This is a genomic window from Trichlorobacter lovleyi (assembly GCF_015239775.1).
GTDB classification, from domain to species: Bacteria; Desulfobacterota; Desulfuromonadia; order Geobacterales; family Pseudopelobacteraceae; genus Trichlorobacter; species Trichlorobacter lovleyi_B.
Genome location: NZ_CP058409.1, coordinates 339,550 through 395,513 on the forward strand (window position 1 = coordinate 339,550; position 55,964 = coordinate 395,513).

The 55,964-nt window shown below is 58.0% G+C and carries 58 protein-coding genes and 1 tRNA gene (2 of these 59 only partly in view); 23 read left to right on the forward strand and 36 right to left on the reverse strand.

What is annotated here, in order from left to right; genetic code table 11:
* The 6 genes from FY034_RS01655 to FY034_RS01680 all read right to left on the reverse strand — a co-directional run.
* Positions 1-1,244, reverse strand: the start of a protein-coding gene (locus FY034_RS01655; protein ID WP_265553256.1) for a TIGR03960 family B12-binding radical SAM protein. The gene continues 1,246 nt to the left of window position 1, outside the view; only the first 1,244 of its 2,490 coding nucleotides appear in the window; it begins with the start codon at positions 1,242-1,244; its stop codon lies off the left edge, out of view.
* Positions 1,245-1,307: 63 nt separating this feature from the next.
* Positions 1,308-1,394: transfer RNA gene (locus FY034_RS01660), tRNA-Leu, on the reverse strand.
* A gap of 136 nt (positions 1,395-1,530) precedes the next feature.
* Positions 1,531-3,021, reverse strand: coding sequence for an ammonium transporter (locus tag FY034_RS01665; RefSeq protein ID WP_265553258.1), 1,491 nt, complete (start codon positions 3,019-3,021; stop codon positions 1,531-1,533).
* 41 nt (positions 3,022-3,062) lie between these two features.
* On the reverse strand, positions 3,063-3,401 hold the full coding sequence (locus tag FY034_RS01670) for a P-II family nitrogen regulator (RefSeq protein WP_265553260.1): 339 nt from the start codon (positions 3,399-3,401) through the stop codon (positions 3,063-3,065).
* A 453-nt stretch (positions 3,402-3,854) separates the two neighbouring features.
* Positions 3,855-5,327 (reverse strand): ammonium transporter, encoded by a 1,473-nt coding sequence (locus FY034_RS01675; protein WP_265553262.1) that lies wholly within the window; start codon positions 5,325-5,327, stop codon positions 3,855-3,857.
* A 46-nt stretch (positions 5,328-5,373) separates the two neighbouring features.
* Positions 5,374-5,712 (reverse strand): P-II family nitrogen regulator, encoded by a 339-nt coding sequence (locus tag FY034_RS01680; protein WP_265553264.1) that lies wholly within the window; start codon positions 5,710-5,712, stop codon positions 5,374-5,376.
* Between the two features lie 362 nt (positions 5,713-6,074).
* Here FY034_RS01680 and FY034_RS01685 point away from each other — a divergent pair, with 362 nt between their 5' ends.
* The 4 genes from FY034_RS01685 (at position 6,075) to FY034_RS01700 (ending at position 10,743) form a co-directional block, all read left to right on the forward strand.
* Entirely contained in the window at positions 6,075-6,374 is a 300-nt protein-coding gene (locus FY034_RS01685; RefSeq protein WP_265553266.1) for a Rieske (2Fe-2S) protein, read from the forward strand.
* Positions 6,361-7,812 (forward strand): cardiolipin synthase, encoded by a 1,452-nt coding sequence (gene cls / locus FY034_RS01690; RefSeq protein WP_265553268.1) that lies wholly within the window; start codon positions 6,361-6,363, stop codon positions 7,810-7,812. The genes FY034_RS01685 and cls overlap by 14 nt, the downstream gene beginning before the upstream one ends.
* 100 nt (positions 7,813-7,912) lie before the next feature.
* Positions 7,913-8,509: a peroxiredoxin gene (locus tag FY034_RS01695; protein ID WP_265553270.1), complete on the forward strand. Its 597-nt coding sequence runs from the start codon at positions 7,913-7,915 to the stop codon at positions 8,507-8,509.
* 110 nt (positions 8,510-8,619) lie between these two features.
* The gene (locus FY034_RS01700; RefSeq protein WP_265553271.1) at positions 8,620-10,743 is read left to right on the forward strand and encodes a hypothetical protein; all 2,124 of its coding nucleotides are present in this window, start codon (positions 8,620-8,622) and stop codon (positions 10,741-10,743) included.
* Positions 10,744-10,796: 53 nt separating this feature from the next.
* Here FY034_RS01700 and FY034_RS01705 read toward each other — a convergent pair whose 3' ends face one another.
* The 8 genes from FY034_RS01705 to FY034_RS01740 form a co-directional block, all read right to left on the reverse strand.
* On the reverse strand, positions 10,797-11,018 hold the full coding sequence (locus FY034_RS01705) for a hypothetical protein (protein ID WP_012468561.1): 222 nt from the start codon (positions 11,016-11,018) through the stop codon (positions 10,797-10,799).
* Positions 11,019-11,263: 245 nt separating this feature from the next.
* Positions 11,264-12,145, reverse strand: a complete 882-nt coding sequence (rfbA, locus tag FY034_RS01710) for a glucose-1-phosphate thymidylyltransferase RfbA (protein WP_265553273.1) — start codon at positions 12,143-12,145, stop codon at positions 11,264-11,266.
* Between the two features lie 24 nt (positions 12,146-12,169).
* A complete protein-coding gene (locus tag FY034_RS01715) occupies positions 12,170-13,186 on the reverse strand; it encodes an NAD-dependent epimerase (protein WP_322573240.1) in 1,017 nt (338 codons plus the stop codon).
* Positions 13,187-13,189: 3 nt separating this feature from the next.
* Complete coding sequence (ilvA, locus tag FY034_RS01720) at positions 13,190-14,410, reverse strand: threonine ammonia-lyase (protein ID WP_265553277.1); 1,221 nt, start codon at positions 14,408-14,410, stop codon at positions 13,190-13,192.
* 3 nt (positions 14,411-14,413) lie between these two features.
* Complete coding sequence (locus tag FY034_RS01725) at positions 14,414-16,624, reverse strand: ATP-dependent helicase (RefSeq protein WP_265553279.1); 2,211 nt, start codon at positions 16,622-16,624, stop codon at positions 14,414-14,416.
* 31 nt (positions 16,625-16,655) lie between these two features.
* Positions 16,656-17,636, reverse strand: a complete 981-nt coding sequence (locus FY034_RS01730) for an RluA family pseudouridine synthase (protein WP_265553281.1) — start codon at positions 17,634-17,636, stop codon at positions 16,656-16,658.
* A gap of 78 nt (positions 17,637-17,714) precedes the next feature.
* Positions 17,715-17,978: a hypothetical protein gene (locus FY034_RS01735; RefSeq protein ID WP_012468567.1), complete on the reverse strand. Its 264-nt coding sequence runs from the start codon at positions 17,976-17,978 to the stop codon at positions 17,715-17,717.
* Between the two features lie 79 nt (positions 17,979-18,057).
* Positions 18,058-19,224: a trypsin-like peptidase domain-containing protein gene (locus FY034_RS01740; protein ID WP_265553283.1), complete on the reverse strand. Its 1,167-nt coding sequence runs from the start codon at positions 19,222-19,224 to the stop codon at positions 18,058-18,060.
* Between the two features lie 133 nt (positions 19,225-19,357).
* On the opposite strand from FY034_RS01740, the gene FY034_RS01745 reads away from it, so the two are divergent.
* Positions 19,358-19,951 carry a helix-turn-helix domain-containing protein gene (locus tag FY034_RS01745; RefSeq protein ID WP_265553285.1) on the forward strand — a complete coding sequence of 198 codons (594 nt, stop codon included), beginning with the start codon at positions 19,358-19,360 and terminating at the stop codon, positions 19,949-19,951.
* Positions 19,952-20,021: 70 nt separating this feature from the next.
* Here FY034_RS01745 and elbB read toward each other — a convergent pair whose 3' ends face one another.
* Both elbB and FY034_RS01755 read right to left on the reverse strand, forming a co-directional pair.
* Positions 20,022-20,675, reverse strand: a complete 654-nt coding sequence (gene elbB, locus FY034_RS01750) for an isoprenoid biosynthesis glyoxalase ElbB (RefSeq protein WP_265553287.1) — start codon at positions 20,673-20,675, stop codon at positions 20,022-20,024.
* Positions 20,672-21,589 (reverse strand): NAD(P)H-binding protein, encoded by a 918-nt coding sequence (locus FY034_RS01755; protein WP_265553289.1) that lies wholly within the window; start codon positions 21,587-21,589, stop codon positions 20,672-20,674. The genes elbB and FY034_RS01755 overlap by 4 nt, the downstream gene beginning before the upstream one ends.
* A 67-nt stretch (positions 21,590-21,656) precedes the next feature.
* Between FY034_RS01755 and FY034_RS01760 the strand changes: the two genes are divergently transcribed.
* The 12 genes from FY034_RS01760 (at position 21,657) to FY034_RS01815 (ending at position 35,479) form a co-directional block, all read left to right on the forward strand.
* Positions 21,657-22,235: a hypothetical protein gene (locus FY034_RS01760; protein WP_265553291.1), complete on the forward strand. Its 579-nt coding sequence runs from the start codon at positions 21,657-21,659 to the stop codon at positions 22,233-22,235.
* Between the two features lie 69 nt (positions 22,236-22,304).
* Positions 22,305-24,065 (forward strand): cytochrome c3 family protein, encoded by a 1,761-nt coding sequence (locus FY034_RS01765; protein ID WP_265553293.1) that lies wholly within the window; start codon positions 22,305-22,307, stop codon positions 24,063-24,065.
* A 21-nt stretch (positions 24,066-24,086) separates the two neighbouring features.
* The gene (lon, locus tag FY034_RS01770) at positions 24,087-26,405 is read left to right on the forward strand and encodes an endopeptidase La (protein ID WP_265553294.1); all 2,319 of its coding nucleotides are present in this window, start codon (positions 24,087-24,089) and stop codon (positions 26,403-26,405) included.
* Positions 26,406-26,407: 2 nt separating this feature from the next.
* Positions 26,408-27,181: an MlaE family ABC transporter permease gene (locus FY034_RS01775; RefSeq protein WP_265553295.1), complete on the forward strand. Its 774-nt coding sequence runs from the start codon at positions 26,408-26,410 to the stop codon at positions 27,179-27,181.
* An 8-nt stretch (positions 27,182-27,189) separates the two neighbouring features.
* Entirely contained in the window at positions 27,190-27,939 is a 750-nt protein-coding gene (locus FY034_RS01780) for an ABC transporter ATP-binding protein (protein WP_265553298.1), read from the forward strand.
* Positions 27,940-28,078: 139 nt separating this feature from the next.
* Entirely contained in the window at positions 28,079-28,444 is a 366-nt protein-coding gene (locus FY034_RS01785; protein ID WP_265553300.1) for a hypothetical protein, read from the forward strand.
* Between the two features lie 29 nt (positions 28,445-28,473).
* Positions 28,474-29,556, forward strand: coding sequence for an MlaD family protein (locus tag FY034_RS01790; protein ID WP_265553302.1), 1,083 nt, complete (start codon positions 28,474-28,476; stop codon positions 29,554-29,556).
* 19 nt (positions 29,557-29,575) lie between these two features.
* On the forward strand, positions 29,576-31,078 hold the full coding sequence (locus tag FY034_RS01795) for a M16 family metallopeptidase (protein ID WP_416222776.1): 1,503 nt from the start codon (positions 29,576-29,578) through the stop codon (positions 31,076-31,078).
* Positions 31,075-32,490, forward strand: a complete 1,416-nt coding sequence (locus FY034_RS01800; RefSeq protein WP_265553305.1) for a M16 family metallopeptidase — start codon at positions 31,075-31,077, stop codon at positions 32,488-32,490. Before FY034_RS01795 ends, FY034_RS01800 begins: the two co-directional genes overlap by 4 nt.
* Positions 32,491-32,597: 107 nt before the next feature.
* On the forward strand, positions 32,598-32,879 hold the full coding sequence (locus tag FY034_RS01805) for a flagellar biosynthesis anti-sigma factor FlgM (protein WP_265553307.1): 282 nt from the start codon (positions 32,598-32,600) through the stop codon (positions 32,877-32,879).
* A gap of 239 nt (positions 32,880-33,118) precedes the next feature.
* On the forward strand, positions 33,119-34,273 hold the full coding sequence (locus tag FY034_RS01810) for a hypothetical protein (protein ID WP_265553309.1): 1,155 nt from the start codon (positions 33,119-33,121) through the stop codon (positions 34,271-34,273).
* A 33-nt stretch (positions 34,274-34,306) separates the two neighbouring features.
* Positions 34,307-35,479, forward strand: coding sequence for a hypothetical protein (locus FY034_RS01815; RefSeq protein WP_265553311.1), 1,173 nt, complete (start codon positions 34,307-34,309; stop codon positions 35,477-35,479).
* On the opposite strand, the gene FY034_RS01820 is transcribed toward FY034_RS01815, so the two are convergent.
* The 4 genes from FY034_RS01820 to ccsB are packed head-to-tail and all read right to left on the reverse strand — an operon-like array spanning position 35,476 to position 39,372.
* Positions 35,476-36,306, reverse strand: coding sequence for a uroporphyrinogen-III synthase (locus FY034_RS01820; RefSeq protein ID WP_265553313.1), 831 nt, complete (start codon positions 36,304-36,306; stop codon positions 35,476-35,478). The genes FY034_RS01815 and FY034_RS01820 overlap by 4 nt on opposite strands.
* The gene (hemC, locus tag FY034_RS01825) at positions 36,278-37,216 is read right to left on the reverse strand and encodes a hydroxymethylbilane synthase (protein ID WP_012468586.1); all 939 of its coding nucleotides are present in this window, start codon (positions 37,214-37,216) and stop codon (positions 36,278-36,280) included. The genes FY034_RS01820 and hemC overlap by 29 nt, the downstream gene beginning before the upstream one ends.
* 24 nt (positions 37,217-37,240) lie before the next feature.
* Positions 37,241-38,545: a glutamyl-tRNA reductase gene (hemA, locus tag FY034_RS01830; RefSeq protein WP_265553315.1), complete on the reverse strand. Its 1,305-nt coding sequence runs from the start codon at positions 38,543-38,545 to the stop codon at positions 37,241-37,243.
* A gap of 11 nt (positions 38,546-38,556) precedes the next feature.
* A complete protein-coding gene (ccsB, locus tag FY034_RS01835) occupies positions 38,557-39,372 on the reverse strand; it encodes a c-type cytochrome biogenesis protein CcsB (RefSeq protein ID WP_012468588.1) in 816 nt (271 codons plus the stop codon).
* A gap of 216 nt (positions 39,373-39,588) precedes the next feature.
* On the opposite strand from ccsB, the gene trxA reads away from it, so the two are divergent.
* Both trxA and FY034_RS01845 read left to right on the forward strand, forming a co-directional pair.
* A complete protein-coding gene (trxA, locus tag FY034_RS01840; RefSeq protein ID WP_265553316.1) occupies positions 39,589-39,918 on the forward strand; it encodes a thioredoxin in 330 nt (109 codons plus the stop codon).
* Position 39,919: 1 nt separating this feature from the next.
* Positions 39,920-40,447 carry a TlpA disulfide reductase family protein gene (locus FY034_RS01845; RefSeq protein WP_265553319.1) on the forward strand — a complete coding sequence of 176 codons (528 nt, stop codon included), beginning with the start codon at positions 39,920-39,922 and terminating at the stop codon, positions 40,445-40,447.
* A 30-nt stretch (positions 40,448-40,477) separates the two neighbouring features.
* Here FY034_RS01845 and galU read toward each other — a convergent pair whose 3' ends face one another.
* The 12 genes from galU to FY034_RS01905 form a co-directional block, all read right to left on the reverse strand.
* Complete coding sequence (gene galU / locus FY034_RS01850) at positions 40,478-41,353, reverse strand: UTP--glucose-1-phosphate uridylyltransferase GalU (RefSeq protein ID WP_012468591.1); 876 nt, start codon at positions 41,351-41,353, stop codon at positions 40,478-40,480.
* A 3-nt stretch (positions 41,354-41,356) separates the two neighbouring features.
* A complete protein-coding gene (gene folD / locus FY034_RS01855; protein WP_265553321.1) occupies positions 41,357-42,211 on the reverse strand; it encodes a bifunctional methylenetetrahydrofolate dehydrogenase/methenyltetrahydrofolate cyclohydrolase FolD in 855 nt (284 codons plus the stop codon).
* Positions 42,212-42,439: 228 nt separating this feature from the next.
* Positions 42,440-42,661 carry an FmdB family zinc ribbon protein gene (locus FY034_RS01860; protein WP_012468593.1) on the reverse strand — a complete coding sequence of 74 codons (222 nt, stop codon included), beginning with the start codon at positions 42,659-42,661 and terminating at the stop codon, positions 42,440-42,442.
* 52 nt (positions 42,662-42,713) lie between these two features.
* Positions 42,714-43,436 (reverse strand): Smr/MutS family protein, encoded by a 723-nt coding sequence (locus tag FY034_RS01865; RefSeq protein ID WP_265553323.1) that lies wholly within the window; start codon positions 43,434-43,436, stop codon positions 42,714-42,716.
* A 10-nt stretch (positions 43,437-43,446) separates the two neighbouring features.
* Entirely contained in the window at positions 43,447-44,664 is a 1,218-nt protein-coding gene (locus tag FY034_RS01870) for a DUF401 family protein (RefSeq protein ID WP_265553325.1), read from the reverse strand.
* A gap of 6 nt (positions 44,665-44,670) precedes the next feature.
* Positions 44,671-45,060: a response regulator gene (locus FY034_RS01875; protein WP_265553327.1), complete on the reverse strand. Its 390-nt coding sequence runs from the start codon at positions 45,058-45,060 to the stop codon at positions 44,671-44,673.
* A 15-nt stretch (positions 45,061-45,075) separates the two neighbouring features.
* Positions 45,076-45,531, reverse strand: a complete 456-nt coding sequence (locus tag FY034_RS01880; RefSeq protein ID WP_265553329.1) for a hypothetical protein — start codon at positions 45,529-45,531, stop codon at positions 45,076-45,078.
* A 98-nt stretch (positions 45,532-45,629) separates the two neighbouring features.
* Positions 45,630-46,526, reverse strand: coding sequence for a tetratricopeptide repeat protein (locus FY034_RS01885; protein WP_265553330.1), 897 nt, complete (start codon positions 46,524-46,526; stop codon positions 45,630-45,632).
* Positions 46,526-47,371 carry a hypothetical protein gene (locus FY034_RS01890; protein WP_265553331.1) on the reverse strand — a complete coding sequence of 282 codons (846 nt, stop codon included), beginning with the start codon at positions 47,369-47,371 and terminating at the stop codon, positions 46,526-46,528. Before FY034_RS01890 ends, FY034_RS01885 begins: the two co-directional genes overlap by 1 nt.
* Positions 47,371-48,522 (reverse strand): acetoin utilization protein AcuC, encoded by a 1,152-nt coding sequence (locus FY034_RS01895; RefSeq protein ID WP_265553332.1) that lies wholly within the window; start codon positions 48,520-48,522, stop codon positions 47,371-47,373. The genes FY034_RS01890 and FY034_RS01895 overlap by 1 nt, the downstream gene beginning before the upstream one ends.
* A 7-nt stretch (positions 48,523-48,529) precedes the next feature.
* Positions 48,530-49,420, reverse strand: a complete 891-nt coding sequence (locus FY034_RS01900; RefSeq protein WP_265553334.1) for a putative metalloprotease CJM1_0395 family protein — start codon at positions 49,418-49,420, stop codon at positions 48,530-48,532.
* Positions 49,421-49,544: 124 nt separating this feature from the next.
* Positions 49,545-50,441: a DnaJ C-terminal domain-containing protein gene (locus tag FY034_RS01905; RefSeq protein ID WP_265553335.1), complete on the reverse strand. Its 897-nt coding sequence runs from the start codon at positions 50,439-50,441 to the stop codon at positions 49,545-49,547.
* 126 nt (positions 50,442-50,567) lie between these two features.
* Between FY034_RS01905 and hemG the strand changes: the two genes are divergently transcribed.
* Positions 50,568-51,971 carry a protoporphyrinogen oxidase gene (gene hemG / locus FY034_RS01910; protein WP_265553336.1) on the forward strand — a complete coding sequence of 468 codons (1,404 nt, stop codon included), beginning with the start codon at positions 50,568-50,570 and terminating at the stop codon, positions 51,969-51,971.
* 2 nt (positions 51,972-51,973) lie between these two features.
* Positions 51,974-52,231, forward strand: a complete 258-nt coding sequence (locus tag FY034_RS01915; protein WP_265553338.1) for a GSU3128 family (seleno)protein — start codon at positions 51,974-51,976, stop codon at positions 52,229-52,231.
* Between the two features lie 101 nt (positions 52,232-52,332).
* Here FY034_RS01915 and radC read toward each other — a convergent pair whose 3' ends face one another.
* Genes radC through FY034_RS01935 form a run of 4 tightly spaced genes read right to left on the reverse strand, consistent with a single transcriptional unit; the run spans position 52,333 to position 55,042 of the window.
* The gene (gene radC / locus FY034_RS01920) at positions 52,333-53,025 is read right to left on the reverse strand and encodes a RadC family protein (RefSeq protein WP_265553340.1); all 693 of its coding nucleotides are present in this window, start codon (positions 53,023-53,025) and stop codon (positions 52,333-52,335) included.
* Entirely contained in the window at positions 53,022-53,840 is an 819-nt protein-coding gene (gene uppP, locus FY034_RS01925) for an undecaprenyl-diphosphatase UppP (protein ID WP_265553342.1), read from the reverse strand. The genes radC and uppP overlap by 4 nt, the downstream gene beginning before the upstream one ends.
* A gap of 6 nt (positions 53,841-53,846) precedes the next feature.
* On the reverse strand, positions 53,847-54,536 hold the full coding sequence (locus tag FY034_RS01930) for a DUF2786 domain-containing protein (protein ID WP_265553344.1): 690 nt from the start codon (positions 54,534-54,536) through the stop codon (positions 53,847-53,849).
* Positions 54,533-55,042, reverse strand: coding sequence for a DUF2062 domain-containing protein (locus FY034_RS01935; RefSeq protein ID WP_265553345.1), 510 nt, complete (start codon positions 55,040-55,042; stop codon positions 54,533-54,535). Before FY034_RS01935 ends, FY034_RS01930 begins: the two co-directional genes overlap by 4 nt.
* A 126-nt stretch (positions 55,043-55,168) precedes the next feature.
* Between FY034_RS01935 and FY034_RS01940 the strand changes: the two genes are divergently transcribed.
* Both FY034_RS01940 and def read left to right on the forward strand, forming a co-directional pair.
* Positions 55,169-55,726: a glycine cleavage system protein R gene (locus FY034_RS01940; protein WP_265553347.1), complete on the forward strand. Its 558-nt coding sequence runs from the start codon at positions 55,169-55,171 to the stop codon at positions 55,724-55,726.
* Positions 55,726-55,964 carry the 5' portion of a peptide deformylase gene (def, locus tag FY034_RS01945; protein WP_265553349.1) on the forward strand. The gene runs 271 nt beyond the window's last position, so 239 of the gene's 510 nt are visible here — the first part of the coding sequence; it begins with the start codon at positions 55,726-55,728; its stop codon lies off the right edge, out of view. Before FY034_RS01940 ends, def begins: the two co-directional genes overlap by 1 nt.

The following is a 55,964-nucleotide window of genomic DNA, read 5'->3' on the forward strand; positions in this document are numbered from 1 at the left end:
GCCTGAAGGTCGTCCTGGGTTTCTGTGGGGAGTCCCATCATGAAGTACAGCTTGATCAGTCGCCAGCCGGCGGCAAAGATGTTGTAGGCGCCTTCAAGCAGGTCCTGTTCCGAGATCCCCTTGTTGATGACCTGGCGCATCCGTTCGCTGCCGGCTTCAGGTGCCAGGGTAAAACCGGTTTTGCGTACCTTGCGAATTTCGTCAATCAACTCCGGGGTCAGGGTGCCTACCCGTAATGAGGGGAGTGAAACGGCAACCCGCCCCTGGGCATGGCGGGCCATCAGCTCCTGCAGTAGCGGCGCAATGCAGCTGTAATCGCCGGTGGAGAGTGACAGTAGCGAGATCTCTTCATAGCCGGTGTTTTTTAGCGAGGTCTCAATCAGCTCATTGATCCGTTGCGGAGAACGTTCGCGCAGGGGGCGATAGATGTAGCCGGCCTGGCAGAAGCGGCAGCCGCGGGTACAGCCGCGTGCAACCTCAATCGCAACACGGTCGTGAATGGTCTTCATGAACGGGATGATCGGGCTGTCAGGAAAGGCGGCTGCTTCAATATCAGGCAGGAAACGTCTGCGTACGGTCGTGTAGCCAGATTTTAGCGGCTGTATTGAGGCAACCCGGCCGTCGTCGTGGTAGACAAGGTTGAAAAATGAAGGCACATAGACGCCAGGGATGCCGGCAAGCTGTGCGAGCAGCTCCTGTTTGTCACTGTTGCCCAATCGTTTCCAGTCTCGTACACACTGGGCGATCTCAAGCACCGCTTCTTCGCCGTCACCCAGTAAAAAGGCATCAAAGAACGGGGCCAGCGGCTCGGGATTGTAGGCGCCGGGGCCTCCGCCGATAATGAGCGGCCCGCCGTCTGCGCGATCGGCAGCTCGCACAGGGATGGCGGCCTGGCGTAGCATGGTCAGGATATTGGTGCAGGAAAGCTCATACTGGAGTGTAAAACCGATAATATCGGTCTCTGCGAGCGGTGTGGCTGTTTCAAGGGTGGTGAGGGAAACCTGCTCGGCTGCCATCTGGGCCGCCATGTCGGGCCAGGGGGTGTAGGCGCGCTCGGCGGCAATGCCATCCTGGGTATTCAGGATCTGATAGAGAATGCGAAGCCCGAGGTGACTCATACCGACTTCATACACATCGGGAAAGGCCAGGGCGATGCGTAGATCAGCAACCGGCTTTACGACCGATCCCATTTCGCCACCCATGTAGCGGGCCGGTTTTTCAACACTCAACAGATCCAGAGGCATGGTGGTCCCTTGCTGAAAAAGAAAAACCTCCGAAGTCTACACTTCGGAGGCATTTTCTTTGAATGGTGCCCAGGACTAGACTCGAACTAGCACACCCTTGCGAGCACAAGAACCTGAATCTTGCGTGTCTACCAATTCCACCACCTGGGCAAGGAAAAAATTTATTAGCACTGCATGCCGACAAATGCAAGCATTTTTTTGTGTGCTTCCGCTAAAAATCAATCCGGGCCGCTCATCACCCCAGGTGAAGGCCGGCCCGGATGTTGCTGCTGTGCTGCTACAGCTGTTACATGTTGTAGCCTGATTCGCTGTGCTGTGTCTGGTCAAGACCCATGATTTCGTCTTCCTTCTCTACCCGCAGACCGATGGTCTTGTCCAGGATGAAGGTGATGATCAGGGTTACAACCACTGCGTAGACACCGGCTGCCAGTACCGCAATCAACTGAATCATCAGCTGTTTGGCGTTGCCAGCCAGCAGGCCGGTTGCCCCTACGGTGGCAAACACGCCGGTGATGATGGCGCCGAAGGTGCCGCCGATACCGTGAACACCAAAGGCGTCAAGGGAGTCGTCATACTTCAGCTTGGCCTTGAGCAGGATGCCGCCGTAGCAGACCAGGCCTGCAGCCACACCCATGATCAGGGCAGCGCCGGGTTGTACGAAGCCGGCAGCAGGGGTAATTACAACCAGGCCGGCAACAACACCTGAGCCAAATCCAAGGGCGGAGGGCTTGCCGGAGTGCATCCACTCAGCGATCATCCAGGAAAGACCGGCTGCTGCAGGGGCGATGGTGGTGGTGGCAAAGGCCAGACCAGCCAAGCCGCCTGCGGCATCAGAGTTGTTGACACCAACGATTGCGGAGCCTGCGTTGAAACCGTACCAGCCGAACCAGAGCAGGCCTACGCCAAGCAGGGTCAGGGGCAGGTTGTGGGGGGCCATCCGCTCATTCGGGAAGCCGTGACGCTTGCCAAGGAAGGCCAGGAATACCAGGGCGGAGATACCGGAGGAGAGGTGAACAACCGTACCACCGGCAAAATCCAGTGCGCCCTTCTTGAACAACCAGCCGTCGGTCATCCAGACCCAGTGTGCCAGCGGATCATAGACCAGGGTGGTCCAGAGCAGAACAAACAGGCAGTAGGCTGAAAACTTGACCCGCTCAGCCATGGCGCCTGAGATCAGGGCCACGGTGATCATGGCAAACATCGCCTGGTACATGGCAAAGACCAGCTCCGGGATTGCGCCGGGTTCTTTGGTGTAGTTCTGGAAGAGGGTCCACTCCACCGTGCCGGATGCGGCATCTTTCATCACGATCAGGCCGTTCAGCATGAATTTGCTGAAGTTGCCGATCAGGCCCATACCGCCCATGTCAGGTGCAAAGGCCAGTGAGTAGCCGATTACGGCCCACTGTACGCCGACAATACCCATGGCAACAAAGGAGTGCATCATGGTGGACAGGACGTTTTTCTGGCGGACCATACCGCCGTAAAACAGGGCCAGCCCGGGGATCATCAGCAGTACCAGGGCTGAAGAGACCAGCATCCAGGCGGTATCGCCAGTGTTCAGAACCGGTTTGACGTCTGGCGGGGTTGCTGGAGCAGCAGCGGCGGGAGCGGCAACCGGTGCAGCTGCGGGAGCTGCCGCTTCAGGTGCCTTGGGCGCCTCAGTTGCAACTGCAGCAGCAGGCGCCGCATCTTTTTTCTCTTCAGCCATGGCAGATACGCCTACCAGAGCGGTGAAGAGGGTCAACATGACAACAATGAGTGAATGCTTGAGTTTCATAACCAGCCTCCTGACTATTTAAATGGCTTCTTGATGTGTGTTTAGATTGCTTCGCCACCGGTCTCGCCGGTGCGGATACGTACGGCTTCTTCCAGGCCGATGACAAAAATCTTGCCATCACCGATGCGACCGGTCTTGGCTGTGTTCTGGATGCTCTCAACCACCTTGGCCACCAGGTCGTCAGAAACAGCGATCTCCAGTTTTACCTTGGGGATGAAGTCAACGACATATTCGGCGCCACGGTACAGCTCCGTGTGGCCTTTCTGGCGTCCGAATCCCTTGACCTCGCTGACCGTGATTCCCTCGATGCCGATTTCGTTCAGGGCATCCTTGACTTCATCCAGTTTGAACGGCTTGATGATCGCTTCTACCAGTTTCATGGTGTCAGCCTCCTTTCGATCCTTCTGAGTGTGTATAGTGTTCCTGCGTTGTGGCTAAAAAATCCGGGGGCCTGACACCCCCGGTACATGAAGGAGGACAGCGGCGTTTGTCATGCCCACGCCCTGAGGCGCCTGTCGGTTATTTCCATAGCACTAGCCGTGCCATCTTTGAAAATGCCATAAAAACAGGTGGATATGTCTATAAGTAGGGCATGGAAGGTTGATACAGTGACTTATTTGCCTATCTAGTAGTCATGTCGGCGTAATTATTAGTCAGGGTGAGGGTATTTTGGTCAGTGGTGCATTTTGTTGCATGCATTGGTTTAATTTGTGAACAATAATTAAATGACTGTAAGGTTTGTCTCTTGAGAAGGTAAAAATAAGGCCCACAATCAGCATGCTCAGCTGATTGTGGGCCGTGAAATACTGCCCGTGAATGTACTACTGATGTAACTATTTGTCCTTACTGCTGCCCTCATCCGGGTTAAACATAGCTCCAAAGTGAACTGTTTGGAAATCAGGGTATGCCGAAGCACCGTGCTCAGCCATGTCAAGCCCGGCCATCTCTTCTTCCTTTGAAACCCGCATACCGATCACCAGGTCAATAACCTTGAAGAGGATCAGGCCGCAACCAAAGGCCCAGAGAAAACATGCGCCAATTCCTGCCAACTGCACACCAACCTGTTTGATGCTGAATCCGGCAGTATTAAAGAGACCTGCGGCTAAGGTGCCCCATGCGCCGCAAACGCCATGCACCGATATTGCGCCGACGGGATCATCAATTTTGATCTTATCGAAGAACATGACCGATAAAACAACCAGTACACCGGCAACCAGTCCGATAATGACAGATGAAAGCGGCGAGACATTGGCGCAACCGGCAGTTATGCCGACAAGACCTGCTAGGGCACCGTTCATGGTCATACCGACATCGGGCTTGCCAAACCTAAGCCAGGTGAAGAACATAGCAGAGTTGGCGCCCGCTGCTGCAGCAAGCGTGGTGGTTACAGCAATAATAGCGATGGTGTTGTTGCCTGTTGTTGTTGAACCGGGGTTGAATCCATACCAGCCGAACCAGAGCAGGAAAACACCCAGACCGGCCAATGGGATATTGTGACCAGGAATAGGGCGCATATTGCCATTTTTGTCATATTTGCCAATACGGGGCCCAACAATAAGTGCCCCAGCAAGGGAAAGCCACCCACCCATAGAGTGAACTACTGTTGATCCGGCAAAATCAATGAATCCAAGTCCTGCCAGCCAGCCAGCACCTTTGTACAGGCTGCCCCAAGCCCATGAACCGAATATTGGATAGATAACGGCAGAGACTACAAATGAATAAGCAATATAGGCGCTGAATTTAGTACGTTCCGCAACCGCACCGGAAATAATGGTGGCAGTTGTTGCGGCAAAAACTACCTGGAACATCCAGAAGGCAAAATTCCAGGGTTGATCAGCCTCACCTACACCGGAAAAGAAAAAGTGCGTTGTGCCAAAGAAACCGTTGCTAACCCCGAACATTAAGCCAAACCCGATTGCCCAGTAGGCAATGGCACCAGCTGAAAAGTCCATCATGTTTTTCATCAGGATGTTACAGGCGTTCTTGGCGCGGGTAAATCCGATCTCCACCATGGCAAAACCGGCCTGCATGACAAAGACCAAAAAGGCAGCGATTAATGTCCAGACAAAGTTCAGGTTGGTCTGAACCTCATCAGCTGTTAGAGGGGGCTTTGCTGTCGCTGCCGGTGCAGCAGCGACAGGAGCTGGAGTTGCTATGGCTGGTGTGGCTGTAGCAGCTGCTTGCGGGGCTTCAGCGGTTGCCGCTACTGGGGCAGCATCCTTCTTCTCTTCAGCCATGGCGGAGATACCCACCATGCCGGCGAAGAGTACAAACATGACAACAAAGAGAGCGTGCTTCAGTTTCATACCTAACCTCCTATGATCTATTTTATGATAAAACTCTTTAGCCCTGTTAAATAGCTTCGCTGCCGGTTTCTCCGGTGCGGATCCGTACTGCCTCGTCCAGGCTGATTACAAAGATTTTGCCATCACCAATCCGGCCGGTCTTGGCGGTATTCTGAATTGTCTCCACCACCTTGGTCACCAGCTCATCGGAAACAGCGAGCTCGATCTTGACCTTGGGAATAAAGTCAACCACATACTCGGCACCACGGTAGAGCTCGGTATGTCCTTTCTGTCGGCCAAACCCCTTTACTTCACTAACGGTGATCCCCTCAATACCGATTTCGTTCAGGGCGTCCTTGACCTCGTCCAGCTTGAACGGCTTGATGATCGCTTCTACCAGTTTCATGGTGCCAGCCTCCTTTCGGTTCTTGCTGCTAATTTTTATATGCTGCTGTTGCACGTCGTTCACAAAAAAAGCCCGGGGGCCTGACGCCCCCGGTAAAAGAAGGAGGACAGCGGCGTTATAAGTGCCTGCGCCGTATGGCGCCTGTCTGCTGTTACTACTAGCATTGATTGTGCCACACCTGTAAGGTGCTGTTATTGCGTGTGTTAACTTGCTTTGTTGATTGTTTTTAATCAATTTCAGCTTAAATCATTTGCACAATAAGCGATGAAGAGCTTAGATGTTCGGCATTCACGCTGGTTTTGATCATTTCAGGAACTGTGGTACGCTTATAAAATCAATCTATCTATGAAGGGGGATGAATCATGCCGGTAGTTGCACGTTTGGAAGAGGTGCCCAATCTTGGTAAGAAGCAGATAACGGTTGGAGACCAGGAGATTCTGCTGGTCAATCTGAAAGGCACGATCTACGCGGTTGAAAACGAGTGTCCACATCAGGGGGCTCCAATGGCAGGAGCACTGCTTAAAGACTCCCACCTTGCTTGTCCACGCCATGGTTACCGCTTTGAACTGAAGGATGGCAGTTGCAAAGATCACCCTGAGTTTACGCTTAAAACCTGGCCAGTCCGGATTGAAAACGGCGATATCATCATTGACCTGGCGTGACAAAACCATAGTTGATGATCTGACCCTGCTGGTCGTTTTGGGGGCTGCGCTGGCTGCTGCGATTTGGGCAGCCGGGCATGCGCTGCTGCACAAGCGTGATCCGCGCTCGGCCCTGGTCTGGGTCAGCCTGAGCCTCAGCCTGCCGGTTATCGGTTCCTTTTGTTACTGGCTATTGGGGATTAACCGTATTACCAGGCGTGCGCATGGCTGGCATAAAAGCGGTCGTCGTCTTGATATCCATGATCTCTTTCCGCCGGAGTCAAAAGTTTTATCTGCCCTGCCGGATACCTTCAGCGGGTTTTATAACCTTGAAACCTTGACCAACCGTGTGGTCAGAACCCGTAACCATCCCGGCAACCATCTTGTTCCCCTTAAAAACGGGGAAGAGGCGTATCCGGCAATGCTGGAATCCATCAGGCAGGCTCGCGACTCTATCCATCTTTGCAGCTACATCTTTGACGGAGACCAGATCGGCGGGCATTTTGTCAGCAGCCTTGCCTCTGCAGTACAGAGGGGGGTCACGGTACGGGTCATTGTGGATGCCATGGGTGAGCGTTACAGCACGGTGACTGCGCGTGCTGCCTTGAAGGACAGTGGTGTTGATATCCGTCACTACCTGCCGCTCTTCAAGGGGCCGTTTATCAATCTGCGCAACCACAGAAAGCTGCTGATCGTTGACGGGAAGATCGCCTTTACGGGCGGCATGAACATTCGCAGCAACCATTGCGTGGCAACAACAGACCTGTCCCACGCCGCCAGTGACCTGCACTTTCAGGTCCGCGGCCCTGTTGTTGGCGACTTGCAGCGTATTTTCCTGGAAGACTGGTATTTTGTCAGCGGCCAGCGCCTTGATGAGGTGCGTTATTTCCCGGTGCTTGATCAATGTGGTACAGCCCTGGTTCGAGCCATTGCCGATGGCCCGGACAAGGAGTTCCGCAAACTGGAATGGATTGTGATGGGGGCGCTTTCTACGGCAAAACAGCAGGTCCGCATAATGACCCCTTACTTTATCCCTGACCGCCCCATGGTTACGGCTCTTATCACCGCTGCACTGCGCGGGGTGGAGATTACACTGGTGTTGCCGCAGCTTAATAATCTGCCGTTTGTGGCCTGGGCCTCACGTGCCAGTCACTGGGAACTGATCAAGAATGGGATTCAGATTCTTGAGCAGCCCCCGCCTTTCGCCCATACCAAACTGTTGCTGGTGGATGGCAGCTGGGCCCTGATCGGCTCTGCCAACCTGGACACCCGCAGTTTCCGCCTTAACTTCGAGTTGAATCTTTCGCTGTACGATCGGGATATGACTGCCACTCTGAATAAGCATTTTGAATCCATGCTGGTGGCATCACACCGGGTGACGCTGCAGGAACTGGAGGCACGGCCGCTGGCAATCAAACTGCGGGACGGCGCAGCGCGGCTTTTTACGCCGTATTTGTAAAAAAAGATCAAAAGACTCTTTTTATCCTCTTGACAGCGGGCAGATTGCTTGGTATCAATTTCATACAATCAATTACACCATCCCAACAAGGAGAACCACTATGTCAACCTGTACCCTCGTAACCAAGGCTGCTCCTGATTTTACTGCCGACGCCGTTATGGCCGACAACTCATTTGGCCAGGTATCCCTCTCCAGCTACCAAGGCAAGTATGTCTATCTGTTGTTCTATCCTCTGGACTTTACCTTTGTCTGCCCCTCTGAAATCCTGGCCTTTAACAAGAAGCTGGATGAATTCAAGCAGCGCAACTGCGAACTGATCTCGATCTCAATCGACTCAAAATTCACCCACCTGGCCTGGAAAAATACCAAGCTTGAGGACGGCGGGATTGGACAGGTTCAGTTTCCGATGGTTGCAGACCTGAACAAGGAAATCACCAAGGCCTATGGTATCGAGCATCCTGCCAGTGTTGCCCTGCGTGGCCTGTTCCTGATTGATCCGAAAGGTGTGGTCCGTCATTGCGTCATTAACGACCTGCCTTTGGGCCGTAGCGTTGACGAAGCACTGCGGATGCTGGATGCGCTGCAGTTTACCGATACCCACGGCGAAGTCTGCCCGGCTAACTGGAAGCAGGGCGATGAAGCTATGAAGCCGACTGCAGAGGGCGTTGCCAGCTATCTGGCAAAGCATGCTAAATAAGCAGCACTGACAATCTGTGCGAAGCTGTCCAATCGGCGTTACCTTTCAGGTAACGCCGATTTTTTTGCTCGATTGGATGACAGCTGCTGATTTACCGGTATACTGCAGGTATGCCGTATTCCGAACTCCCACCGCATACTGCATCAGGAAGCCGAGCCACTGTAGACGGGGTGGTTGCACTTGAGCCTGTCGGCCAGTTTTTCCGGGTCTTTACCCGCAGTGAGTCAGGTGTTACCTTTCGAGACCATCCCTTTCATCCCTTTGTACTACTGGCAGATCCCGCCCTGGCCGATGCCGTACCTGTCGCAACCAGGCGGCACCACTTACAAGGAAGTGGCGGGCTCAGCTGGCTCGTGCAGCTCGACAGCTGGCGTGACTGGTGTCAGTTGCGGGAACACCTGCAGCAGTTAAACAGGCCTGCAGTGTGGTTCGCCTTTCCCGAGAGCAGCCAGCAGTTTTTGGTGGCAAGCGGGATCACCTGTTTTAAAGGCCTGGAGCCACGTGACCTGAAGGTGCTCTGCATTGCCGTGAGCGTCGACCGGGCTGATATGCAGATGCCCCGGCATGATCCGTGCGGAAACGCGGCAATTACTGCCATAGCAGTCAGCAATGGGACAGATTTTGAAGCGGTGATCAGCGCTGATCAGTTGACGGAGCCGGAACTGCTGAGGCGTCTGACCATGATCATCCAGGAACAGGACCCGGATGTCATAACCGGCTATCAGCTGAGTGAGGATGAGCTGCCATGCCTTGTCAGCCGTGCCCGCAGGCACGGGGTACGGCTTGAATGGGGCAGAAACGGCACTGAGCCGTATCAGCAGCATATGCCGGAACACCATGCCGGCCGGCCGCGCTTTGAAGTCTATGGCCGTACCGTGCTTGATACCCGGGCATTGGTCCGCCAGTATGACCGGCAGGTCCAGCCGCTGCCGGGCAGCGGGCTGCGCCAGGTGGCAACGTGGTTTGGCTGCAATACGTCCTTTGCTACGGATCAGCAGCCTCTCCGGTCTGCTGTCAGGGAGACGGTTGCGCTGTATCAGCTGCTGATACCTTACTGGTATCGCCAGGTCCAGTTGTACCCTGTCAGTCTGCAGGGGCTGCTTTCCCGAACCTCAGCGGCAGCAGTCAATGCGTTGCTGGTGCGTGAATACCTCTTCCGGCAGCATGCGGTACCGGCCCCGGCTACCCAGCGGAAGGCTGCCGAATACAATGGCAGCCAGATGCTGCGGCGGGGACGGCTGGGGCCTGTTGTTCACTGCGAACTCTCTGCATTGGCAGCTGCAATCATGCTGGCCTACCGGATTGCCCCGCACGGGGACGAGCTGGGTGTTTTTCCAACAGCACTGCGTAGCGTGCTGCAACTCTGCTCTGAACAGCCGGAACGTCTCTTGGGTAAGCAAAAGCACGCAGCATGCAGGTTGCTTTTACCGGCCTGGTCCGAACTGCTGGCTCGTGGGCAGTACCCGTTTTCCGACCCGGTAGCGGCTGGAGAGCTTGAGCGCCTCAGGAATGTGCTTGTCAGGGATCTGCTCGACTGGCTCAGGGAACAGGGGGCGGAACCGGTGGCCGCTGATCTGCAGGGCATCTATTTCATGCCACCGGCCGGACATGACGGCGACGATGAAATCGACATGCTGATCCAGCGTCTGGCCGGGATTCTGCCCTGCGGTGCAGATTTGTACTGTAGTGGTCGCTATCAGGCCATGCTTGTCTACAAGCAGAATAACTATGCCTTGCTGGAACAGGGCGGGGAGATGGTGGTCAGGGGGAGCAGTTTTGTCTCCCGTGCCATGGAGCCGTTTCTCCGGGAGTTTCTTCTGGAGGCGGTCAGGTTGGTGCTGGTCGGTCAGGGGGAACAGGTTTGCCGGCTGTATGAAGCGTTTTTGCGGCGTTTAACGGATCATACCTGCCCGGTAAGCTGGGTCACGCGGAGTGAAACCGTGCTGGATACCCGGGAGAACTATCTGCAGGCCGTACAAAGCGGGAAACGTAATCGGGCGGCGGTGTACGAGCTGGCGCTTGCAGGGCCTGGGGCCTGGCGTGTGGGAGACAAGATCCGGTATTACGTGTCAGGACATGCAAAAAATGTCATCGTGCATGAAAGTTGCCGATTGGTTGCTGACTTTGATCCAGCGCACCCGGATCTGAATATCCCCTGGTATGCCGAACGGCTGCATCAGCTCTTCAGACGGCTGGAGCCGTTTCTGCCTGCGGAGCCATCCCTGTTTGGATAAAAAAAGGCCGCATCCCGGAGGATGCGGCCTTTTTACGCTTGGCTAAGAAGCAATTACTTAGCAGGAGCAGCAGCAGGAGCAGCGGCAGGAGCAGCAGCTTCTTTCTTCTCTGCTTTCTTAGCAGCTTTCTTCTTGGCAACTTTCTTCTTGGCAGGTGCCTTCTCAGCAGCAGGTGCCTTCTCAGCAGGAGCAGCAGCAGGAGCAGCAGGCTCAGCAGCGAAAGCGAAACCAGCGAAAGCAACAGTTGCGATCAGGGAAGCGATGATCTTTTTCATGGGGTACATCCTCCTAAAGGAATTTTGATAATTTTGTTATAGCAGTAGTCATGCCAAGTTTTGGATTTGATGTTAATTTTAGTAAAATCAATATGTTAAAAATAAAGTTGTCCTTGTGGTCAATTGCGGGAACAATTTTATGCCCCAAATGAGGTATCCGGTTCTTGATTTGGGTTACCGAGTTCCGCTGCCCGGTTGTGGTGCCTTTACCGGCTATGCCAAATCTCCAGTAGTCGTGGTGACAGTTACAGTATCTGATCCTTCAAAAGCCGCATCAGGTATTGGCCATAGCCGTTCTTGGCAAGCGGTAGAGCGAGCTTTTCAAGCTGCTTGGCCGTGATCCAGTCCTGGCGCCAGGCAATCTCTTCCGGACAGGCGACCTTGAGGCCCTGGCGGTTTTCCAGGGTAGCAATAAACTGCCCTGCCTCCAGCAGGCTCTCGTGGGTGCCGGTGTCCAGCCAGGCATAGCCGCGGCCCATGATCTCAACCGACAGCCTGTGTTCCTCGAGGTAGAGCCGGTTAAGGTCGGTAATCTCAAGCTCTCCGCGGGCTGACGGCTTCAGCTCGCGAGCCCGCTCCACCACACTGTTGTCGTAGAAGTAGAGCCCGGTAACCGCATAGTTTGATTTCGGCTGCTGCGGCTTTTCCTCAAGACTGACGGCTTTGCCGTCAGCGTCAAAGGCAACGACACCGTACCGTTCAGGGTCATTGACATGGTAGGCGAAGACTGATGCCCCTGATTCGCGCTGCATGGCATTGCCCAACAGCTGATGAAAGTCATGGCCGTAGAAGATGTTATCGCCCAGAACCAGCGCAGAATGACTCGTGCCGATAAACTGCTCGCCGATGATGAAGGCCTGGGCCAGGCCATCGGGACTGGGTTGTACGGCGTACTGCAGTTCCAGCCCCCATTGACTTCCGTCACCCAGCAGTTGCTCAAAACGAGGGGTGTCCTGTGGTGTTGAGATGATCAGTATCTCACGGATACCTGCCAGCATCAGGGTGCTGAGCGGGTAATAGATCATTGGTTTGTCGTAGACCGGCAGCAACTGCTTCGATACGGCCAGGGTTGCCGGATGCAGACGGGTGCCGGCTCCGCCAGCCAGGATAATGCCTTTTCGGTTCATGCTGGTTTTTCCTTTCAATACAATTTATACGGGGCGGTTGTAGTACGAGCGGAACCATGCAACAAAGTGTGCAATGCCGTCCTCCAGGGAGGTGGCAGGTCTGAAGCCGGTCTCGGCAGCCAGTTCATCGATATCGGCAAAGGTGGCAGGTACGTCGCCGGCCTGCATCGGTAAAAAGTTTTTCAGCGCGGTTTTCCCCAGCTGGTGTTCCAGGGTCTCAATGAACTGCAACAGCTCAACCGGTTTGTTGTTGCCGATGTTGTAGATGCGATAGGGTGCAAAGCTGCTGCCGGGATCAGGTTGCGCACCGGACCAGGCCGGATTTGCCGTTGCCGGCCTGTCTGCGATGCGGATAATACCTTCCACGATGTCATCAACATAGGTAAAATCCCGCTGCATCCTGCCCTGGTTGAAGATGTTGATCGGTCTGCCTTCCAGAATGGCCTTGGTAAAGGAGAAATAGGCCATATCCGGCCTGCCCCAGGGGCCATAGACCGTGAACAGCCGCAAGCCGGTGACCGGCAGGCTGAAGAGGCTGGCATAGCTGTGGGCCATCAGTTCATTGGCCTTTTTGGTGGCTGCATAGAGTGAAACAGGGTGATCGACATTCTGGTGAACAGAAAAGGGGGTAGTACTGTTGGCGCCATAGACCGAGCTTGAGGAGGCAAAGACCAGGTGCTTGACTCCGGCATGACGGCAGCCTTCCAGGATACTCATAAAGCCGGCCAGGTTGCTGTCAACATAGGCATGGGGGTTTTCCAGCGAGTAGCGCACACCGGCCTGGGCTGCCAGATGAATCACCAGCTCAAACGGCTCCGAGCTGAACAGACGCTCAACTGCCGGGCGGTCTGCCAGGTCTGCCTGTACAAAGCTGAAGCCGGGGTGGGGGTGCAGTTGTGCAAGCCGGGCCTGTTTCAGGCTGACATCATAGTAGCTGTTCAGATTGTCCAGCCCCAGGACCGCATCGCCCCGTGCCAGCAGGCGCTGGCAGAGGTGAAAACCGATAAAGCCGGCTGCGCCGGTAACAAGTATCCGCATGATAGCTTACTGCTCCGTTGTGACAGAATAACCGCGCTTGGCAAGCAGGCCGAGCACCTCGTGGGCATGCTCCTGGCCACGGGTCTCCAGCAGCAGCTGTACGGCGGTGGTACCCATCACCAGCCCCTTGGTGCGGCGATCATGGGTAATGTCATGAATATTGGCCTTGGCCTCTGCCAGGTCAGTAGCCAGATGGGCCAGGGCGCCGGGGGTGTCCTGCATCTCGATCCGTAGCTTCAGGTAACGGCCTGCTGCCAGCAGGCCCCGTTCCACCACCAGCGCCAGGGTGCGGACATCAATATTGCCGCCGGAGAGCAGGCAGACCGTTTTCCCGCGGATTCCCTTGGCACGGCCATTCAGCAGGGCAGCCAGGGGGACGGCTCCGGCCCCTTCCACCAACAGCTTGCTTTTTTCCAGCAACGCCACAATGGCCAGGGCAATCTCCTCCTCTTCCACCAGCACCAGGTCATCCACCAGATGTTGTATGATCGGCGTGGTTATCTGACCGGCCTTTTTGACCGCAATGCCGTCGGCAATAGTGGTGCCCAGCGGGACTTCGGCAATGGCGTTGTCATGCACGGCCCGGTACATGCAGGGGGCTGCCGCTGATTCCACGCCGATGATCCGCACCTGGGGGTTATGCTCCTTGATGGCCGTGGCAATGCCGGCCAGCAGACCGCCACCGCCGATCGGCACCAGCAGGTTGGCCAGGTCCGGCAGGTCTTTCATGATCTCAAGGCCGATGGTGCCCTGACCGGCCATGACCAGCGGATCATCAAAGGGGTGGATGAATACGGTCCCACACCGGTTGCTGTCTGCCTGGGCTGCTGCAAAGGATTCATCAAAGTTGGCGCCGGTCAGGACCACCTCTGCCCCCAGGTCGCGGGTGGCCTGTACCTTCTGGGGCGGCGTGCTTTCCGGCATGAAGATCTTGGCCGGTACCCCCAGCAGGTCAGCAGCATAGGCCACCCCCTGGGCATGGTTGCCGGCCGAGGCTGCCGTCACTCCCTGGGCCAGTTCGCTGCGGTCACGGGCCGTCATGAAGTTCATGGCGCCGCGCAGCTTGAAGGCCCCGGTGGTCTGCAGGTTTTCGCATTTGAGCAGCAGGGGGTAGCCCAGCTGTCGGCTGAAGTGGTTGGAGCTGATCAGCTCCGTATGGCGGACCCGTTTGCGCAGGCGGTCCTGGGCTTCCAGCACCAGTTCATAGTTGAGGTGTGTTGATTCCATGGCCTATGCCCGCTCCAGTCCGGCAAATCTCAGCAGCAGTTTTTTGGGGCCGCAACCGGCAAACCAGACGATCGCCTTCTGGTCGTCCCCCTTGCCCTCAATCTTGCGGATGGTGCCGAGCCCGAATTTGGCATGGCGCACCTTGAGCCCGACATAGATGCCGTTGCCATAGTCATCGCCCGGCTCCGGCACCATCTCCACCTCGGCAATGGCCGAAGCCACCGCGGCAAGGTTGTGGGAGGGGGCAGCAGAAAAAGAACGTGTGTGCTGAGGTGCCGGGGCCGGTTCCGGGCTGTAGGAGACATGATTGCGCTCCATCAGCTCCGCCGGGATCTCCTTTAAAAAGCGTGAAGGCAGGTTGGCCTGCTCCTGGCCAAAGATCATCCTGCGCCGGGCATACAGCAGGTAGAGCCGTTCCCGGGCCCTGGTCATTCCCACGTAGCAGAGTCTGCGCTCTTCTTCCATGCCGTCCGGGTCGTCCAGTGAGCGGACATGGGGAAAAAGCCGTTCCTCCATCCCCACCATGAAGACCGCCTTGTATTCCAGGCCTTTGGCTGCATGCAGGGTCATCAGGGTCACCGAGGGCCTACCCGCCTCGCCCCGCTCCAGGTCAGAGACCAGTGCCACCTGTTCCAGAAAGTCGGCCAGACCGGCCTCGGGGTTGGCTGTGCTGAACTCCTCCACTGCCGAGACCAGCTGGGCCAGGTTTTCCAGCCGTTCGCTGTCCTCTTCATCCCGGCTTTCCCTTAAGCGTGCCAGATAACCGGATTCTTCCAGTATGGCTCGAACCAGTTCAGGCATGGTTGTGGTGGCAGCAACCCGCCGGAACCGTTGCAGCAGCTCCACAAAGGCCGCCACCTTGCTGCGGGGGCCGGAGCCCAGCAGGTTTGAGTCCACTGCCCGCTCAAAGGCCTCAAACAGGGTGAGCTGTCCCTGTCTGGCCAGTTCCGCCACCCGTTCCACCGTGGCTGCCCCGATCCCGCGGGGCGGCACATTGATGACCCGCTTCAGCGAGACATCATCGGACGGATTCTCCAACAGGCGCAGATAGGCCAGGATATCCTTGATCTCAAGCCGGGCATAGAACCGGACACCGCCCACGATATGGTACGGGATCCCCTCGGCGGCCAGCGCCTCTTCCAGCAGGCGGGATTGGGCATTGGTGCGGTAAAAGGCGGCCATCTCCGACAACGGCAGCCCGTTGCGCTGCAACAGGGCGATCTCTGATGAAACAAAACGGGCCTCAGCCCGGTCGGACTCCAGCCGCTCGCAGCGGATCGGCTCACCATCCGGATTATCCGTCCAGAGCGTCTTGGCCTTGCGTCCGAAGTTTCTGGCCACCACGGCCCCGGCCGCCTGCAGGATGGTGGGGGTCGAGCGGTAGTTCTGCTCCAGCCGGATCACGCTGACCTTGGGGAAGTCCTTTTCAAACTCCAGGATGTTGCGGATATCGGCCCCGCGCCAGGAGTAGATTGACTGGTCATCATCCCCCACCACGCAGAGGTTCTGGCGTTCACCGGCCAGCAGGCGGATCAGGCGGTACTGCACCGGGTTGGTATCCTGATACTCGTCCACCAGCAGCCACTGAAAACGGTGCTGCCAGCGGGACAAAACCTCGGGAAACTGCTCGAACAGCCGTACGGTCTGCAGGATCATATCGCCAAAATCAAGGGCATTGCAGCGCTTGAGGCGCTCCTGATAGGCGGCATAGATCCTGATGAACTGCTGGTTCCAGAGATCCCCCGCCGGCAGTTCGTCCGGCAGCAGCCCGCGGTTCTTGCAGTCATCAATCCGCGCACCGATTCCGTTTGCCGGATAGCGTTTGTCATCCAGATTCAGCTCCTTGATAACATCCTTCAGCAGCCGTTCACTGTCCTTGTCATCATAGATGGCAAAGGAGGACTCATAGCCGAGCTGATGGATATCCTGGCGCAGGATCCGGCCGCAGGTGGCGTGGAAGGTGGCAATCAACGGGGTGTCATGGGAGCCGAGCAGGTGCTGCACCCGTTCGGCCATCTCTTTGGCGGCCTTGTTGGTGAAGGTTACGGCCAGGATATTCCAGGGGCGGATGCCGTGCTCCCGGATCAGATGCACGATCCGGTGGGTGATCACGCGGGTCTTGCCGGAACCGGCACCGGCCAGGATCAGCAGCGGGCCTTCAGTATGCAGTACGGCCTGTTTCTGCGGCGTATTGAGGTGGGCTAATAAATCCATACAGGGGTTGTAGTATCGTGTATCTGCAGCGTCAAGAAAAAGTAGCGCCCGCAGCGGCGGTCTCCCGCAGATAGGCCAGAATCCCGCTGAAGTCCTCCGGCGGTTCACTGCTGAACTCCTGGTACTGGCCGGTGACCGGATGAATGAATCCCAGCACCCGGGCATGCAGGGCCTGCCTCCCCAGGTGGGAGATCATCCCCTTCAGACGGGTGTCTTTGAGGTTGTTGAAACGGCCGCCATCCGGGTAGAGCGGATCACCCAAAAGCGGCATGTTGGCCTCGCTCAGGTGGACCCTGATCTGATGGGTACGCCCGGTCTCCAGCCGCAGCTGCACCAGGCTGGCTGCTCCGAATCGTTCCAGCACCCGCCAGTTGGTGGTTGCCTCTTTGCCGTGCTTTGCCTTGCCTGACATCCGCAAGCGGTCAGTGGGGTGACGGCCGATGCTGTTGCTGACCTTGCCGGTATCGTCATTGGGTGAGCCATAGATCAGGGCCCAGTAGAGCCGCTTAATGCTGTGCGCGGCAAACTGCTCCGCCAGCCCCCGGTGGGCGATATCATTCTTGGCAACCACCAGCACACCGGAGGTGCCTTTGTCCAGGCGGTGCACAATGCCGGGCCTGATCTCACCACCAATACCGGACAGGTCAGTGCAATGGCCCAAGAGGGCATTCACCAGGGTGCCGGAATCCACCCCGGCGCCGGGATGGACGGTCATGCCGGCCGGCTTGTTGATCACAATCAGGTCGTGGTCTTCATACAGGATATCCAGGGGGATCTGTTCTGCCAGCGGCACTGCCGGTGCCGGCGGCGGTATCTCCACAGTAATCTGTTCGCCCCCCACCAGTTTCATTGATGAGCGTGGTTTTCCCTCCGTCAGCACCACCTGACCATCGTCAATCAGGCGCTGTACCGTGGCGCGGCTCAGATCGGTCAATCGCGTAGCCAGGAAGGCGTCCAGCCGTTGTCCGGCCGCCTCAGCCGGTACCTCAATGCAGTAATGGGTTGTTTCCACAGAGACTCCAAACAGAAGAGGCGCGCCACCAGGACACGCCTCACTCTGATTTATATGCAATCCGGTCTTGCTGAACTGCTACCAGATAGCTGATTCAATCTTGCCGGCCCGCTTGATCAGAATATCCACCAGGGTCAGATCGAACATCCGTTCCGGGTCAAGTTCCGGGGCAACCCGGGAATAGAAATGCTGGCGTCCTTCTTCGATCTCTTCAGACAGCACATCAAAGATGTTGTCATTTTTGATGCCGCTTTCCACCTTCTCCTGATTGTAGATCGCCACATCGGAGATAATGGCCCGTGCCAGACGTGCCGCCTGTTCCTTGGTGGTGATGATATTCATGGTTCTTCCTTTCGGGGGGAAGTCATCCAAGCATTCGCAACACTCTAGCTCAGATTTACCGCAAAGTAAATCAATTGACTTAGCGTGCGCTGTCTTCCTGCTCAATACGCCGTGCCGAGGGAGCACTATCGGCATTACCGGGCTTGACCGTGACCGTTATTTTACGCCCCCCGCGCAGAACCACCACCGGCACTGCAGCACCGATCCGGGTCACCGCCACCAGCTGCTGCAGATGGGAGGGGTCCCGTACCTCGCTAGAGCCAAATGCGACTACCAGATCACCTGCCTGTAGGCCCCCTTTGGCAGCCGGGCCATCACCCTGCACAGCGGCAATTACGACGCCGGCAGGCTTGCTGAGCCCTAGGGAACGGGCCTCTTCTTCAGTGACCGGTTTGATGCTGACCCCCAGCCAGGCCCGGGTTACCTTGCCCTTTTCAACCAGCTGGCTAATGATCGGGCGGGCCATGTTGGTGGGGATGGCAAAACCGATCCCCTGCCCGGCCGCCACGATGGCGGTGTTGATTCCCACCACCTCGCCGTGGATATTCAGCAGTGGTCCGCCTGAGTTGCCGGGGTTGATGGAGGCATCGGTCTGGATGAAATTCTCGATGCTCTCGATCCCCACATTGGAACGGCCAGTGGCAGAGATGATCCCTACCGTCATGGAGCGTTCCAGGCCAAACGGATTGCCGATGGCAATGGCCCATTGGCCCACCTCAAGCCGGTCCGAATCTCCCAGCACCGCCACCGGCAGGTCACCGGCATCAATCTTGATCACGGCAATGTCGGTCTTGGGGTCACCGCCCACGACCCTGGCCTCATAGACCTTGTCGTTGGAGAGCTTGACCCGGATACTCTCGGCATCCCGGACCACATGCTCGTTGGTGACAATAAAGCCGTCCCGGCTGATGATGAAGCCGGACCCCAGACTCTTGTCACGCCGGGTCTGCGGGCCGCCGCCAAAAAACTCCTCAAACAGGGGCGGCAGGTCCGGGAACGGGCGTACCAGCTTTTTGCGGCTGATGGTTGAGATGTTGACCACAATCGGGGTCACTTTTTTTGAGACCTGGCTGAAGGCGCGCTGGGTGGAGAGGATATCGGCCGGCACATCCTTGACCGGCGGTTCAGCTTCGGCAGCCGGACGTTTTGATTTGAAAAAGAGCGGCTCGTCCTTTGAGGAAGAACAGGAGCCAAGGATGACGGCGGCGGAAATAAGCAACAGCAGTCGGATCGGTGTGCGCATCATATTGACAACCTTGTTAAATGGATTGTATACAGGAGCATCATTGCCCCATAGAACGGGGTTAGGCTAGCCCAAAGGCGGCAGGCTGTCAACTGCTTCGCCCGCTGGGGCGACGGCAGCAGCCAGGAGGCATACCGTGACGGATATTAAGGCACAAATCAAGGAGTTCCGGATTGGCGAAAAGATCCGGGGGCAACGTCAGCAACGGCGTTTGACCCTGCAGGAATTGTCGGAATTGACCGGCCTTTCCAAACCGCTGCTGTCCCAGATAGAAAATGAGCAGGTGGTGCCTCCCCTGGCTACGTTGCTGAAGATTTCCCGCGGCCTTAAGGTTGATATCCATTTTTTCTTCGAAGATGAGGGCAACCGCCAGAGACTGGTGCTGACCCGGGGGGATGATCTGCGGCCTGACCTGCAGCGTCAGGCGGTCAATGCCGAAAACCGGCCTTACACCTACCACTCCCTGGCCCATGGCATGCGCCAGAAGCATATGGAACCGTTTCTGGTGGAGGTGAAAAACTCAACCTGGGATGACAAACTCTTTTTCCGGCATGAAGGGGAGGAGGAGTTCCTCTATGTGCTGGAGGGGGAGATTGACCTGCATTACGGCAACGAAGTCCACCGGGTGAAAAGCGGCGACAGCGTTTACTACGACTCCAGCGAACCCCACGGACTGGTGTCGGTGGGGGACCAGAAGGCCCGGATTGTTGCGGTGCTCTACTCGAAATAACCTCCTGTTTTGCTCTCGTACCGGACGCCGGTTGCAGCTACCCTGCAACCGGCGTTTTCAGTCTCCGGCATCAGGCCATCTCAACCACGGCCTTGACGCACTTCCCGATCCCTTCATACACCTCGGAAATCCGTCCTGCCAGCATGTAGGCAGGGGTGGTCACGATCCTGTTGGCCTGATCCACCACAAAACCGTTCGCCGGGCAGTCCTGATGTTTTGCCCCGGTTTTTTCCAGCTCTGCAGCAGTGGCAGGATCAGTGCCGATGGTCAGGGTTGGGGCTGCCTCTTTACCCAGGATGGCGGCGATCAAGGCCGGTGCAATGCAGATGGCGCCGATCGGTTTCCCGGCAGCATGGATCTCCCGTGTCAGGCGGGCCACTTCCGGGTTGACCGAGGCCGCAGCCCCTTTCAGGCCAAAGTCGCACAGGTTCAGGGCCGCACCAAAGCCGCCGGGGAGGACCAGGGCATCCAGCTCAGCCGCCTGTACCTCGCTGATGTTCCTGATCTTGCCGCGGGCAATCCGGGCTGATTCCACCAGCACCCTGCGCTTGGCTCCGGTCAGCTCCATGCTGCAGTGGTTCATCTCATTCAGCTCTATGTCCGGGGCCATGCAGACCGCCTCGGCACCGGCCTGGTCAATGGCCAAAAGAGCACAGACCGCCTCATGGATCTCACTGCCGTCACGGAAACCGCAACCTGAAAGTATCACTCCGATCTTTTTCATAAAGAACCTCCTGCATGTTGTTCGGCCAGGGCCGTTCGTATGGCGTCGTCGTAGGGGGTCAGCCGGATCGGCAGCAGTTCCCGGATCCGGGTGTCCCGGCAGATTACTTCATTCTTCAGTCCTTCAATCAGGGCAATGGCAATGGCCGGCTTGACCGGTGTGACCAGCCCCACCCAGTAGGAAGAGAGCTTTGGCGTCAACACCGGCACCGGAATGATCCAGAGCCGTTTGCCTTCCAGCACCGCAAACCGCTCCATCATCTCCTTGTAGGTCATGATCTCGGGACCGCCGATATCAAAGGTACCGCCGGCGGTTTTGGGTTCTTCCAGGCAACCGGCCAGATAGGCAATCACATCAGCCACGGCGATCGGCTGGTTGCGGGTGCTGACCCAGCGGGGGGTAATCATGACCGGCAGCCGTTTCACCAGGCTGTGCACCATCTCATAGGATGCGCCGCCATAGCCGATGATCACGGCAGCCCGCAGGAAGGTGGTGCTGAAACTGCCGCTTTGCAGGATGTGAGCCACCTCAAGACGACTGGCCAGGTGGTGGGAGAGGTTGTCGCCGGTCTCACCCAGCCCGCCCAGATAGATGACCCGTTTGACGCCGGCCAGATCTGCGCTGGCAACAAAGTTGCGGGCCGCCTGACGGTCCTGCTCCGCAAAATCGCCTCTGCCCTGTCCCATTGAATGCACCAGATAGTAGACCGTATCAATCCCGTTCAGGGCAACCGGCAGGCTGGCAGGCTCCAGCAGATCAGCCTGAACCTGCTCGACCTCGGCCGGCAGATCTGAAGGGCGGCGTACCATGCAACGCACCCGGTAACCCCGCTGCAGCAGCTCTTGCACCAGGCGCCTGCCGATAAAGCCGTTTGCGCCGGTGACCAGTATGGTGGTCTGTTCCTGTCTGATCATAGTAGCGCTATTCTGCCACAAATTCTGATGCTGGCAAGTGGACAGTTTGTGTGGCACACTGTTTGCCATGCCAGCCAAAACTCCGCTCCAGATCGCCTGTCAACAGGTACTGCAAGAGGATAGTTCGGTCTTCTCAATCCAGTGGACCGACCTGCCGTCTGAACTGGCTGGTGAGCTGACGCCGTCCTGTCTGCTTGAACGCTATCTGGACGCCATCAGACGGATGACCTGGGGGCTGATCCGGCCAAAGGTAACGGCTGTCGGGATCAGCTTCGGACTGTTTGGTCGGCTTTCCCTGCTCTGCTTTCTCAAGCCTGAGCCGGAAGGTGACTGGCTGGCCCTGCGGATCTGCGGTGGCCTGCTGGTGCAGCGGGATCAGTGTGAGCGGGGCGAACTGGCCTTTCGCTGTGAGCCGTTACCTGACGGTCCGGTCAGGGTGACCCTGCGGCTGTCGGATTACTGCCCGCTGCTGCTCGGTTCACAGCGCCCTTCTGTTGTCCGGCGCTGGCTGTACCGGCTGACCCAGGCGACCCTGCACCGCCTGGTAACGGTCCGTTTTCTGGCCCTGCTATACCGCGAACTGGGGGGCGGTCTCCGCCGGGTCGAGACGGTGCAGGTTCGGGTCAGGGAAGGACGAGTGACCTGACGGATTGCAGTGAAGACGGGGCTGTGCTACCATAAACCCCCGGTTTTTGCGCTACAAGGAGGCGTTGCCATGCTTTACAGACTGCTTAGCCTTTCCCTCCTGCTGATGTCATCTGCGTTGCCTGCAGCCGCTGCCGCTACGGGTAACAGCTGCCTTGTCTGTCATGAAAACCGGCAAAAAATGAAAGAGCTTGGTTTTCCCCACTTTGCCGTAACACAACAGGAAGTCCAGGCCCAAACCCGTATGCCGGCCGACTGTAATCAGTGCCATCTCGGCAACCCTGAAGCCGGCAGCAAGGAGGAGGCCCACAAAGGGCTGGCCCGCTTGCAGCTGGTCCGGAAAAAGGGGCTGACCGCCGATATCACCACGCCCCGTAAATTTCCATTGGAATATGGTGCCGACCAATCAAACCGGCTGCAGATTGTAACGGAACGTGATGGTAAAAAGGTCGGTGATGCCTCGGTGGCAGCCATTCAGTGGCATGACAAGACGGCCGATATGCTGACTCAGAATTTTGAAACCATGCGGAAGACCTGTGGCAGCTGCCATCCGGGAGAGTTTGAGGAGTTCAGCCATAGCACCATGGCAACAAATGCCAAGCAGAGCCAGTACAAAGGGTGGACTGATCCAAAGCGTGGTCCTCACAACTGCGGGCCCTGGTTTGAAGGCAATTTTGACGGCATGCAGGCAAACACCGCCGTTCCCATGTCACAGGAGGCGCACAAGGTAAATCAGAAGGCTTGTAATACCTGCCATGTCGGCTGCCTTGACTGTCACTTCAACCCACAGCCAAAGGACGCGAAAAACCAGAGCGTCGGGGCCCATAGCTTTGCAAAGACCCCTCCATCACTCAGCTGCTACGGCAATGGCCGGGCCTCCATCTGCCATGCGGGTCCTGAAGACCGCCGCCGCGGGGCCGGCTACTTTGGCGCATCTTTTTCATTCCCTGAGGGCAACCAGCCGGATCTGCACCTGAAGGCCAAGGTGGGCTGCCTGGATTGCCATGAAAGCACCAGGACCAACAAGAAGCTGGGGCACGCCAGCGTGGTACGGCAGGCTGAAGGCTCCTGTGTCCGCTGCCACCAGCAGGCGGTGACGAAGCATGCCGCGTCGCTCCACAGAAAACTGACCTGCGAGGCCTGCCATATCCAGCAGGTGGCCGGGTATCAGGGAACCTACTGGGGGCCGGGCAAGATCGGCGGCGTTGTCACCCCGTTTTTCAAGTTCAAGGCCTACTACGGCATCATGCCGCAACCGATCCTGATCAGGGACCAGAAGGGACGCTGGATACCGGTCAAACCGTTTCCGATGGCAGCGATGAATCAGAAGGCGTCCCCCTTCAAGCCGGGACTGTACTGGCGTTATCCCGCCGGTCTGCCGGCTGGAGAGCGCAGCGATGATGCCTGGGCCTACACCGGTCTCCATGGTGGCCTGCCGGAGAACAACAAGGCCCTGACCTGGATTCAGATTGACAAAATGTCCCACAAGCTGGGCAAGGCCCGCAACTGCGACTCCTGTCATGCCGACCTGCTGACCGGCAGTCAGGTGCAGCAGGTGACCTGGGAGTATACTGATCCCGGAGCCGAGGCATTTAAAGGCAGCCATACGGTTGTTGCGTCAAAACACAGTCTGAAAATCAAGGATATCCAGGCCCTTGAAAGGATAGAACTGGAAAAGGGGTATACCCTGTCGGCCTTTGCCCCTTGGGCCTATCTGGATGTCTGGGAGGTCTCCGGTGACTTTTCGATTCCGGTCCCTGCGGACAAGGCCGCCTATACTGTCCTGAAGTCTGATCTGAAAAAGGCCAGGGCCAGTAAGCTTCTTCACTAAGTACAGGAGACGATGCATCTTATGCCCCATAATGAACTGACCATACCTGCTATCCTGCCGCTCTATCCGCTGAAGGATATGGTGGCCTTCCCCTACATGGTGTTTCCGCTCTACCTGGATGAACCTGAACTGGCCCCGTTCCGTGCTGCCCAAGACCAGTATGACGGCTTTGTCGCGGTGTCGTTTCCCCGTAAAGAGCCGCAGGGCAGCGATATTCTGGCAACCCTGCATGAGATCGGTACGGTCTGCCGGGTAACCCAGATCAAAAAGGTCTCCGGCGGTCGCTTCAAGGTGACCCTGGAGGGGATCAACCGGATCAGGCTGATCGAGCTGGAGCGGGTGGCCCCCTATCCGCTGGTGCAGGCGGCAGTGGTGCGGGAGTTCGCTGAAAAGGGGCTGGTATCCGAGGCCCTGGTGCAATCGTTGATCGGTCTCCTGAAGATCTCGCTCTCCTACGGCAAGCCGTTGCCGGATGATGTGATGAAGATGATTGACTACATCGACAACCCGGCCCGCCTGTCCGACCTGGTGGCCCTGTATGTCAACCTGCCCCAGTCTGATCTGCAGGAGCTGCTTGAGACGGTTGATCCGCTGGAACGGCTCAAGAAGGTCTATGTCCACCTGACCAACGAGGTGCAGAAGCTGCAGGTGCATGGTGAGATGAAGACCGAGCTGAACAAGCGGGTCGGTAAGAACCAGAAGGATTACCTGCTGCGGGAACAGATGAAGCAGATTCAGGAGGAACTGGGAGAGGAAGATCCCCGCAATGCCGATGTGACTGATCTGCGCAAGCGGATTGACGAGGCGGAGATGCCGGAAGAGGTGCGTAAGATCGCCCTCAAGGAACTGAAGCGGCTGGAAAAGATCAATCAGGCCTCGCCGGAGTACAACGTCAGCCGCACCTACCTGGATTATCTGGCCGGGATGCCCTGGTCCATCTCCACCGAAGATTCGCTGGATATCACCAAGGCCGAGGCGGTGCTGGATGAGGACCACTATAACCTGAAAAAGGTCAAGGAGCGGATCCTGGAGTTTCTGGCAGTGCGCTCTTTGAAGGATACCATGAAGGGGCCGGTCTTGTGTTTTGTGGGGCCGCCGGGGGTGGGCAAGACCTCGCTGGGACGCTCGATTGCCCGCTCACTGGGGCGCAAGTTTGTGCGGGTCTCACTGGGCGGCGTGCGGGACGAGGCCGAGATTCGCGGCCACCGCCGCACCTACATCGGTGCCCTGCCGGGTCGGATCATCAAGGAGATCTACCGCTGCGGTTCCAACAACCCGGTGCTGATGCTGGACGAGATCGACAAACTCTCCCACGACTTCCGCGGCGATCCCTCCTCAGCCCTGCTGGAGGTACTGGACCCGGAACAGAATTTTTCCTTTCAGGACCACTACCTGGATGTGCCGTTCGATCTCTCCAAGGTGATGTTCATCACCACGGCCAACCAGATGGACCCGATCCCCGGCCCTTTGAAAGACCGGATGGAGATCATCCGGCTGGCAGGCTACTCCAGTGAGGAAAAACAACATATTGCCAACCGTTTTATCATCCCCCGCGAGATCGAGGAGAACGGCCTGGCCAAGACCCCGCCCGGCTTTACGCAGGAAGGGCTGATCAAACTGATCCGTGAATACACCCGTGAAGCCGGGGTCCGTAACCTGCAGCGCACCATTGCCCAGGTGCTGCGCAAACTGGCCAAGGAGGTCACCCAGGGTAAGCCGTTGCGCGAGCAGATTACCCCGGAGGTGGTGGCAGAACTGCTGGGACCACGCAAATTTCATGACGAGGTGGCGGCGGAATCTGACCGGGTAGGGGTGGTGACCGGGCTGGCCTGGACCGAGACCGGTGGCGACATCCTCTTCATCGAGGCCACCAGCATGCCGGGCAAGGCGGAACTGATCCTGACCGGGTCGTTGGGGGATGTGATGAAGGAGTCGGCCCGGGCGGCCCTTTCCTACATCCAGGCCCATGCCGCGGAGTTTGGCATACCTGATGGCGTTTTTGAAAACCGTACCATCCATATCCATGTCCCCTCCGGCGCTATTCCCAAAGACGGTCCCTCTGCCGGTGTCACCATGGTCACGGCCCTGGTCTCCCTCTTGACCGGCAAACCGGCCCGCCGCACCGTGGCCATGACCGGTGAGATCACCCTGACCGGCCGGGTACTGGCGATTGGCGGCCTGAAGGAAAAGGCGCTGGCTGCCCACCGGGCCGGGGTCAAGATCGTGCTGGCCCCCACCCGCAATCGGGACGACCTGGAGGATATCCCGGAGAATGTCCGTCAGGAGCTGGAGTTCCAATTCATTGATGAGGCGGCTCAGGCCGTGGCTGCGGTGCTGTAACCATGATCAGGCTGTCTGCCATTGACCAGCAGATGCTGGGCTTTTTTGCCCGGTTCCAGGCATTCTTTTTCCTGGCATGGCAGGCCTTTGTCCGCATCTTTCACAAGCCGTATTACTACCGCGACTTTGCGATCCAGTTTGACAAACTGGGGTTTTCCTCGCTGTTTATCTGTGTGCTGACCGGCCTGTTTACCGGCATGGTCATGGCCCTGCAGGCCCTGATCCAGCTTAAGCCGTTTGCCGCCACCAGCTATGTGGGCGGCATGGTGGCGGTCACCATGATCAAGGAGCTGGGACCGGTGCTGGCCGCCCTGATGGTGGCCGGCCGGGTCGGTTCCGCCATCACCGCCGAGCTGGGCACCATGGTGGTGACCGAGCAGGTGGATGCCATGCGGGTTGAAGGCACCGACATCATCCAGCGTCTGGTGACGCCTCGCCTGAAGGCGATGCTGCTGGCCCTGCCGCTGCTGACGATCATCACCGATGCGGTCTCCATGCTGGGGGGCTACCTGATCGCCTCAGGGTACAGCATCAGCCCGGTCATGTATCTCTCCACCTTTACCCAGTTCATGGTGCCGCTGGATTATCTGGAAGGGGTCACCAAGCCGCTGGTCTTCGCCTTCCTGATCACCATGATCTCATGTCAGACCGGCCTGAACACCGGTGGCGGCGCCGAAGGGGTCGGGGCGGCAGCCAAACGGGCGGTGGTGCTCTCATCGGTGCTGGTGCTGATGTGTGACTTTTTTATTGCCAAGATCTTTGTGGTGTTCAGGTGAACCGGGCGATGGAAGAACAGTGCATACGGATGGAAAAAGTCTGCTACTCGGTTGGCGGCCGGGTCATCCTGAGCGACTTCGACATGGAGCTGGAACGGGGGGTGAACCGCACCATCCTGGGGGTGAGCGGCTCAGGCAAGACCACCATCCTGAAATTGATCCTGGGGTTGATCCATCCGCAATCGGGCAGAATAAGCATTAACGGCATGGAGATAACCAACAGGCCGGAGTCCGCGTACCGTGAGCAGCGCAAGAAGATTGCGATTGTGTTTCAGGGGGGGGCACTGTTTGACTCCATGACCGTGGGGGAGAATGTCGGCTACCGGCTGTTTGAAGAGGGGCGTTTGTCCCAGGCCGAGACTGAAGAGATCGTACGGGAGAAACTGCGCTTTGTGGGGGTGGAGCCGGCCCTTGACCTCTACCCGGCAGAGCTGTCCGGCGGCATGAAGAAACGGGTGGCCATTGCCCGGGCCCTGGCAGCCGACCCTGAGTACATCTTTTTTGATGAGCCCACCACCGGTCTTGATCCGATCGGGGTCTACAATATTGTCTCCCTGATGAACCGGTTGCAGGAGGCGGGCAAGACCACCCTGATGGTGACCCATGATCTGCCCACGGCCTTTGCCACCTCGCAGCGCTTCTCCCTGATCCATGAATCACGGCTGGCCTTTGAGGGGACCGAAGCAGAGTTGCGGAGCTGTCCGCTGCCCAATGCACAGGAGTTTTTACAACCGACGGCAAAGTCGCTGTTCGTGTAAAGTCAATTCCAATTCAAGGCGCTATCGTCGCTGGCCCGCCTTTGGCTCTTCAACGTACTGCGTGTAGGCCTGCGTCGCCAAACTCCTCGCCGCCTGGACAGCATCCCTGAATTGGCATCGGCATGAGGGTGATGTTGCTATGAAGTTTACTCCATTGCTGATTTTTGTGTTGCTGATCGCCGGTTGCGCCCATGCGCCGCTGCATGAAAAGGACTATCAGCGCTGGTGGTGTGAAAAACATGGCGGCGAGCTGGAGCATCGGTTGCCGGATAACACGCGGGTTGACTGCCTGACCAAAGAGTATGCGCTTGAGGTGGAGTATGCCCCGAAGTGGGCCGAATCGATCGGTCAGGCACTGTATTATGGGCAGAGTACCGGACGTAAACCGGCTGTGCTGGTGATTGTGCGGGACAAGGACGATGAGCGTTTTTTGAAACGGCTGAGGGCGGTGGCAAAAGAACAGGGAATCAAGGTCTGGACGGTGCGGCCAAAGGATCTTGAATAGCCGGCTGCTGTGTAAGGAAGGGTACGTCTATGGAACGAAGCAATCAGATCGGCTGGGCCCAGGTACGGGCCGGGGTATTCATCCTGATTACGCTGCTGCTGGCGGCAGGGGCGATCCTGCTGATGGGGCAGAAGACCAAGCTGTTTATCCCCACCAGCACCATCCGCATCACCATGAAGAACGTGATGGGGTTGAAGGAGGGGGCACCGGTCTGGCTGGCAGGGGTTGATGTGGGGGTGGTGCAACAGATCCGCTTTGAGAATCCCCGTGACACCAATGAAGTGCTGATTGTTGCCGAGGTTGACTCCAAGGCCCACAAGAAGATCGGGCCGGATTCGGTCATCACCATCAAGACCCGTGGCCTGATGGGGGAAAAGTACGTCGATATCCTGCCGTCCGCCAGCTATTATGACCACCCGGCCAGCCGGTTTAACGGAAAGGCCGTGCATACCCTGGATGATGTGGCCCAGAAGGCCGGCGCCACCTTTGAAAAACTGAACAGTATCGTGGATAACGTGCAATCCGGCAAAGGAACGCTGGGGCTGCTGGCGACCGATACCAAGTTGTATATCAATGCGGTACAGCTCTCCAGTGAGCTGAATATCCTGGCCGGCAACATCAACCGGGGCCAGGGCACCCTGGGCAAGCTGGCCCGCAGCGGGGAGCCGTACGACAAGCTGATGCAGATCCTGAGCCGGGCTGACAAGACCCTGCAGGATATCCAGACTGCGGATGGCAGCTTGAACCGCCTGGTCCATGACAAGACTCTCTATACCAAGCTGGTCAGTCTGGCAGAGAAGAGCAACCAGGCCGCTGATGATGTGCGGGAGCTGAACCGCAGGTTGACCTCAAAGGACACCACGCTGGGGATGCTGCTGAGCGACAGGGAACTGTACGATAAGGGGCTGTCGCTGATCACCCGGGCTGATAACTCCATGAAGGATCTGGAAAGTACCGCGGCCAGGATCAAGGCCGGTGAAGGCACGGCAGGGAAGCTGATCAATGAAAAAGAACTGTATGAGAAACTGAACCGCGCCGTGGACAACATGGATGCCCTGATGGTGGACATCAAGAAGAACCCGGGCCGGTATGTCAAGCTGTCACTGTTTTAGAAAGGGATACTGAACCATGATGCAGCGTGTTGTCAAAACCATTGCCGGTCTGTTCCTGCTCCTGTTCATCGCCGCCCAGGCGGTGGCTGCCAACCTTGAGGACAAGGTGGTGGAACATACCTTTAAGAACGGCCTGAAGTTGTTGATGGTGGAACGCCACAGCTCACCCACGGTCTCGGCCTGGATCCGTTTCAGAGTTGGGAGTGTCCACGAGCGCAGTGATGAGCGGGGGATTGCCCACCTGCTGGAGCATATGCTGTTCAAGGGGACCAAGACCCTGGGCACCAGGGATTACGGGGCAGAGGCCCCGTTGCTGGAGAAGATTGAAGAGACGGCCCAGCGGATGCTGGCTGAAGAGGCCAAGGGGAGCGGGGCTGACAAGGCGACGCTTGCCAGCCTGCGGGCTGAGCTGGCCAGGCTTGAAAAGCAGGCGGAGCAGTATGTGATCAAGGATGAATTTTTTGATCTCTATGCCCGCAACGGCGGTTCCGGCTATAACGCCTTTACCAGCCGGGATGGTACCACCTACCTGATCTCACTGCCTGCCAACAAGCTGGAGCTGTGGGCCGCCATCGAGTCCGACCGGATGAAGAACCCGGTGCTGCGGGAGTTTTATACCGAGCGTTCGGTGGTGATGGAGGAACGGCGGCGTTCCTATGATGCCGAGCCATCGTCCAAGTTGTGGGAGACCTTTGTGGCCGCCGCCTACCAGACCCATCCCTATGGCCAGCCCACCATCGGCTGGAGTTCGGATATCAGGCAGCTTTCCCGCACCAAGGCCGAGTCGTTCCTGAAGCGCTACTACGCCCCCAATAACGCCATTGTGGCGGTGGTGGGGGATATCAGGCCTGCTGATACGATTGCGCTGGTGGAACGCTACTTCGGCGATATCCCCCCCGGGACTCCGGTGCCGGAGGTGGCGGCACAGGAGGAGCCACAGCAGGGCGAACGGCGGGTTGAGGTGCTGGGTGATGCCGAGCCGGAACTGATAATCGGCTTTCACAAGACCGCGCTGGGGGCTCCGGATGACGAGGTGTTCGACCTGATCGCGTCAGTCCTGGGGCAGGGCCGCACCTCACGGCTCTACCGTTCGCTGGTACTGGAAAAACAGCTGGCAACCCAGGTTTCGGTCTTTGATGCGCCGGGTAACCGCTACCCCAACCTGTTTGTGCTGTATGCCTCGCCCCGCGCCCCCCACACCGCTGCCGAGGTTGAACAGGCTTTACTGGCCGAGCTGGAACGGCTGAAAAAGGAACCGGTGAGCCAGCAGGAGCTGCAGCAGGTACTGAATCAGCTTGAGTTTGAAGAGGCTCGCCGGATGGGAACCAACGGTGGTCTGGCCCGTAATCTGACCGAGTATGAGGCCATCGCCGGCAGCTGGCGCTACCTGACCAGCTACCGTGCCAAGCTGACAAAGATCACCCCGGCTGATATTCAACGGGTGGCACACCAGTATTTTACCCGTGAAAACAGGATTGTGGGTACCCTTGTGACGAAAAAACAGGGAGGTGCCCAGAAATGAAGCTCCGTGTACTCCTTGTCGGGCTGATCAGCATCTTCTGTCTCTCTGCAGCCTCTGCCGCAGAGTTGGCCAATCCCCGCAATATGACCTTCCCGGCCTTGAGCTTTAGCATTCCCAAGGCGGAGCGGGTGTTGTTGCAGAACGGTATGCCGGTGTATCTGCTGCAGGATCACGAACTGCCGATTGTGACAATCTCTGCCTTGATCCATACCGGTTCGGTGTATGATCCGGCAGACAAGAGCGGACTGGCGGTCTTGACCGGCTCCCAGCTGCGCGGTGGCGGCACCAAAGAGCTTGCACCGGCCGCCCTGGATGCTGAGCTTGAGTTCATGGCCTCCTCGGTGGAAAGCTCCTTTGGCAGTGATCTGGGGACGGTCTCCCTGAGCAGCCTGACTAAAAATCTTGATCGCACCCTGCAACTGTTCAGCGATGTCCTGTTCCGGCCGCGCTTTGATGAAAAACGGCTGGAGGTGGCCAGACGGCAGGCGCTTGAGATGATCCGCCGCCAGAATGACGACCCCAAGGAACTGGGGGACAGGGAGCTGCAAAAGGCGCTCTATGCCGGGCATCCGCTGGGGGTCATCCCCACCGCTGCCACCGTGGCCGCTGTCAAGCGCAGTGACTTGCAGGCGTTTCATCAGCGTTTTGTCCGCCCGGACAACATGATCCTGACCGTTGCCGGTGATTTTGACCGGACGAACATGCTGGCAGCGCTGAACCGGCTGGTGGGGTCTGTCCATACAGCCGGGGAATTGCGGCTCCCCGTGATCCCCCAGGTGAAGCTGCAGTTTGCACCGGCTGTGTTGTATGCCCCCAAGCAGGTCAATCAGTCCGTGATCAGGCTAGGACATCTGGGGATCACCAAGGATGATCCTGACCTGTACGCCATTCGGGTGCTGGATTTTATCCTGGGTGGCAGTTTTACCTCGCGCTTGATGATGGAGATCCGTACCAATCAGGGACTGGCCTATAACGTGGGTAGTCATTTTGATGTGGGGCGGCACTTTATTGGCAGCTTTACGGCAGAGACCGAGACCAAGGCCGAGGCGACGGCGAAAACGATCGGTCTGATGAGTTCCATCATCGCAGCGATCCGCACAGAGCCGGTGAGTGAGCAGGAGCTGAAGCTGGCCAAGGACTCGATCATCAATTCGTTTTTGTTCGGTTTTACCACTCCGGCCTCCGTTGTTGTTCAACAGGCTCGACTGGAGTTTTACGGGTATCAGCCGGAGTATCTGGAGCGTTACCGGGAGCGGATCGCTGCGGTGACCCGTGAAGAGCTGCTGCAGGCAGCAAAGAGGCACCTGCATCCTGAGGCCTTCAAGCTGGTGGTGGTGGGTGATCAGAAGGGATTTGACAAGCCGCTCTCAAGCTTTGGTACGGTTATGACCCTTGATCTGAAATCGGACTAACTGCCTGCTGTTTGCGCCGTATCTCCGCGTTTCCCGCGTGCAGCAGCTTTTTTAGGTTTAAGATTTTTGGCAGGGTTGCCGAAAGGATAATTAATGGAGGTCTTGCCATGCGAATAGACAGCGCAACTACAGCAATTTTTGGTGCCCAGCCGGTCATGAAGACGGCAAAAAGTGAGGCCAGCCGGTCGGTGCAATCAACCGCTGCGGTGCAAAGCCCGTTCAGCGTCCAGTTGACCAATATGGTTGAGAAACTCTCCGGCGTTCAACCATCCAGCGGCGAGATCCGCCCCGAGAAGGTGCAGGATATCAGCCAGCAGCTGGCCAGTGGCAGTTACAATATCAGCGGCCAGGATGTGGCTGAAAAGATGTTGATGGCCCTCACGTCCTGATTAAATAGCCACAAGCTCTGAATAAAGAAGGCCCTGCCGGGTAACCGGCAGGGCCTTCTTTGTGTTTCGTCGTCCAGGCCCGGACAGCGCCTTCCGGGCACCTCATCGCACGGAGTATTCTGCAACTCCCCTTTGATTCAAAACATGCCGGCTACTGCTACAGGATAAATGAATGCTTGACAAAATACCGGTGTCGTAGCATCAATATATATAAATATATAAATATATGGGTGGTGCCTATGTTAAAACTTATTCTGTCATGCATTGTTGCATTATCGCTGGCCGTCGCTGCCGTGCCTGCAGAAGCTACCTTGACGACCTCGCTACAGGATCTGGTTGTACAGGGGAATGGGTTGCGTTCTTCACTGGCAACCATTCAGGTCAGTAACGGCGGTGTCTGCGGCCAGCTCGGAACGCTTAACACCTCAATCGAAGACTACCTGATGGTTGTGCAGGGTGTTTATAGCCAGCTTGCCGCTCCGCTGACCCTTACCTCTGCCGATCTGACCTCGCTGGAGGATCTGTCCGGGATCGCCCGTGACCTGGCCGCTGATTCCATCCGTCTGTCGTTGGAGTTACGCACTGTTGAGGGGGTGGCGGATCTGTTTGAATATCGTTCCGCCCTGAGCGCCATGTTGCGGTTATCTGATGATATCGGCACGATGGCGGACCGGATTCTGGAAATGGCTGACCGGATCCTGGCCATGGCCGATAATATCGGGCTCATGGCGGACCGGATCCTGGCTACGCAGAGGATCCAGGCCGCAAATATCGCCCTCACCCAGAACGCAATCCTGAGTACCCAAACAAACATGATTGCCCTCAGCAAGAGTCTGTCAACCATCGGCTACAACCTCACGCTGGGGTTGTTGTTGGCTGATACCCAGTTTCAGGTGGCAGAGATGGGGCAGCTCACGCTTGATACATCCAATGCAGCTGCCACCTTGAGCTACCTTGAGACCAAAACGGCGGCACTCTCAGCACGTGTGCTGGTGGTGTATGACCTGATAACCAAGGACAGCCAGCAGGCAAGCCATTACGTTGATGGCACCACCCTGACGTACCTTGGCGACCTGACCGTGGCTCAAAAGCAGTTTGCGGCTGTACTTGAGACCTATGCCGCCACCATCAGCCAGATTGCGCCGCTAATGCAGACGCCGCTGCTCTCTGATGCCACCCGTAGCATGCTCCGGTTGACGGCAGATATTAACACGATGTCCAAGCGGATTGTGGAGATGGGTGACAAGATTATTGTCATGGCAGACAACATCGGCATCATGTCGGGCCGGATTGTGGAAACCCAGGTGATTCAACGCGAAAATGTGGCGCTGACATTGAGTTCTGCCCAGGCAGCCCAGAGCACCATGCTTGCACTGATCAAAAATATGAACTGACACCAGCCGATAGCGGCATAGGGAGATACCAGCGTGAAAAATTATCTGAAAAACAGCATGCACCTGATTCTGCTGGCTACAGTCGGCCTGTTTATAGGGGCTGTGCCGGCCCAGGCAGATCTTGCAGAAGATCTGCAGGGGCTGATTGTTCAGTCACAGAACCTTGAAGTTCAATTGAAAAATATAACGCTTAATCCTGACTCGGTCTGTGGTCCGCTGGTCGAGGCAAACAAACAGGCCCGTGCCCTGTCTAACAGCATTGCGGCCCTGAACAGCAGTCTGGCAGCGCCGTTACAGACGGACGCAGCACTGCTGACAGCCATGGATACCTTGTCCATGACCGTCTTGAATATCTCCAATGAGTCCTTGCGGCTGTCCCTCGACCTGAAGGCGCTCAGCACTGTCAGCCGGGCCATCACCCTGAAGGATGGCATGACCGCAATGCTGCAGTTGTCTGATGATATTGGTGCCATGGCCGACCGGATTGGCGAGATGTCCGATAAAATTCTGGTGATGTCGGATAATATCGGTGTCATGGCCGACCGGATCCTGGTCAGCCAGCAGTTGCAGAGCCAGAATCTGGCTCTGACGCAGCAGGGGCTGTTGCAGACCCAGACCAATGCATTGACCCTGGTGGGGGTGCTGGAAACGGCGACCAATGACCTGGCACTGAGCAGCCTGATTGCCGAGGGGACAGTACTGACGGCCAAGCTAAGCGCGCTTGTGTTGAATCCGTTTACCATGAAGACGCAGATGCAGTATGCGGCTGCCAGCATCCGGACCTATCTGGACAAGGTCAAGGCGCTCCACACGACCATACTTTTTCAGGCGGGTACAGGTACCAGCTATCTCAGTACAACGACACTGCTGAACCAGCAGAACATGACCATCATGCTGAGCTCGCTGGCAAATGTGCTGGATGGCTACACCATTGCCATCGGCGGGCTGCAGGCGATCACCTCCAAGACAACCTTGACCGATTCCATGAAGAGCATGTTGCAGATGTCTGCTGATATCGGTCTGATGGCCAACCGGGTCCTGGAGATGGGTGATGTCATTCTGGCCATGGCTGATAATATCGGCATGGTGGCAGATCAGATCCTGGTGGCCCAGCAGCTGCAGAACACAAACATGGTGGTGACCCAGGCCTCCGTGCTGGGGGCACAGGAGTTTGCCATCGGGGTATTGAAGCGCCTGGTGAATTAGGTAATGGAAGGCACAGCGGGGGGGCAGCAGAGGGTATGCTGCTCAAGGGCGCGAATCAGGGCATCCAGGGTTGACTGCTCCGGTTCCACGGCAACGCTAAGCCCCAGCTCCTGACAGGCCCTGGTTGTTACCGGCCCGATGGAAACCACAGCGAGATCTGCCAGCAACGCCTGCAGCCGGGTGATGCCACCCGTCAACTGTGCCAGGTTGCGAACGGTTGAAGGGGAACTGAAGACAACCGCATCAAGCTGGTGCTGTTCCAGGGCCAGACGGGCAGAGTCAGGCAAGCCCTGCGGGATGATGTTCCGGTAGAGTACCGGGTCAACCACCACTGCCCCCCTACTGCGCAGTTGCTGCGGAATCAGGTCGCGGGCACCATCTGCCTTGGGAAACAGTACCCGCCGCCCCTGCAGGTCATGTCCGTGAAACGCGGCCACCACTCCTTCTCCGGTGAACTGTTCCGGGATCAGATCAGGCGTGATACCCAGCTGTGTCAGGGCCTCTGCGGTCTTAGGTCCGACCGCGCAGACCTTGCAGCTCCGCAGTACAGCGGGGGCAAGCCCCAGTTCCTGTAACCGGCCAAAGAAAAACCTGACCCCGTTTGCCGAGGTCAGAATCAGCCAGTCAAAGCCGGATAAAGCCTGGATGGCAGCATCCACAGCGGTCCAGGCTTCAGGTGGCACCAGCTGAATGGTAGGGCATTCCACCACCACAGCGCCACGCTGTTGTAACTGCCGGGAGAACCCGGCAGCCTGCTCTGCCGCGCGGGTCACCAGAATCCGGCAGCCTTGCAGGGGGTTAGTGGGCAATTTCCCGCTGGTAGACATCTTCCAGAATCGCCTTACCTCCAGCTGCCAGCAACCGGTCGGCCAGTTCTGTTCCCAGTTTTACCGCATCCGCTGTTGATCCACTGATGCGGTCCCGCACCGTCTGTTTGCCATCCACCGAGGCGATAAAGCCGACCAGGGTCAGGGTGTCACCGCTCACCGTGCCGTGGGCGGCAATCGGTACCTGGCAACCACCTTCACAGCGTTTGAGCAGCGCCCGTTCTGCGGCCACTGCAGCAGCGGTGTCTGCATGATTCAGGAAGGCCAGCGCCTCTATGGTCGCGTTGTCATCCAGGCGGCACTCCAGTCCCAGGGCGCCCTGGCCGATGGCCGGGATCGAGAAGTCCGTATCCAGCAGCTCGGTCACCACGTCGGTGAAGCCGAGCCGGTTCAGGCCCGCCGCTGCCAGGATCACGGCATCCAGATTGTCTTCCTTCAGCTTGCGAATACGGGTTTCCACGTTGCCGCGGATAATCACCATCTCCAGGTCGGGCCGCGCCTTGAGCAGCTGGGCCTGTCTGCGCAGGGCACTGGTGCCTATTCTGGCCCCCTGGCGCAGTTCGCTGAATGTTACCTTGTCCGAGATAAAGGCGTCACGGGGGTCTTCACGCTTGGTGGTTACCACCAGTCCCAGTCCTTCAGGGAACTCAGTCGGGACATCCTTCATGCTGTGTACGGCCAGGTCGATCTCACCCCGCAGCATTGCCTCTTCGATCTCTTTGACAAACAGTCCTTTGCCACCAACCTGTGCCAGTGGGACATCCAGGATCTTGTCTCCCATGGTCTTGATCTTGACCAGTTCAACCTGGATGCCGGGATACCGTGCTTCCAGTTCCGATTTGGTCCAGTTGGCCTGCCAGAGGGCCAGTTGGCTGGCGCGGGTGCCTATGCGGAGGCGTTTAGGTGCCATGTGTACAATCTCCTTTATCTCCGGTTATTCTTCCAATTCAAGTGATTCATTCGTGTCGGTGCCGCCCAGTTCCAGGTCAAACAGCGCTCGCAGGGCATCCAGGTACAGATCGGTACGATTCCCCTGGCCTGCCTTTTTGAGTACGCTGGTGGGCTGGTGCAGCAGCTTGTTCATAAAGGCGTTGGTCAGGGCTTCCAGCCGTTTTTCGGCGTCGGGCGGGGCATCCTTCCAGCCGGCCAGGGTGCGTTCCAGTTCCGCCTTGCGCAGTTCTTCAAAGCGGTTGCGCAGGGCAACGATGGTGGGGGTGACCTCAAGGGTGGCCACCCATTTGTAGAACTGGATGATCTCCTCGGCAATGATCGCCTCGGCCTTGTCTGCCTCCTGCTTGCGTCCCTCAAGGTTGGCAGCCACCACCTGCTGCAGGTCATCCATATCATACAGATAGACCGCATCCATCTCGTTGACTGCCGGGTCGATATCGCGGGGTACGGCAATGTCGATCAGGAACATCGGCCGCATCCTGCGGCGCTTGATCACCTCTTCCAGGTCGGGCGGTGTGATGATGGCGTGGGGCGCACCGGTGGAGGTCAGGACAATATCCGCCTTGTGCAGATGCAGAAACAGCTCGTCAAACGGGATCGCCTCGCCGCCGAACTCCTCAGCAAGGCGCTGGGCACGCTCAAAGGTCCGGTTGGTGACCATCACCCCCTTGGCGCCGTTGGTCAGGAAGTGGCGGGCTGCCAGTTCGCACATCTCGCCGGCACCGATCAACAGCACGGTCTTGTCGGTCAGATTGCCGAAGATCTTGCGGGCCAGCTCAACTGCGGCAAAGGAGACCGATACCGCTGACGAGGCGATTCTGGTCTCGGTACGCACCCGCTTGGCAACGGAAAACGCCTTGTGCAGGAAACGGTTCAGGATGATGCCGGAACTCTTGTACTCGGCGGCATAGCCGTAGGAGGTCTTGATCTGTCCCAGTATCTGCGGTTCACCAACCACCATAGAATCCAGTGACGAGGCGACCCGGAAAACATGGCGGATCGCCTCTTCACCATGGTAGCTGTAGAGATGTGGTTCGAGCAGGTCGTGGGCCAGGTGGTGGTACTCGGCCATGAAGCGGCGGATGCGGGCGATGCCGCCGGCAATGTCGCGGGTGGTGGCGTAGATTTCGACCCGGTTGCAGGTGGAGACGATGATCCCTTCCACAATGCCGTCCAGATTAACCAGCTCGTGCAGGGGCTTCTCGATGCTGTTGGGTGAGAAGGCGACCTTCTCTCTGATATCAACCGACGCAGTCTTGTGGGACAGGCCGACAACGATGATGTTCATACGGCCGTCCCTTAGGTGTAGCTATGCAGGCCGGGGAGCCAGAGGTTTACCCCGAGGAAGGTAAAGAGCATGACCAGAAAGCCGATGACGGTCAGGATGGCGGCCCGCCTGCCGCGCCAGCCGGTGGTAAGCCGCCCGTGCAGCAGGGCTGCATAGATAAACCAGGTGATCAGCGACCAGCTCTCTTTGGGGTCCCAGGACCAGTAGCTGCCCCAGGCCCGGGAGGCCCAGATGGCACCGGTGATGATGGCAACCGTCAGCATCGGGAAGCCGAAGGCAAGACAGCGGTAACCGATCTCGTCCAGTACATCCAGTGATGGCAGCTTCAGGAAGAGCGGCCCCAGGTGCTTCTTTTTCAGGAAATGGGATTGAATCAGATACAGCAGGGCTACGCCGCCGGAGATAGTAAAGAAGGCGTAGGCACCAAAGGCCAGGATGGTGTGCGAATAGATCCAGAGCGATTGCAGGGCCGGATTCAGCGGCTTGATTGCGGTTGGCGCGATGCCGGCGCCAAGGGTCAGCAACAGGGTGAATGGCACCACAAACGAACCCAGGATCCTGACCTTGTAGCGCTGCTCAAAGAAGAGATAGACCCCTGCGATTGTGAGTGCAAAGAAGGAGAGTGATTCGTGCATGTTGGTGATCGGCAGGTGCCCGGCAGCAATGAAACGATGGATAGTGGCCAGGCAGTGGGCCAGAAAACCGGCCAGCAGCACCCTGCTGCCCAGAATGGACTGGCAGGAGGAGTTGCGTAACAGGCAGCTCAGGTAAAGCAGTGTGGCAACTGCATAGAGCGAGAGGGTCAGGTAAAAGGATATCTGGGTCATTGGATAGGGTCCAGGGGCCAGAGGCCGGTATTCAGGATAAAAAAATAAACCTGCATTAAGTGATCGGCAGGGGTGTATTGTACGGGTCTGCTATTCCCACCGTCAACAGCTTTTCGTTGGTTGATTCTCTCTGCAGGATTTCCTGCTTGCATTTTTTCTGAAACACGGTAGTATTCAAAAAGTTGAATACATTACCGAGACTTAAGGAGGCTCTCCATGGCCAGTGATGCTGTTCTTACCCTGAGCGATGCCAATTTCGACCGTGACGTACTTCAGTCCGACCTGCCGGTGCTGGTGGACTTCTGGGCTACCTGGTGTGCCCCTTGTAAGGCGATTGCCCCGTTGATTGATGCCGTTGCAGCAGACTATGCCGGTAAGGTGAAGGTTGGCAAGGTCAACGTTGATGACAACCCGGCCACACCCGGTAAATACGGTGTGCGCGGCATTCCCACCCTGATCCTGTTCAAGGGTGGCAAGGTGATTGATCAGGTGGTTGGTGCTGTTCCCAAGTCCCAACTCGATGCTTTGATTGCCAAGGCACTCTAGGATGCCGTTCGTATCCTTGCAAGGCTGTTTCCGGGCTGTGACGCTGATCGTCACAGCCCTTCTGTTAGGCCTCTGCCCGTATAACGCGGAGGCTGCACCACGCCGTGGCCAGCCGGCTCCGCCCTTCAAGACCTTTTCCATCAAAGGCCAGCCGGTCTCTACTGAAGGGTTGAAAGGCTCGGTGGTGCTGCTGGATTTCTGGGCTACCTGGTGTCCCCCCTGCCGTGAATCAATCCCGCATCTGGCTGAACTGCACCGCAAGTACAGCAAGCAGGGTCTGGTCATTATCGGGATGAGTGTGGATGAGGGGGGGGAACGGACCGTCAAGGAGTACGCGGAAAACCATGCCATCCCCTACCAGATCGTGATGGCCAGCGGCAGGATCGGTTCCGACTATGGGGTGCGGGCGTTGCCGGTGCTGTACGTGATTGACAAAAACGGCCTGGTGCGCGAGCAGATCATGGGCTTTTCTGATCAGGCCGGCAAGGTGATCGAAAACCTGGTTAAAAAACTGTTGAACGAAAAGTAGGGCGAGGCAGCAGGCCCCGCCCTTATCAGCTTACAAACATCCCAGCCGCTGTTTCAGGTAGGCGGTAAAATCCTCCTTGAACTCATCCCGCTTCAGTGCCAGATCCACTGTTGCCTTCAGAAACCCCAGCTTGTCCCCGCAGTCATGGCGTAATCCTTCAAACAGACAGCCATACACCGCCTCGTCCTGAGACAGCCGTTTGATGGCGTCGGTCAGCTGGATCTCGCCGCCCCGGCCCGGTTGCTGCTGTTCCAGAAGCGGGAAGATGGCCGGGGTCAAGACGTAGCGACCGATGATGGCAAGGTTGGAAGGGGCCTCCGCCTGTGGCGGTTTTTCCACCATATCGGTCACCTCCATCACATGATCAGTGATCCGGTTGACCGCAACACAGCCGTAGGAGGAGATCTGTTCCATCGGCACCTGCTCAAGGGCCAGCACACTGCCTTTATAGTGTTCGTAGACATCCAGCAGCTGCCGCAGGCAGGGGGCGCTGCCAGGGGTGTCGATGATGTCGTCTCCCAGCAACACGGCAAACGGTTCATTGCCGATAAAGTCACGGGCACAGAGGATGGCATGCCCCAGCCCTAGGGCCTTTTTCTGGCGCACATAAAAGATATCAACCAGGTCGGCAATACAGCGTACCGCCTGCAGGGTCTCGTCTTTGCCCTTTTCCTCAAGGTGGTTTTCCAGCTCGGGTGAGCTGTCAAAGTGGTCCTCAATGGAACGCTTGGTCCGGCCGGTCACAAAGATGATCTGCTCAATACCGGCTGCCACCGCCTCTTCAACCACATACTGCACCAGCGGCTTGTCGATCAGTGGCAGCATCTCTTTGGGAGATGATTTGGTGGCAGGCAGGAAGCGGGTTCCCAGTCCGGCCACCGGAAAGATCGCCTTGCGGACTTTCATGCATTACCTCGTTACAGCCCGTTGGGCAGATTCAAGCGTATTTTGCAGCAGCATGGCAATGGTCATCGGGCCAACTCCGCCCGGTACCGGGGTGATCGCGCTGGCCCGTTCAGCAGCCGCAGCATACTCCACGTCCCCCACCAGTTTTTTCTCACCTACCCGGTTGATACCGACATCAATCACCACGGCCCCCGGCTTGATCCAGTCGCCTTTGACCATTTCTGGCTTGCCCACCGCTGCAATCACCACATCCGCCCGGCGGACCACATCCGCCAGATCCTTGGTGCGGGAGTGACAGATGGTGACAGTGGCATGACGGGACAGACACATCAGCGCCACCGGCTTGCCCACGATGTTGGAGCGTCCCACAACGACCACCTCTTTACCCTTCAGGTCATAGCCGATCTCATCCAGCATCACCATTACGCCATAGGGGGTGCAGGGCTGGAAGGTCGGTTTACCGATGGCCAGGCGGCCCACATTGTAGGGATGGAAGCCGTCAGCATCCTTGTCCGGCGAGATCGCCTCCAGCACCTTGTCTGTATCAATATGGTCAGGCAACGGCAACTGCACCAGAATACCGTGTACCCGGGGATCGGCATTCAGCTGTCCGATCAGGGCCAGCAGCTCTGCCTCGCTGGTGGAGGCCGGCAGTTCATGGTCAGCCGAGTACATCCCCAGCTCCACACACATCTTTTTCTTCATGCCGACATAGACCCGGCTGGCCGGATCATCACCCACCAGTACCACTGCCAGACCGGGGGTGATCCCCTGCTGTTTCAGGGTTGAAACCGTGCTGCCGATCCGTTCACGAACCTTTGCCGCAATCGCCTTACCGTCAATAATCTGTGCTGCCATGGCTGCCCTCCAGTGTGATTCCCATTTCAGTACAAGCTGCTGACTGGGTTGGCTGGCAGCTTGTACTGGAATCAGAATGAGTCTTAAAATATCTCAACATGATACGTTCAGGTCTGCTGCTTGTAAAGCCGGTATACCATGTTTATGCATAAAAAAATCCCCTGATGCTGTTTATCAGGGGATTCTGTCTGCTGCTGCTTCCGACACCCGGCCGGAATCCTAGACGCCTCAGCCACCGGCTGAGCAGGCTGCCGGCTTGGGGCCACCACTTGAGGGGCAATAGCCGGAGTTAAACCAGCCGTCACCTTTCAGGCTGAAGGCGGTCTGGGAAATCATCTTTTCTACTGCGCCGCCGCACTTCGGACATTCAGTGGCAGGGGCATCTGAAAACTTTTGGCGTAATTCAAACTGATTGTCGCAGGACTGACAACGGTATTCGTACATCGGCATGGCAACAGCCTCCTTCTAGTATAGCTTATTTTGAATATAGTAGTTCTTCTGGCTATTTGTCAAGGGGGCGCAGAAAGATAACAAAGGCGCCGCTGCCCCCCATTTCTGCCGGGGCCGGGGCATATTCGGTAATCAGGTCACGCCCCTGATCACGTAACCAGGCGGCAACGACCTGCTGCAGCACCGGGCCTTCGAGAGAATGATTCCCTTTGCCGGTGATCACCAGCGCCCCTTTTTCGCCGGCATTGCGAGCCGCCTGCAGAAACGGTCCCAACGATGCAAGCGCCTCTTCACGGGTCAGGCCGTGCAGGTCCAGCTGGCGGTCCAGCTGGATGATACCCCGCTTGAGCTGGCGCAGCCGGTTGCCGGTCAGGGGACGCAGCTCCTCTTCTTCAGGCAGTTGGTCTTTAAAACGGACATCAAGCTGCAGCTTCTCCACCTCCTGCAGGAAGGTCTTGCGGGCCGCAGCCTCTTCCCGGGGCAGCGGCTTTGCGACAGATCTTGCAGTGTTTTTGGGGGGAGCGCCCTTCTTGCCGGGGCTGACAGGCGCCGGGATGCTGGTCCGGCTCTCCTCATCATCCAGCCGGCGTACCCCGGACATGGCCTGCCGGAACAGCTCGTCACCCGCCGGTTCAGCTTTCGGCACTACCGCCTTTTTGACCGGTTCAGGAGGAGGCGCCGTTTCAACGGCGATCCCTTTCAGGGCAGCAAAGGGATTCGTACGGAAAGGGGGGGGAGCTGCCGGCTTGAGTGTCTTCTGTTTTTTTTGTGCCATCGTGCATTCCTCAGCGATAGATCAGATACGGGACCAGGACGGCTGCCAGCACCACTACCGAAGGAGCCATCAGCCGGTGGTAGACCAGGGCGGTGTCCGCCTCAAAATACTCGCGGGTCAGTACAAAACAGAGATGGACCGGCGAGAGCATCACCCCGGCAAAACCGCTGGCAAAGGCCAACGCCTCCAGCCAGAGATTGGGCTGGCCGCTCCCCATCAGTGGTAGCAACAGCGGAAAGGTAATCCCGACATAGCCGACCGTCAGTCCGGTCATCACACCGGCAATGAATGGAATCAACGCTACCAGCAACGGTATCGGCAGCTGTGAGGTGACAAAGAAGCTTGAAATACCTGCCAGAGCACCGGTGGCGCGCAGCACCTCCTGGAAGACCATGATACCGGCCACCAGGAGCAGGGCTTTGATTGAAAGGCTCTCATGCAGCGTCTTCAGTATCTGCGGCGGGCTGTAACGATGGGCCACAAACAGGACCGCCACACCGCCGGAGAGCGCCAGCACGGCGCTGATCTTAAAGAGTACCACCAGTGCCAGTGAGATCAGGATCGGGGCGGACATCAGCAAAAAAGTGCCGAACTGGGCTGCACGGTCATCCTGCCGGTGACCTGCTGCGGGGGGGCTGGAGTCAATTCCCCTGAAACAGAACCAGGCTCCGGCAAGGATCACCGTCAGGGCAAAGGGCAGGTGGGCCAGAAAGAGCTGCCGGGTTGAGAGCCCGCTCAGACCGGCAGCCAGGATGATGCCGGGATACAGCGGTGAGACATACTCCCAGATATGGCGGTACCAGTAGTTGATTAATGCCTTCTGCTCAGGGCTTGCCGCGATCCCTTTGGCAGCCTCGGCCACCATCGGAGCTGAAAAGACCGCCCCGCCGGGGGATGGAAGCATGCCGATCATGGCAGGCAGGGCAGCCATCACCATCCTGCGATCCGGCAGTGCTGCCGAAAGGGAGCTGACCATGCGCTTCAGCATGCCGGTGGTACGCAACAGATTTTCCATCACCATGGTCAGGGCCAGGGTGGCGGTCATTTCCAGTGACTTGGGGGATGCCAGGCCCAGCCAGACTGCCCGGCCCAGATCCGGTAGGGGCAGCAGGTACAGCAGTGCCAGAAGTGCGGCGCCGATCGGCATTACGGCGGCCATGGAGACCTTGCGCCGCAGCAGCCAGATGATGAAGACCAGCACCAGGCCGGTCAAAAACAGGTGGCGCATGGCCGCTCAGGTTCCCTGAACTGCCTTCTTGCTCAAGGAGCTGAAGATCATGTCCAGCACCGCCTTCTGGCGTACTTCATGTTTGTTGAGAACGGCAAGGCAGCTGCCCATGGGGCACTGCTCATGCAGAAAGTCGGCATCCCGGCTGGAGAGGATCACAATCCTGTTTTTCTCGATGCCGGACTGCACGGCAAAATTCATCAGTTTACGTCCATCAAGGGTGGGCATTTCAAAGTCAATCAGGATCAGGTCATAGGGGGCGCGGCGGATGGCGGTCAGCGCTTCAAGGGGGTTGTTGCAGACATCCACCGAGAGCAGGGGGTACTGTTCGGCGATATACTCTCCCAACAGGCGGGTAAAGGCTGGATCATCATCTATCAACAGAATTTTTCCCATTGCGTCCTCAGTATGTCAGAACAGGTAGGGAGAGTGATTCGTGAACTGCTCCCGCTGTCTCCGGATAACCCAGCTGATCCAGAGTACGATCCCGACCGTGCAGAGATTGCTGAACAGCATGCCGCCTGGATCAATCGTCCGCTCAAGTATCCGCTCCAGTTCCTTGCGGGGCACCAGCCAGAGATTGACCAGGGTGTTCAGCACTTCATAACCGTTATAACTTAACAGCAGATACCAGGTCAGGCGCTGCCGTTTCAACAGTCCGAGAAACAGATGCAGGCAGACCAGGCTGTCCAGCCCGATAAAGATCTGGGCTGCTCTCCCCTCCAGAATACGTCCGAAAAACGGCACCGGCTGACCATAGCTCATGACCGTCATGACCAGCAGGAAGAGGTACAGGCCGGTCAGCATGATCATGGCCTGGGAACGTGGTTGCGCCTCTTCGGTATCCTCCGGCAGATCCTCGATCATGATTTCTTTTTTCGCATATCGCTGATCCCGACGCAAAAGGCGATCACCAGCAGGATAAAACCGATAAACAGCCAGTCGGCGGTGCTGAAGCCGAACATCTAGCACCGTCCTTTCACGGCATCGGCCTTGTCGGTCATGTTGACCGCCCGATAGCACTGCTCGAGAAAGCGGTAGACGCCTGCCATCGGAAATTGGGCGCAGAAGACCGTGTCCAGCAGTACATCCTCCACAATGGCCGCCGCCTCATAGAACTGGTCATCCTGGTGCTGCTCAAAGGCAACCGAGAGGGCGGTCAGGTAGTCCACCGCCGGCACCTTGGGCAGTTCACCACGCTGAATGGCGGCAATACGGGCTTCAAGACTAAGGCGTTCGCCGGCCTGCAGCCGCTCAAGCAGCGGCTGCCACAAGGCCAGTGCCTGATCATAGTGGCCCAGCACATAGTGGGTTTCTCCCAGCTGGTAGCAGGTATGCAGATCATCCGGGGCCAGTTCAACCGAACGGCTCAGGTATTTTTCCGCACCGTACCAGGACTGTACCGCCAGGTGGGCAGCCTCCATCCGGCTTCCTTTTTCCATCAGGGTACGGCCGATCTCCCGCCACAGGCCGGCATTGTCCTGCTCAAGCAGGGCCATGATCTTCAGCAGGTTGACCTTGCGATCCAGGTACGGGGAGTCAACCTCTTTGGCATCCAGCATGATCGCTTCACCGCCGATCTCGGCAATGATATGGGGGTAACCTGTCTGCAAGACCCGCGCATAGTCAACCGCGTAGGTGCAGTCCGGGTTCTGGCGCAGGGCAAAGAACATGCCCTGACCAACCTGATCATAATTGGGAGCGCCATGCTCAAGGGCGGCCCGGTAGCTCTCCTCCACCAGCGGTATCGGAAATTCCCACGGGATGTTGACCCGGCCATCACGACCGGTGATGTGGAAATCTGCAGGAGGTTGAAAGTAGCTGATCCCGTCCAGCGGGGTTGGTGCAATGCAGTTCTGCATTAGTGGTGCTCCTCAAACTGGCGGCCCGGGAAGGTGTTCAACCCGGCATCAACGCCGATCATTTTGTAGATACGTATTTCATCCCAGGGTTCATCCAGGATCCCGTCATGGATGGCCCAACTGCGGCCCCGCACGGTCAGTTCCATCCCCGGCATCCTGAACGGACTGGAGCCGTCCAGCCGCTGGTACAGTTTGCCACCGGGCTGGAACTCACGGTCAATCTCCAGCATCAAACGTTTGCCGGTCAGGTAGTCAAAGCCGTAGCGCTCATAACGGATGGCGTTGTCGTAGGAGAGCGGTTCGGCAACGATCATCTCCATCCCCAGGCGGTCGGTGAACCGTTCGGCCAAAGCGAAAAACTCGCCGAACATCCGCAGTCCCCGCCTGGTCTGGTGAGGAAACAGTCCGGCCTGCATGGCCCGTAGTTCCTCCGGCAGGTTTCTGCCGTTGGAAGAAAAGTAGTTTACCGCCCCGGCTTCGTTTACGTCAACCGCAAAGCGCGGAGCGGACGGATCGCAGATGATGCAGAAGGCCAGCTCCATTTGATGAAATTGCGTATCACTCAGTTCAGCAAAAAAGACTACATCGGTATCTTCTGGCCGGGCACGCACCTCAATCCTGGCAAAGCTCAGGCCTTCCGGCGCAATGACCTGTACCAATCGTTCCTGTGAGGGATTGCAGAGTGTAGCTGGATCAAGCTGCAGCAGCTGTAACAGGCGCCCCGGCAGCAGTCCGGCATAGATCGCCTCTTTTTCCGGTGCCTCCAGCCGGTTGATGGCCGCCAGTGAGGTCAGCGCGTGGCCATGCCGGCCAAGCATCGGGCTATTTCCCGGCAGCTTCGGCATCAGAGCAGTACCGCCAGCTCTCCACCGATGATAACCGGGAAGACCTGTTGCTTGATGGCGCTGATGCTGCGCTCCAGTGCATCCAGTGCCAGGCCGCGGTCATGCTCGTCAGCCCAGTGCAGGGCATCCAGCAGCATGGTGTGCGGGTAGCCCTGCTGACGGATTTTTTTTACAAAGGCAGCCGGCAACCGGGGTGGGAGCGCTACCCTGTTCATGGCGCCCCAGGCGATAGCCCAGGCCCTGGCGGTGTTCATCAGGTCATAGCCGCCGCCCCCCAGCGCCACCCAGGGGATCTTCAGGGCCTGCAGCTTGCGCATGATGTAGGCATAGCTGTGGGTGGTAATCTCCAGTCTGGTCAGCGGGTCGGTGCGGAAGGCGTCCGCCCCGATCTGGGCAACGATGATATCCGGGTTAAAGGCGGCCAGCAGGGGGTAGACCACCTCATCGAAGGCCCTCATGTAGAGCGGATCATCGGTATGGGCCAGGAGCGGCAGGTTGACACTGTAACCCTGTCCGCGCCCGATGCCGGTTTCATCTTCAAAGCCGGTGCCGGGAAAGAAGTAGACCCCGCTTTCATGCAGCGAGATGGTCAGCACCTGATCATCAGCATAGAACCCCTCCTGGACACCATCACCGTGGTGGGCATCCAGATCAAGGTAGGCCACCCGGCGCCCCCGTTCCCGCAGCCAGTTGATGGCGATCACCGCATCATTTAAGTAGCAGAACCCTGAAGCCCTGGCAGGGTGACCATGGTGCCAGCCGCCAGCCAGAGACAGCACGCTCTCAAAACGCTCTTCCTCGATCAGGCGGCAGGCCTCCAGTGTGGCGCCTGCCCCCAGGGCGGCATAGTCGTACAGGCCTTTGAAGACCGGACAATCGGCATCACCCAGGCCGAACATGAAGTCGGCCCGTGGTTCATCCGAGGCGCTGAACTCTTTCAGGCGCTGCAGATAGGCCGGGGTATGGAAGCTGAGAATCTGCTCGTCGGTCACCGGAGTGCAGTCACGGCGTTCCATGCCGGGCAGGTCAAGCAGGCCATAGGCCTCCAGCAGCTCCAGTGCCAGACCGTAACGGTGCAGCTGAAACGGGTGCTGACTGCCGTAGCTGAACTGTTCAAAACGGGATGAATAGACGAGGGCGGTACGTGGCACGGTGGGATCAGGCAAAGGCTGAAATTAGCAGATCGGCGCGGGTTTGAGAGGAACTGTTGCCTGATCTGGTTGCCGCCGGTTGGGTGGGGTCGCTGTTTTTATCCGTTGTCCGGTCGTTGCCTTGTACAGCAGGGTTGCCGTAGGCCTGTTGAATCCGGGTGTCCGTGCCGCTGGAGGCCTTTGGAGCGGTCTTGTCGTCCTTGGTGGCGGTCGGGTCAGCAGCTTCCGTGGCGGCCTCTTGGGCAGGATCCACTGGCTGGGTCGGGTCAGGCTTGGCTGTCGGACTTTCTGATTGCAGTTTCTGCTGCTGGGCATCTGCCATCTGGCTGGAGGCCTGGGCCGCCACGGCCCGATCCTGGCCTGAGGGATCAGCCGGTGCCAGGGCCGCCCGGATGACCTGCTGCATGCGGGAGATGGTTTCCTCGGGGGTCCGGCCGCTGGACATGTCAATCTGGACCTCGCCGCCGGTGATGTAGCTGCGGCCATCCGGCCCCTGGGTGTAGCTGTAGGAGGCGGAACTGGCCAGGTTGCCTCCGACCGCCTTGTGGGCCGCCTCGTGGGCCTTGACCTTTTCCTCGGTCTGTTTCAGACGGGAAATCTGCTGTTGAACCTGGGGATCCTCGATGCTTTTGCCATCAGCGGTGGTCTTTTCGCCCGGCTTGGGTTGCTTTTTGGTGCCGTCCTGGGCAGCTGTCTGGGGTTGGGACGCCTCTGTCTCTGAATTCTGGCCGGACAGGGTCACCTGATCCTCCGGCAACCGGATGCCCTGTGCCTGGACAGACGTGCCGGTACGTCCGGCAGCGGTCTCAGACTGGCCGTTCTCCGTTGTCCGGGCCTCCGGTGCCGCTGCTGTCGAGCTGTAAGCGGCGCCGCTATTAATGATGCCAAGAGGGTCCATACCCTGCCATCCCTGCCTGAAAGTGCTATCCTATACCAAAATTATACAAAATCAGGCGGTAGTACTGCAAGAAACAATATGTTGCATCAATCCGGGCGGAGAAGACGGGCTGGCTGGCGGCGACTCAGAGCCCTGCCTTGGCCAGTTCTTCCACCAGCTTTTTCTGACTGCTGTTCAACCCTTCCGGCACATGCACGGCAATCTTGACGTACAGATCGCCCTTGGCATTGGAACCAAGCGACTTGATACCGCATCCTTTCAGGCGGATCTTGGTGCCGGGCTGGATGCCGGCCGGTACCTTGATCCTTTTGGGTTCTTCAAGGGTGGGCACTTCAAGGCTGACCCCCAGGCAGGCCTCGCTGAAACGGATGGTACGTTCCACAAACAGGTCGCCGCCGTCGCGGGTAAAGACCGGATCATTGGCCACCCGGATATCAAGATAGAGATCGCCATTGGGGCCGCCGTTTTCTCCGTCGCTTCCCTTGCCGGCAATCCTGATCCTGCTGCCGTTGTCCACTCCGGCCGGAATCTTTACCTTCAGCTCCTCCCGCTGGCCGTTGCGGCGGAAGGCCACCAACCGTTCTCCGCCGGCGGCTGCATCGCGGAATCCGACATCAACGGTCAGGGAAAGATCGCCACCCTGACGGGGTCCCCGGGAAAAACCGCGTCCCCCACCCCGGCCGAAGGCACCGCCGAACAGGCGCGAGAAGATATCTTCGCCGCCGCCCATGCCCATATCCTTGAAGGTGCCGGAGAAGTCGAAATTGCGGAAGATATCCTCCTGGCTGTACTGCTGGTGGAAGTCGGAAGAGCCGAAGGTATCGTACTTTTTACGTTTATCGGGGTCGGAGAGGACGGCGTAGGCCTCGTTGATCTCCTTGAACTTCTCCTCTGCCGCTGTATCGCCCTGGTTGCGGTCCGGGTGGTATTTGACCGCCAGTTTGCGGAATGCCTTCTTGATATCGTCTGCTGAGGCATCCTTGGCAACACCCAGTGCCTCGTAGTAGTCTTTCTGTGCCATTGTCACTGCTCCTTTCATCCATTTCCCATAACAATTTAGGCAGCTTTTAGCCCGCTGTCAACGCTGCTTGACAGTCCGGGAGGTGCGCCGTACTATCTATCGTTACCACAGTGCGAGGGGAGTATCATGAAAAAAGTACTGGTGATTGGCGGCGGCATATCCGGTCTTTCCACGGCCTGGCTGCTGGACAAGCGGGCCAGAGAGGCCGGGATAAGCCTTGATCTCTGTCTGCTTGAGCAGGAGCAGCAGCCCGGCGGCAAGATCAAGTCGGTTCGCGAAGAGGGCTTTCTGTGCGAGTGGGGCCCCAACGGTTTTCTGGATAGCAAGCCCCAGACCCTGGAACTCTGCGCGGCCTTGGGGATAACGGACCGTCTGCACCGCAGTAACGATAATGCCCGCAAACGCTATATATTCACCGGTGGTGAGCTGCACCGCCTGCCGGAAAACGGCCCTTCCTTCCTGAAGAGCCGCCTGCTTTCCTGGCCCGGCAAGCTGAGGCTGCTGGGGGAACCCTTTGCCGCCAACCCGCCGGGCAGTGACGAAAGCCTGGCAGCCTTTGGCCGTCGCCGTCTCGGCGCAGAGGCACTGCAGAAACTGATCGCACCGATGGCCTCCGGCATCTTTGCCGGAGATCCTGAAACCATGTCGCTGGTCTCCTGCTTTCCCCGCATTGCTGAGCTGGAGCGGGAATACGGCGGCCTGTTTGTGGCCATGCTGGCCCTGGCGAAGAAAAAGAAACAGGAACGCAAGGAAGGCAAGATCAGCAGCTCTGCTGCCGGGCCGGGCGGCACCCTGACCTCATTTAAAGAGGGGATCCAGTTCCTGACTGATACCCTGGCTGCGCAACTGGGGGGGCGGGTCAGGACCGGAGTTGCGGTGGCAGCGGTTACCAGGTCAGGTGACGGCTGGGAGGTCAGAACCACGGCTGGCGAAACGCTGCAGGCTGATCTGGTGATCTCGGCAGCGCCGGCCTTTGCTGCCGCCGGCATGCTGGAGGGGGTTGATGCCAGCCTGGTTGCTACCTTGCGACAGATCCTCTATTCCACCCTGAATGTGGTCTGCTGCGGTTTCAAGAAGGAAGGTCTGGGGCACCCGCTGGATGGTTTTGGTTATCTGGTGCCCAAGGAGGAAGGACGTACCGTGCTGGGTACCCTCTGGGATTCCAGCATGTTTGAGGAACGGGCGCCAGGTGGCATGGCGCTTTTGCGCAGCATGGCCGGTGGCGCCTGCCGCCCGGAATTGATGGAACTGCCGGAGTCTGAACTGCTGCAGCGGGTGCGGGATGATCTCCAGGCTGCCATGGGGATCACGCAGTCCCCCTGCTTCAGCCGGATCATCCGTCATCAACAGGCGATCCCGCAATACACGGTGGGGCATGGTAAACGCCTGGAGGCGATTGAAGGACGTTTGTCCAGTCTGCCTGGCCTGCTGCTGACCGGCAACGCCTTTAAAGGAGTCGGACTCAACGACTGCGTAGCGGCCTCGCAGGCCACCGTGGGGCGGGCAATGGCATATCTCGAGAGGGTATAACCATGAAGATTCGCAAAAAACTGTTTGCCGATTTTGAGTATGAAGAGGTGCTGGATATCAAGACCCGTGAATTGATCCGGGTGGGCTGCGCCGTGGCGGTCGGGTGCCCCACCTGACTGAAGAAACACTTCGCCCTGGCGAAGGAAGCCGGCGCCGGGAGCGCCGAACTGAAGGAGGCCATGGCCTACGGGGTGATCGCCCCGGCCGGCAGGGCCAAGAATTTTGCCCTTGAGCTGATGGACGAATTGGGAAAAGAGTAAAACCTCATGGGGACGGCCGGATACAGGGCGCCTGGCGTGTAGCGACCGGGACATGCCGAATCAGGCAGACGGGGGAGTGAGTGCCGCGCAACGCAGCAGTTCTAGAGCAGCCCTGATTCGACGAAGCTGAAGTAGGCACCATCCCCGATGATGATATGATCCAGCACCTTGATCCCCAGGATCTCACCGGCCTCTTTCAGGCGCCGGGTGACCTCGCGGTCCTCCCGGCTGGGGGCCGGATCACCGGAGGGGTGGTTGTGGATGAAGATCACGGCAGCGGCCGATTCCCGCACTGCCGGGGCAAAGACCTCCCGTGGATGGACGATGGATTGATTCAGGCTGCCTTCCGATACCTGCACCTTGCGGCTGATCCGGTTCTTGCCGTCCAGCAACAGTGCCAGAAACAGCTCCCTGCGGTTGTCCCGCAGTTCATGGTGAAAAAAGTCAAAGACCTGGGCCGGTGAGGTAAAACGCTCCAGCGTCTCCAGCCGCCGGGCCTGAAAACGGCTTCCCAGCGTAAAGGCGGCCTTGATCGAGGCCGCCTTTGCCAATCCCAGTCCCTTAATCTGTTGCAGTTCATTCAGTTCAGCCTGGGCCAGCTCCCGCAGGTTGCCGTCAAACCGCTCCAAAAGTTCCCGCCCCAGATCAATGGCGCTCTTGCCCGCCGCGGCATCGCCGGTACGCAGTACCAGGGCCAGCAGCTCTGCATCGGACAGGGCTGCTGCGCCGCGCTTAAACAGCTTTTCCCGTGGCCGTTCATCCTCCGGCCAGTCTTTGATGGCCGTGGTGCTCATGACAGCAGACCGGCCCCCAAGAGCGCCATGATGCCGATACCGGCAGCGACTCGGTACCAGACAAACGGCCAGAGCGTACGGTTTTGTACAAACTTCAGCAAAAAGGCAACGCTGAGGTAACCGACAACGGCCGAAACCACTACCCCCACCAGCATCGGTTGGGCCATGCCCGGTTCAATGCCATGCTTCAGCAGGTGGAGCCCTTTCAACAGGGCTGCACCAAACACGATCGGCAGCGAGAGCAGGAACGAGAAACGGGCCGCATCGGTCCGGGCCAGTCCCAGCAGCAGGCCTGCAGTGATGGTGATGCCGGAGCGTGATACACCCGGTACCAGGGCCAGACACTGAAAACAGCCCACCAGCATGGCCGTGCCCAGGGTGATTGAAGCGACGTCGTGCAGCTTTTTGCCGTAACGGTCAGTCAGTCCCAACCCCAGTCCGAACAGGATCAGCATCAGGGCGATCATCAACGGGCTGCTGCGGAAGAATTCTTCAATCGGCTGTTCAAGGGTTTTACCGGCAATGGCGGCTGGTATCGAGGCCAGTACGATCATCCAGGGCAGCCGCAGCCTGCGGGGGGCTTCAGGCTGGTAAAAACCGGTCAGGCCATCCTGTACCAGGGTAACAACGTCTTTGCGGAAGTAGATGAAAATGGCCAAAAAGGTACCAAGGTGCAGGGCGACATCAAAGGTCAGCCCGGAATCGGGCCAGCCCAGCAGGCGAGGAATCAGGATCAGATGGCCGGAACTGCTGATCGGCAGAACTTCGGTGGCGCCCTGAATCAGGCCCAGCAGGGCGGCATGCAGCAGGTTCATGGGGGATTACTCCTCGGGGAGGGTTTTCAGGCCGGGGTTAAGCTGCAGCGAGGCGCCATCCTGCCGGCCCTGATGGAAGGCCTCTGAGACCACGGTGGAGCTGCGGCTGCGCCGGGTTCTCAGCTCACCGACATGTTCTTCCCGGTACTGCCGGATCAGGGCATCCTTAACCGGCACCAGCGCCTTGCTGGTGGTGGGGGTCTGAGCCTTCTGCGCTGTCATGGCCTGACGGACCCCGTGCACACCACCCAGCAGGTAGGAGGTACGAATTCTCTGGCGGTCCGCGGCAGGCAACCTGGCATCACGCAGCTCCAGGCTGCTCAGGTAGCCCGAGGCCAGTCTGCGCAGCTCCTTGATCAGGTACTGCAGGGTGCAGGCCGCCACCCCCGGATCTTCCCCAACCCCGATGAAACGCAGGCGGCTGTGCTCCTGATTGGTGGTGACAATCGGAAAACAGTCAAAGGCGTTGGCCACGGTGGCAAACAGCGATGACAGCCACTTGGGGACGGTCTTGGCCACCTTCAGTTCAACCTCGCCAGCCCCTTCCTCCTGCATCTCCAGTTCAGACATGGCCAGGTTATGTTCAGCCAGCAGACGTTGGGCATGGGCCGCGGCCAGGGCTGCTTCATGCTCGTTACTGCTGTTTGAGAGGGCCAGCAGTTTACGTACCCGTTCAATGATCCGTTCGCGGGTCATGGTATTTCTTTTTCCTGTTTCTGCTCCTGTTCAAGGTCTTCGCCGACTATGATTGATTCGCGGGTCAGTTCCGCCAGCCCCGGGTCTTTGCGGCGGAAGCGCACCACCAGCCAGTAACAGAGAAAATAGGCGATGATGGCCGCTACAATGCCGATGACTGAGCTGCCGAGCAGGAGCGATTTGGAATAGACCTTCAGTTCCTGCCACTCAAGATGTGCGAAGACAAAAGGTTTGGGGGGCAGTCCCCGCAGAAAACGTCCCAGCTTGAAACTGGCTATCAGGGCCGGCCCAACGGTAAGGGGGGTGTTGACCCAGGCGCCGGTGATGGTGGTCAGTTTGTTCAGGCGGAACAGAAAGGCTGCGGCAATGGCCAGGGGGGTATGCAGGCCGAAAAACGGGGTAAAGCTGATAAAGACCCCGACGGCAAAACCGGTCGCAATATGGCCGGGGTGGCTGTCCAGGGCCAGAATAGCCTTCATCCGCTGTTTTATCTGTTCTTTGTTCATGGGAACGGCCAGTCTAAAGAGGGGCCCGCTGCTTGTCAATCGTCAAAAACCGTTGCAGCACAGTTGTAATAATGGTAACCAGTCCGCACCAGCCATTACACACTCTATTCCTGCCGGGAGAGCGCCATGCCCCATCGCGAGTTGACCCACTATGCTGTTTCAGTTGTCGGTGCTGACCGTCCCGGCATTGTTGCCGGGGTGACCGGGGCCCTCTTCAAACTGGGCTGCAATATCGCCGACTCCAGCTGTGCCATGCTGGCCGGCGAATTTGCCATGATCCTGATCGTCTCTCACCGCAAGCCGTTTACCAAGGCCAATCTGATTGAAGAGTTGAAGCCGGTCTGCGAACGGATGGCCATGACCCTGTCCGTACGTCATCTGCCGCTGGGTGAAGAGGATCGCAAGGAGACTGCCGGTGAGATCTGCCAGATCACGGTCTATGGTGCCGATCAGCCGGGGATTGTCTATCGGGTGACCAATACGCTGGCAACGCATCAGATCAATATCATGGATCTGCAGACCAAGCTGGCCGGCACAGAGCAGGAACCGGTCTATATCATGCTGCTGGAGGCGGTCCTGCCTGACGGTCTTGCGCCGGAAGAGGTGGAGCGGCTCTTAAACGGCCTGAAGCAGGAGCTGCAGGTTGAGATCAGCGTGCGGACCGTTACGCCGGTGGAGCTGTAATGGCGGTTCAACCGATCCTGAAATACCCGCATCCGCTGCTGAAAAAGATGGCTCATCATGTTGATGCCCTGGATGCAGCGGTCCATACCCTGGTGCAGGATCTGCTTGATACCATGCAGGCCGGTCCCGGCTCGGTCGGGGTGGCTGCGCCCCAGATCGGCGTGGGGTTGCGGGTCTGCGTGGTGGATGTCTCCAACAGCCGTCACGGCAAAGATAACAACCACGGCCTGCTCTGTAT

Bases quoted from the DNA above. Each gene is read 5' to 3' on its own strand.
- FY034_RS01695 (WP_265553270.1), top strand. From the start codon at position 7,913: ATGTCAACCTGTACCCTCGTAACCAAGGCTGCTCCTGATTTTACTGCC.
- FY034_RS01820 (WP_265553313.1), bottom strand. From the start codon at position 36,306: ATGTCTACCAGCGGGAAATTGCCCACTAACCCCCTGCAAGGCTGCCGG.
- FY034_RS01765 (WP_265553293.1), top strand. From the start codon at position 22,305: ATGCTTTACAGACTGCTTAGCCTTTCCCTCCTGCTGATGTCATCTGCG.
- FY034_RS01785 (WP_265553300.1), top strand. From the start codon at position 28,079: ATGAAGTTTACTCCATTGCTGATTTTTGTGTTGCTGATCGCCGGTTGC.
- FY034_RS01675 (WP_265553262.1), bottom strand. From the start codon at position 5,327: ATGAAACTGAAGCACGCTCTCTTTGTTGTCATGTTTGTACTCTTCGCC.
- hemG (WP_265553336.1), top strand. From the start codon at position 50,568: ATGAAAAAAGTACTGGTGATTGGCGGCGGCATATCCGGTCTTTCCACG.
- trxA (WP_265553316.1), top strand. From the start codon at position 39,589: ATGGCCAGTGATGCTGTTCTTACCCTGAGCGATGCCAATTTCGACCGT.
- ilvA (WP_265553277.1), bottom strand. From the start codon at position 14,410: ATGGAATCAACACACCTCAACTATGAACTGGTGCTGGAAGCCCAGGAC.
- ccsB (WP_012468588.1), bottom strand. From the start codon at position 39,372: ATGACCCAGATATCCTTTTACCTGACCCTCTCGCTCTATGCAGTTGCC.
- FY034_RS01905 (WP_265553335.1), bottom strand. From the start codon at position 50,441: ATGGCACAGAAAGACTACTACGAGGCACTGGGTGTTGCCAAGGATGCC.
- FY034_RS01800 (WP_265553305.1), top strand. From the start codon at position 31,075: ATGAAGCTCCGTGTACTCCTTGTCGGGCTGATCAGCATCTTCTGTCTC.
- FY034_RS01665 (WP_265553258.1), bottom strand. From the start codon at position 3,021: ATGAAACTCAAGCATTCACTCATTGTTGTCATGTTGACCCTCTTCACC.
- elbB (WP_265553287.1), bottom strand. From the start codon at position 20,675: ATGAAAAAGATCGGAGTGATACTTTCAGGTTGCGGTTTCCGTGACGGC.
- FY034_RS01790 (WP_265553302.1), top strand. From the start codon at position 28,474: ATGGAACGAAGCAATCAGATCGGCTGGGCCCAGGTACGGGCCGGGGTA.
- FY034_RS01700 (WP_265553271.1), top strand. From the start codon at position 8,620: ATGCCGTATTCCGAACTCCCACCGCATACTGCATCAGGAAGCCGAGCC.
- FY034_RS01890 (WP_265553331.1), bottom strand. From the start codon at position 47,371: ATGCCGAAGCTGCCGGGAAATAGCCCGATGCTTGGCCGGCATGGCCAC.
- FY034_RS01885 (WP_265553330.1), bottom strand. From the start codon at position 46,526: ATGCAGAACTGCATTGCACCAACCCCGCTGGACGGGATCAGCTACTTT.
- uppP (WP_265553342.1), bottom strand. From the start codon at position 53,840: ATGAACCTGCTGCATGCCGCCCTGCTGGGCCTGATTCAGGGCGCCACC.
- FY034_RS01775 (WP_265553295.1), top strand. From the start codon at position 26,408: ATGATCAGGCTGTCTGCCATTGACCAGCAGATGCTGGGCTTTTTTGCC.
- FY034_RS01845 (WP_265553319.1), top strand. From the start codon at position 39,920: ATGCCGTTCGTATCCTTGCAAGGCTGTTTCCGGGCTGTGACGCTGATC.
- FY034_RS01930 (WP_265553344.1), bottom strand. From the start codon at position 54,536: ATGACCCGCGAACGGATCATTGAACGGGTACGTAAACTGCTGGCCCTC.
- FY034_RS01860 (WP_012468593.1), bottom strand. From the start codon at position 42,661: ATGCCGATGTACGAATACCGTTGTCAGTCCTGCGACAATCAGTTTGAA.
- FY034_RS01935 (WP_265553345.1), bottom strand. From the start codon at position 55,042: ATGAACAAAGAACAGATAAAACAGCGGATGAAGGCTATTCTGGCCCTG.
- hemC (WP_012468586.1), bottom strand. From the start codon at position 37,216: ATGGCACCTAAACGCCTCCGCATAGGCACCCGCGCCAGCCAACTGGCC.
- FY034_RS01865 (WP_265553323.1), bottom strand. From the start codon at position 43,436: ATGGCACAAAAAAAACAGAAGACACTCAAGCCGGCAGCTCCCCCCCCT.
- FY034_RS01880 (WP_265553329.1), bottom strand. From the start codon at position 45,531: ATGATCGAGGATCTGCCGGAGGATACCGAAGAGGCGCAACCACGTTCC.
- galU (WP_012468591.1), bottom strand. From the start codon at position 41,353: ATGAAAGTCCGCAAGGCGATCTTTCCGGTGGCCGGACTGGGAACCCGC.
- rfbA (WP_265553273.1), bottom strand. From the start codon at position 12,145: ATGAACCGAAAAGGCATTATCCTGGCTGGCGGAGCCGGCACCCGTCTG.
- FY034_RS01760 (WP_265553291.1), top strand. From the start codon at position 21,657: ATGCCAGCCAAAACTCCGCTCCAGATCGCCTGTCAACAGGTACTGCAA.
- lon (WP_265553294.1), top strand. From the start codon at position 24,087: ATGCCCCATAATGAACTGACCATACCTGCTATCCTGCCGCTCTATCCG.
- FY034_RS01685 (WP_265553266.1), top strand. From the start codon at position 6,075: ATGCCGGTAGTTGCACGTTTGGAAGAGGTGCCCAATCTTGGTAAGAAG.
- radC (WP_265553340.1), bottom strand. From the start codon at position 53,025: ATGAGCACCACGGCCATCAAAGACTGGCCGGAGGATGAACGGCCACGG.
- FY034_RS01780 (WP_265553298.1), top strand. From the start codon at position 27,190: ATGGAAGAACAGTGCATACGGATGGAAAAAGTCTGCTACTCGGTTGGC.
- FY034_RS01740 (WP_265553283.1), bottom strand. From the start codon at position 19,224: ATGATGCGCACACCGATCCGACTGCTGTTGCTTATTTCCGCCGCCGTC.
- FY034_RS01680 (WP_265553264.1), bottom strand. From the start codon at position 5,712: ATGAAACTGGTAGAAGCGATCATCAAGCCGTTCAAGCTGGACGAGGTC.
- FY034_RS01805 (WP_265553307.1), top strand. From the start codon at position 32,598: ATGCGAATAGACAGCGCAACTACAGCAATTTTTGGTGCCCAGCCGGTC.
- hemA (WP_265553315.1), bottom strand. From the start codon at position 38,545: ATGAACATCATCGTTGTCGGCCTGTCCCACAAGACTGCGTCGGTTGAT.
- FY034_RS01705 (WP_012468561.1), bottom strand. From the start codon at position 11,018: ATGAAAAAGATCATCGCTTCCCTGATCGCAACTGTTGCTTTCGCTGGT.
- FY034_RS01875 (WP_265553327.1), bottom strand. From the start codon at position 45,060: ATGGGAAAAATTCTGTTGATAGATGATGATCCAGCCTTTACCCGCCTG.
- FY034_RS01900 (WP_265553334.1), bottom strand. From the start codon at position 49,420: ATGGACCCTCTTGGCATCATTAATAGCGGCGCCGCTTACAGCTCGACA.
- FY034_RS01755 (WP_265553289.1), bottom strand. From the start codon at position 21,589: ATGATCAGACAGGAACAGACCACCATACTGGTCACCGGCGCAAACGGC.
- FY034_RS01795 (WP_416222776.1), top strand. From the start codon at position 29,576: ATGCAGCGTGTTGTCAAAACCATTGCCGGTCTGTTCCTGCTCCTGTTC.
- FY034_RS01670 (WP_265553260.1), bottom strand. From the start codon at position 3,401: ATGAAACTGGTAGAAGCGATCATCAAGCCGTTCAAACTGGATGAAGTC.
- folD (WP_265553321.1), bottom strand. From the start codon at position 42,211: ATGGCAGCACAGATTATTGACGGTAAGGCGATTGCGGCAAAGGTTCGT.
- FY034_RS01870 (WP_265553325.1), bottom strand. From the start codon at position 44,664: ATGCGCCACCTGTTTTTGACCGGCCTGGTGCTGGTCTTCATCATCTGG.
- FY034_RS01725 (WP_265553279.1), bottom strand. From the start codon at position 16,624: ATGGATTTATTAGCCCACCTCAATACGCCGCAGAAACAGGCCGTACTG.
- FY034_RS01810 (WP_265553309.1), top strand. From the start codon at position 33,119: ATGTTAAAACTTATTCTGTCATGCATTGTTGCATTATCGCTGGCCGTC.
- FY034_RS01735 (WP_012468567.1), bottom strand. From the start codon at position 17,978: ATGAATATCATCACCACCAAGGAACAGGCGGCACGTCTGGCACGGGCC.
- FY034_RS01940 (WP_265553347.1), top strand. From the start codon at position 55,169: ATGCCCCATCGCGAGTTGACCCACTATGCTGTTTCAGTTGTCGGTGCT.